This is a genomic window from Streptomyces sp. SolWspMP-5a-2 (assembly GCF_900091845.1).
Classification (GTDB): domain Bacteria; phylum Actinomycetota; class Actinomycetes; order Streptomycetales; family Streptomycetaceae; genus Streptomyces; species Streptomyces doudnae.
Genome location: NZ_FMCI01000157.1, coordinates 1 through 55,448, shown reverse-complemented (window position 1 = coordinate 55,448; position 55,448 = coordinate 1). Strand labels below are relative to the sequence as shown.

The 55,448-nt window shown below is 70.3% G+C and carries 58 protein-coding genes and 1 tRNA gene (1 of these 59 running past the window's edge); 20 read left to right on the top strand and 39 right to left on the bottom strand.

Annotation, left to right across the window (positions count from 1 at the left end; genetic code table 11):
* On the bottom strand, positions 1-489 hold the 5' portion of the coding sequence (gene rarD, locus GA0115242_RS16375) for an EamA family transporter RarD (RefSeq protein ID WP_256089455.1). It extends 462 nt beyond the left edge of the window; only the first 489 of its 951 coding nucleotides appear in the window; the start codon lies at positions 487-489; its stop codon lies beyond the left edge, outside the window.
* Between the two features lie 217 nt (positions 490-706).
* Complete coding sequence (locus GA0115242_RS16370; RefSeq protein WP_093829053.1) at positions 707-1,561, bottom strand: SDR family oxidoreductase; 855 nt, start codon at positions 1,559-1,561, stop codon at positions 707-709.
* A 91-nt stretch (positions 1,562-1,652) separates the two neighbouring features.
* Between GA0115242_RS16370 and GA0115242_RS16365 the strand changes: the two genes are divergently transcribed.
* Positions 1,653-2,030, top strand: coding sequence for a winged helix-turn-helix transcriptional regulator (locus GA0115242_RS16365; RefSeq protein WP_093829051.1), 378 nt, complete (start codon positions 1,653-1,655; stop codon positions 2,028-2,030).
* A 39-nt stretch (positions 2,031-2,069) separates the two neighbouring features.
* Here the strand turns inward: GA0115242_RS16365 and GA0115242_RS16360 are convergent, their stop codons facing one another.
* The 5 genes from GA0115242_RS16360 to GA0115242_RS16340 all read right to left on the bottom strand — a co-directional run bounded on the left by GA0115242_RS16360 (position 2,070) and on the right by GA0115242_RS16340 (position 8,984).
* Positions 2,070-3,179 carry a 2-oxoacid:ferredoxin oxidoreductase subunit beta gene (locus tag GA0115242_RS16360; RefSeq protein ID WP_093829049.1) on the bottom strand — a complete coding sequence of 370 codons (1,110 nt, stop codon included), beginning with the start codon at positions 3,177-3,179 and terminating at the stop codon, positions 2,070-2,072.
* Positions 3,172-5,100: a 2-oxoacid:acceptor oxidoreductase subunit alpha gene (locus GA0115242_RS16355; protein WP_093829047.1), complete on the bottom strand. Its 1,929-nt coding sequence runs from the start codon at positions 5,098-5,100 to the stop codon at positions 3,172-3,174. Before GA0115242_RS16355 ends, GA0115242_RS16360 begins: the two co-directional genes overlap by 8 nt.
* Before the next feature lie 177 nt (positions 5,101-5,277).
* Positions 5,278-5,937 carry a response regulator transcription factor gene (locus GA0115242_RS16350; protein WP_305134058.1) on the bottom strand — a complete coding sequence of 220 codons (660 nt, stop codon included), beginning with the start codon at positions 5,935-5,937 and terminating at the stop codon, positions 5,278-5,280.
* A gap of 147 nt (positions 5,938-6,084) precedes the next feature.
* Entirely contained in the window at positions 6,085-7,551 is a 1,467-nt protein-coding gene (locus GA0115242_RS16345; protein WP_093829043.1) for a sensor histidine kinase, read from the bottom strand.
* Positions 7,552-7,790: 239 nt separating this feature from the next.
* The gene (locus GA0115242_RS16340; protein ID WP_093829041.1) at positions 7,791-8,984 is read right to left on the bottom strand and encodes a sensor histidine kinase; all 1,194 of its coding nucleotides are present in this window, start codon (positions 8,982-8,984) and stop codon (positions 7,791-7,793) included.
* Positions 8,985-9,218: 234 nt separating this feature from the next.
* Here GA0115242_RS16340 and GA0115242_RS16335 point away from each other — a divergent pair, with 234 nt between their 5' ends.
* The 13 genes from GA0115242_RS16335 to GA0115242_RS16275 all read left to right on the top strand — a co-directional run bounded on the left by GA0115242_RS16335 (position 9,219) and on the right by GA0115242_RS16275 (position 22,200).
* The gene (locus GA0115242_RS16335) at positions 9,219-9,611 is read left to right on the top strand and encodes an NADH-quinone oxidoreductase subunit A (RefSeq protein WP_093829039.1); all 393 of its coding nucleotides are present in this window, start codon (positions 9,219-9,221) and stop codon (positions 9,609-9,611) included.
* Positions 9,602-10,477 carry an NADH-quinone oxidoreductase subunit B gene (locus tag GA0115242_RS16330; protein WP_237549090.1) on the top strand — a complete coding sequence of 292 codons (876 nt, stop codon included), beginning with the start codon at positions 9,602-9,604 and terminating at the stop codon, positions 10,475-10,477. The genes GA0115242_RS16335 and GA0115242_RS16330 overlap by 10 nt, the downstream gene beginning before the upstream one ends.
* Complete coding sequence (locus GA0115242_RS16325) at positions 10,474-12,210, top strand: NADH-quinone oxidoreductase subunit C (RefSeq protein ID WP_093829037.1); 1,737 nt, start codon at positions 10,474-10,476, stop codon at positions 12,208-12,210. Before GA0115242_RS16330 ends, GA0115242_RS16325 begins: the two co-directional genes overlap by 4 nt.
* A complete protein-coding gene (locus GA0115242_RS16320) occupies positions 12,207-13,175 on the top strand; it encodes a complex I subunit 1/NuoH family protein (protein WP_093829035.1) in 969 nt (322 codons plus the stop codon). Before GA0115242_RS16325 ends, GA0115242_RS16320 begins: the two co-directional genes overlap by 4 nt.
* Positions 13,175-13,750 carry a NuoI/complex I 23 kDa subunit family protein gene (locus GA0115242_RS16315; protein WP_093829033.1) on the top strand — a complete coding sequence of 192 codons (576 nt, stop codon included), beginning with the start codon at positions 13,175-13,177 and terminating at the stop codon, positions 13,748-13,750. Before GA0115242_RS16320 ends, GA0115242_RS16315 begins: the two co-directional genes overlap by 1 nt.
* On the top strand, positions 13,747-14,577 hold the full coding sequence (locus GA0115242_RS41610; protein ID WP_256089454.1) for an NADH-quinone oxidoreductase subunit J family protein: 831 nt from the start codon (positions 13,747-13,749) through the stop codon (positions 14,575-14,577). Before GA0115242_RS16315 ends, GA0115242_RS41610 begins: the two co-directional genes overlap by 4 nt.
* Complete coding sequence (gene nuoK / locus GA0115242_RS16305) at positions 14,577-14,954, top strand: NADH-quinone oxidoreductase subunit NuoK (protein ID WP_093829031.1); 378 nt, start codon at positions 14,577-14,579, stop codon at positions 14,952-14,954. The genes GA0115242_RS41610 and nuoK overlap by 1 nt, the downstream gene beginning before the upstream one ends.
* Positions 14,951-16,945 carry an NADH-quinone oxidoreductase subunit 5 family protein gene (locus tag GA0115242_RS16300; protein WP_093829029.1) on the top strand — a complete coding sequence of 665 codons (1,995 nt, stop codon included), beginning with the start codon at positions 14,951-14,953 and terminating at the stop codon, positions 16,943-16,945. Before nuoK ends, GA0115242_RS16300 begins: the two co-directional genes overlap by 4 nt.
* A gap of 6 nt (positions 16,946-16,951) precedes the next feature.
* A complete protein-coding gene (locus GA0115242_RS16295) occupies positions 16,952-18,526 on the top strand; it encodes an NADH-quinone oxidoreductase subunit M (protein WP_093829027.1) in 1,575 nt (524 codons plus the stop codon).
* Positions 18,523-20,046 carry an NADH-quinone oxidoreductase subunit N gene (locus GA0115242_RS16290; RefSeq protein WP_093829025.1) on the top strand — a complete coding sequence of 508 codons (1,524 nt, stop codon included), beginning with the start codon at positions 18,523-18,525 and terminating at the stop codon, positions 20,044-20,046. Before GA0115242_RS16295 ends, GA0115242_RS16290 begins: the two co-directional genes overlap by 4 nt.
* 321 nt (positions 20,047-20,367) lie before the next feature.
* Positions 20,368-21,231, top strand: coding sequence for a zinc metalloprotease HtpX (gene htpX, locus GA0115242_RS16285; RefSeq protein WP_093829023.1), 864 nt, complete (start codon positions 20,368-20,370; stop codon positions 21,229-21,231).
* Positions 21,228-21,620: a YccF domain-containing protein gene (locus GA0115242_RS16280; protein ID WP_093829021.1), complete on the top strand. Its 393-nt coding sequence runs from the start codon at positions 21,228-21,230 to the stop codon at positions 21,618-21,620. The genes htpX and GA0115242_RS16280 overlap by 4 nt, the downstream gene beginning before the upstream one ends.
* 304 nt (positions 21,621-21,924) lie before the next feature.
* Entirely contained in the window at positions 21,925-22,200 is a 276-nt protein-coding gene (locus GA0115242_RS16275) for a GlsB/YeaQ/YmgE family stress response membrane protein (protein ID WP_093829019.1), read from the top strand.
* Between the two features lie 150 nt (positions 22,201-22,350).
* On the opposite strand, the gene GA0115242_RS16270 is transcribed toward GA0115242_RS16275, so the two are convergent.
* Positions 22,351-22,839: a YajQ family cyclic di-GMP-binding protein gene (locus GA0115242_RS16270; protein WP_093829017.1), complete on the bottom strand. Its 489-nt coding sequence runs from the start codon at positions 22,837-22,839 to the stop codon at positions 22,351-22,353.
* A gap of 403 nt (positions 22,840-23,242) precedes the next feature.
* Between GA0115242_RS16270 and GA0115242_RS16265 the strand changes: the two genes are divergently transcribed.
* Positions 23,243-23,324, top strand: a tRNA-Tyr gene (locus tag GA0115242_RS16265).
* A 164-nt stretch (positions 23,325-23,488) separates the two neighbouring features.
* On the opposite strand, the gene GA0115242_RS16260 is transcribed toward GA0115242_RS16265, so the two are convergent.
* From GA0115242_RS16260 to GA0115242_RS16205, 12 genes are all read right to left on the bottom strand, one after another.
* A complete protein-coding gene (locus GA0115242_RS16260; RefSeq protein ID WP_093829015.1) occupies positions 23,489-24,856 on the bottom strand; it encodes a tyrosine-type recombinase/integrase in 1,368 nt (455 codons plus the stop codon).
* Between the two features lie 65 nt (positions 24,857-24,921).
* Entirely contained in the window at positions 24,922-25,110 is a 189-nt protein-coding gene (locus tag GA0115242_RS16255) for a helix-turn-helix transcriptional regulator (protein ID WP_237549089.1), read from the bottom strand.
* Positions 25,111-25,191: 81 nt separating this feature from the next.
* Positions 25,192-26,427, bottom strand: a complete 1,236-nt coding sequence (locus GA0115242_RS16250; RefSeq protein WP_107461421.1) for a DUF3631 domain-containing protein — start codon at positions 26,425-26,427, stop codon at positions 25,192-25,194.
* Positions 26,424-26,762, bottom strand: a complete 339-nt coding sequence (locus GA0115242_RS16245) for a hypothetical protein (protein WP_093829109.1) — start codon at positions 26,760-26,762, stop codon at positions 26,424-26,426. The genes GA0115242_RS16250 and GA0115242_RS16245 overlap by 4 nt, the downstream gene beginning before the upstream one ends.
* An 86-nt stretch (positions 26,763-26,848) precedes the next feature.
* Positions 26,849-27,772, bottom strand: coding sequence for a bifunctional DNA primase/polymerase (locus GA0115242_RS16240; protein WP_093829013.1), 924 nt, complete (start codon positions 27,770-27,772; stop codon positions 26,849-26,851).
* The gene (locus GA0115242_RS16235; RefSeq protein WP_093829011.1) at positions 27,769-29,028 is read right to left on the bottom strand and encodes a DNA cytosine methyltransferase; all 1,260 of its coding nucleotides are present in this window, start codon (positions 29,026-29,028) and stop codon (positions 27,769-27,771) included. Before GA0115242_RS16235 ends, GA0115242_RS16240 begins: the two co-directional genes overlap by 4 nt.
* Before the next feature lie 88 nt (positions 29,029-29,116).
* Positions 29,117-29,584: a hypothetical protein gene (locus GA0115242_RS16230; RefSeq protein WP_093829009.1), complete on the bottom strand. Its 468-nt coding sequence runs from the start codon at positions 29,582-29,584 to the stop codon at positions 29,117-29,119.
* A 207-nt stretch (positions 29,585-29,791) separates the two neighbouring features.
* Positions 29,792-31,906: an FtsK/SpoIIIE domain-containing protein gene (locus tag GA0115242_RS16225; protein ID WP_093829007.1), complete on the bottom strand. Its 2,115-nt coding sequence runs from the start codon at positions 31,904-31,906 to the stop codon at positions 29,792-29,794.
* Positions 31,907-31,959: 53 nt separating this feature from the next.
* The gene (locus tag GA0115242_RS16220) at positions 31,960-32,277 is read right to left on the bottom strand and encodes a hypothetical protein (protein ID WP_093829005.1); all 318 of its coding nucleotides are present in this window, start codon (positions 32,275-32,277) and stop codon (positions 31,960-31,962) included.
* Positions 32,277-32,618: an RRQRL motif-containing zinc-binding protein gene (locus tag GA0115242_RS16215; RefSeq protein ID WP_093829003.1), complete on the bottom strand. Its 342-nt coding sequence runs from the start codon at positions 32,616-32,618 to the stop codon at positions 32,277-32,279. Before GA0115242_RS16215 ends, GA0115242_RS16220 begins: the two co-directional genes overlap by 1 nt.
* The gene (locus tag GA0115242_RS16210) at positions 32,618-33,472 is read right to left on the bottom strand and encodes a protein spdB (protein ID WP_093829001.1); all 855 of its coding nucleotides are present in this window, start codon (positions 33,470-33,472) and stop codon (positions 32,618-32,620) included. Before GA0115242_RS16210 ends, GA0115242_RS16215 begins: the two co-directional genes overlap by 1 nt.
* Positions 33,469-33,738: a DUF6284 family protein gene (locus GA0115242_RS16205; RefSeq protein WP_093828999.1), complete on the bottom strand. Its 270-nt coding sequence runs from the start codon at positions 33,736-33,738 to the stop codon at positions 33,469-33,471. Before GA0115242_RS16205 ends, GA0115242_RS16210 begins: the two co-directional genes overlap by 4 nt.
* A gap of 538 nt (positions 33,739-34,276) precedes the next feature.
* Here GA0115242_RS16205 and GA0115242_RS16200 point away from each other — a divergent pair.
* Positions 34,277-35,419 (top strand): helix-turn-helix domain-containing protein, encoded by a 1,143-nt coding sequence (locus GA0115242_RS16200; protein ID WP_176729828.1) that lies wholly within the window; start codon positions 34,277-34,279, stop codon positions 35,417-35,419.
* Here the strand turns inward: GA0115242_RS16200 and GA0115242_RS16195 are convergent.
* Positions 35,403-36,191: an NUDIX domain-containing protein gene (locus GA0115242_RS16195; RefSeq protein WP_093828997.1), complete on the bottom strand. Its 789-nt coding sequence runs from the start codon at positions 36,189-36,191 to the stop codon at positions 35,403-35,405. The genes GA0115242_RS16200 and GA0115242_RS16195 overlap by 17 nt on opposite strands.
* 323 nt (positions 36,192-36,514) lie before the next feature.
* Between GA0115242_RS16195 and GA0115242_RS16190 the strand changes: the two genes are divergently transcribed.
* Positions 36,515-37,273: a serine/threonine-protein kinase gene (locus GA0115242_RS16190; RefSeq protein ID WP_256089456.1), complete on the top strand. Its 759-nt coding sequence runs from the start codon at positions 36,515-36,517 to the stop codon at positions 37,271-37,273.
* Between the two features lie 410 nt (positions 37,274-37,683).
* Here the strand turns inward: GA0115242_RS16190 and GA0115242_RS40330 are convergent, their stop codons facing one another.
* Together GA0115242_RS40330 and GA0115242_RS40325 are read right to left on the bottom strand one after the other, a co-directional pair.
* Positions 37,684-38,406 carry a hypothetical protein gene (locus GA0115242_RS40330; protein ID WP_141721612.1) on the bottom strand — a complete coding sequence of 241 codons (723 nt, stop codon included), beginning with the start codon at positions 38,404-38,406 and terminating at the stop codon, positions 37,684-37,686.
* Between the two features lie 217 nt (positions 38,407-38,623).
* On the bottom strand, positions 38,624-39,448 hold the full coding sequence (locus tag GA0115242_RS40325; RefSeq protein ID WP_141721610.1) for a hypothetical protein: 825 nt from the start codon (positions 39,446-39,448) through the stop codon (positions 38,624-38,626).
* A gap of 568 nt (positions 39,449-40,016) precedes the next feature.
* On the opposite strand from GA0115242_RS40325, the gene GA0115242_RS16185 reads away from it, so the two are divergent.
* Positions 40,017-40,388: a hypothetical protein gene (locus GA0115242_RS16185; RefSeq protein ID WP_237549088.1), complete on the top strand. Its 372-nt coding sequence runs from the start codon at positions 40,017-40,019 to the stop codon at positions 40,386-40,388.
* 491 nt (positions 40,389-40,879) lie between these two features.
* On the opposite strand, the gene GA0115242_RS16180 is transcribed toward GA0115242_RS16185, so the two are convergent.
* The 16 genes from GA0115242_RS16180 to GA0115242_RS16105 form a co-directional block, all read right to left on the bottom strand.
* Positions 40,880-42,244: a tyrosine-type recombinase/integrase gene (locus tag GA0115242_RS16180; protein ID WP_256089453.1), complete on the bottom strand. Its 1,365-nt coding sequence runs from the start codon at positions 42,242-42,244 to the stop codon at positions 40,880-40,882.
* Positions 42,241-42,450 carry a helix-turn-helix transcriptional regulator gene (locus GA0115242_RS16175; RefSeq protein WP_176729827.1) on the bottom strand — a complete coding sequence of 70 codons (210 nt, stop codon included), beginning with the start codon at positions 42,448-42,450 and terminating at the stop codon, positions 42,241-42,243. The genes GA0115242_RS16180 and GA0115242_RS16175 overlap by 4 nt, the downstream gene beginning before the upstream one ends.
* Positions 42,451-42,887: 437 nt before the next feature.
* Entirely contained in the window at positions 42,888-44,363 is a 1,476-nt protein-coding gene (locus GA0115242_RS16170; protein ID WP_093828991.1) for an ATP-binding protein, read from the bottom strand.
* 3 nt (positions 44,364-44,366) lie between these two features.
* On the bottom strand, positions 44,367-45,206 hold the full coding sequence (locus GA0115242_RS16165) for a bifunctional DNA primase/polymerase (protein WP_093828989.1): 840 nt from the start codon (positions 45,204-45,206) through the stop codon (positions 44,367-44,369).
* Positions 45,203-46,078: a deazapurine DNA modification protein DpdA family protein gene (locus tag GA0115242_RS16160; protein ID WP_237549087.1), complete on the bottom strand. Its 876-nt coding sequence runs from the start codon at positions 46,076-46,078 to the stop codon at positions 45,203-45,205. The genes GA0115242_RS16165 and GA0115242_RS16160 overlap by 4 nt, the downstream gene beginning before the upstream one ends.
* 87 nt (positions 46,079-46,165) lie before the next feature.
* A complete protein-coding gene (locus tag GA0115242_RS16155) occupies positions 46,166-46,606 on the bottom strand; it encodes an NUDIX domain-containing protein (RefSeq protein ID WP_093828985.1) in 441 nt (146 codons plus the stop codon).
* Between the two features lie 14 nt (positions 46,607-46,620).
* Positions 46,621-47,103: a hypothetical protein gene (locus GA0115242_RS16150; RefSeq protein ID WP_093828983.1), complete on the bottom strand. Its 483-nt coding sequence runs from the start codon at positions 47,101-47,103 to the stop codon at positions 46,621-46,623.
* Between the two features lie 204 nt (positions 47,104-47,307).
* Positions 47,308-49,437, bottom strand: coding sequence for an FtsK/SpoIIIE domain-containing protein (locus GA0115242_RS16145; protein ID WP_093828981.1), 2,130 nt, complete (start codon positions 49,435-49,437; stop codon positions 47,308-47,310).
* A 107-nt stretch (positions 49,438-49,544) separates the two neighbouring features.
* On the bottom strand, positions 49,545-49,862 hold the full coding sequence (locus GA0115242_RS16140; protein ID WP_093828979.1) for a hypothetical protein: 318 nt from the start codon (positions 49,860-49,862) through the stop codon (positions 49,545-49,547).
* A gap of 1 nt (position 49,863) precedes the next feature.
* Positions 49,864-50,211 carry an RRQRL motif-containing zinc-binding protein gene (locus GA0115242_RS16135; protein ID WP_093828977.1) on the bottom strand — a complete coding sequence of 116 codons (348 nt, stop codon included), beginning with the start codon at positions 50,209-50,211 and terminating at the stop codon, positions 49,864-49,866.
* Positions 50,211-51,065 (bottom strand): protein spdB, encoded by an 855-nt coding sequence (locus GA0115242_RS16130; RefSeq protein WP_093828975.1) that lies wholly within the window; start codon positions 51,063-51,065, stop codon positions 50,211-50,213. Before GA0115242_RS16130 ends, GA0115242_RS16135 begins: the two co-directional genes overlap by 1 nt.
* The gene (locus tag GA0115242_RS16125) at positions 51,062-51,733 is read right to left on the bottom strand and encodes a GGDEF domain-containing protein (RefSeq protein WP_256089452.1); all 672 of its coding nucleotides are present in this window, start codon (positions 51,731-51,733) and stop codon (positions 51,062-51,064) included. The genes GA0115242_RS16130 and GA0115242_RS16125 overlap by 4 nt, the downstream gene beginning before the upstream one ends.
* Entirely contained in the window at positions 51,730-52,191 is a 462-nt protein-coding gene (locus GA0115242_RS16120) for a Pycsar system effector family protein (protein WP_093828973.1), read from the bottom strand. The genes GA0115242_RS16125 and GA0115242_RS16120 overlap by 4 nt, the downstream gene beginning before the upstream one ends.
* Positions 52,188-52,451 carry a DUF6284 family protein gene (locus GA0115242_RS16115; RefSeq protein ID WP_093828971.1) on the bottom strand — a complete coding sequence of 88 codons (264 nt, stop codon included), beginning with the start codon at positions 52,449-52,451 and terminating at the stop codon, positions 52,188-52,190. Before GA0115242_RS16115 ends, GA0115242_RS16120 begins: the two co-directional genes overlap by 4 nt.
* 102 nt (positions 52,452-52,553) lie before the next feature.
* A complete protein-coding gene (locus GA0115242_RS16110) occupies positions 52,554-52,748 on the bottom strand; it encodes a hypothetical protein (RefSeq protein WP_093828969.1) in 195 nt (64 codons plus the stop codon).
* A 42-nt stretch (positions 52,749-52,790) separates the two neighbouring features.
* Complete coding sequence (locus tag GA0115242_RS16105) at positions 52,791-53,243, bottom strand: hypothetical protein (protein ID WP_093828967.1); 453 nt, start codon at positions 53,241-53,243, stop codon at positions 52,791-52,793.
* Between the two features lie 525 nt (positions 53,244-53,768).
* Between GA0115242_RS16105 and GA0115242_RS16100 the strand changes: the two genes are divergently transcribed.
* Entirely contained in the window at positions 53,769-54,575 is an 807-nt protein-coding gene (locus GA0115242_RS16100) for a GntR family transcriptional regulator (RefSeq protein WP_093828965.1), read from the top strand.
* Positions 54,572-55,252 (top strand): YdcF family protein, encoded by a 681-nt coding sequence (locus GA0115242_RS16095; RefSeq protein ID WP_093828963.1) that lies wholly within the window; start codon positions 54,572-54,574, stop codon positions 55,250-55,252. The genes GA0115242_RS16100 and GA0115242_RS16095 overlap by 4 nt, the downstream gene beginning before the upstream one ends.
* The last annotated feature ends 196 nt before the right edge of the window (positions 55,253-55,448 follow it).

The following is a 55,448-nucleotide window of genomic DNA, read 5'->3' as shown; positions in this document are numbered from 1 at the left end:
CGAGAAGGCGAGGGCGAGCGAGATCCACGGCGGGTGCCCGTACCCGACGGTCAGCACGACGACGGCGGCGAGGCCGATCCCGACCGCCGTCCACTGCACGGCGCGCAGCCGTTCCTTCAGCAGCAGGACGCCGATGGCGATGGTGACCAGCGGGTTGATGAAGTAGCCGAGGGACGCCTCCACCACGTGCCCGCTGTTCACGGACCAGATGTAGACGCCCCAGTTGACGGTGATCACCGCCGCGCCGACCGCCACCAGGGCGAGCCGCCGGGGCCGGCGCAGCAGTTCGCCCGCCCAGGCCCAGCGCCGCACCACGAGCAGCGCGACGGCGACGAAGGCGAGCGACCAGACCATGCGGTGGGCGAGGATCTCCAGCGCGCCCGCGGGTTTGAGGAGCGGCCAGAACAGGGGGACGAGCCCCCACATGACATAGGCCGCGAAGCCGTTCACCAGACCTATGTGACGCTCGCCCCTCGGCTTCCTGGCCACGGGTCCCTCCCTCTCGACCGACCGCACGCGCGGACAGCCACGAAGGTAGCGCCGACGACCCCCGCCTGTCATGTCCGTATCGCCATACGGTCATGACAGGCGGGGGTCGACGGCCCCTCCGTGGTCCCCGGGCCGCGAGCGCCCGGGAGAGACGGCCGGGATGTCGTCGGGACGCCGCCGGGATGTCGTCGGGACGCCGCCGGGTGCCCGTCCCGCGTCAGCTCTTGAGCGCCGCCGCGATCGAGTCGGCGATCGGGGTGGCCGGGCGGCCGGTCAGCCGGGACAGGTCGCCGGACGTGACGACCAGCTCGTCCTTCTCGATGGACGCGTCGACGCCCGCGAGGATCGCCGCGACCGGTCCCGGTACCCCGGCGCCCGCCAGGATGCCGGTGAGGTCCTCGACGGAGACGGCGTTGTAGGCGATCTCCCTGCCGGTCTGGCGGCTCAGCTCGGCCGCGTACTCGGCGAAGCTCCACGCCTCGTCGCCGCCCAGCTCGTACGTCGTGTTCTCGTGGTCCTCGCCGGTCAGGACGGCGACCGCGGCGGCGGCGTAGTCGGCGCGGGCGGCCGAGGAGATCCGGCCGGCGCCGGCGGCCTGCACGACGGCGTTGTGCTCCAGGACCGGCGCCAGGTTCTCGGTGTAGTTCTCGTTGTACCAGCCGTTGCGCAGCAGGCTGTAGGGCACCCCGGAGGCGCGCAGCGCCCGCTCCGTGCCGCGGTGGTCGTCGGCGAGCGCGGCCTCCAGCGTGCCCGGAGCGCTGGTGTAGGCGAGCAGCGCGACACCGGCGGCCTTCGCGGCGTCGATGACGACCTGGTGCTGCTGCACCCGGCCCTTGTCGAACTCGTTCCCGGAGATCAGCAGCACCTTGTCGCCGGCCGCGAAGAGGCCGTCGAAGGACTCGGGGGTGTTGTAGTCGGCGACGGCGAGCCGCACGCCGCGGGCGGCGAGCCCGGCGGCCCTGGCCTCGTCGCGGACGACGGCGGTGACCTGGTCCGCGGGGACCTTCTCGATCAGCTGCTCCACGACGAGGCGGCCGAGGTGTCCAGTGGCTCCGGTGACGACGATGCTCATGATTCAGAACTCCTTGTGGGGTGCGTCTGTCACTAACCATAGGGCGAGCGCTAACTTCTGGAAAGTACCCACCTTGAAGTAAGGTACTGCTATGAAAGTAAGTGAAGTGGTCGTCCGTGAGCCGATGTGTCCGCACCGGCTGGTCCTGGAGCACCTCACCAGCCGCTGGGGCGTCCTGGTCCTGATCCAGCTGCTCGAACGCCCCTACCGGTTCAGCGAACTGCGCCGGGCCGTCGGCCGGGTCAGCGAGAAGATGCTCACCCAGACCCTCCAGACCCTGGAGCGCGACGGCCTCGTCCACCGCGACGCCAAGCCGGTGATCCCGCCCCGCGTCGACTACTCCCTCACCGACCTGGGCCGTGAGGCGGCCGTCCAGGTGCGGGCGCTCGCGCTCTGGACGGAGGACCGGATGGCCCAGGTCGAGCAGGCGCGGGAGCGCTTCGACGCGCGAAAGGGCGCCACCGGCTGAGGTGGCGCCCCCCGGGTGCGGCCGCTCGGCCCGTGCCGGTCAGCCGGTGACGGTCCAGGTGTCGGTCCCGGCGAGGAGGGCGGCGAGATCGCCCTCGCCCCGGTCGCGGACGGCCGTGTCGAGCTGGTCGTTCATCTGGGCGTCGTAGACCGGGCGCCGCACGGAGCGCAGGACGCCGATGGGCGTGTGGTGGAGGGTGTCGGGGTCGGCCAGCCGGGAGAGCGCGAAGGCCGTGGTGGGGGAGGCGGCGTGGGCGTCGTGGACGAGGAGGTCGCCCTCGTTGGCGGGGGTGACGTCGACGACCCGCAGGTCACCTGTGGCCCGGTCGCGCACCACGCCCCGCCGCCCGTCGGCGCCGAAGCGCACGGGCTGCCCGTGTTCGAGCCGGATGACGGCTTCCTCGGCGCGTGCGCGGTCCTTGATGACGTCGAAGGCGCCGTCGTTGAAGATGTTGCAGTTCTGGTAGATCTCGACGAGCGCGGTGCCGGGGTGGGCGGCCGCCTCGCGCAGCACCGAGGTGAGGTGCTTGCGGTCGGAGTCGACGGTCCTGGCGACGAACCCGGCCTCCGCGCCGATCGCGAGCGACAGCGGGTTGAAGGGCGCGTCGAGCGACCCCATCGGCGTCGACTTGGTGATCTTGCCGACCTCCGAGGTGGGCGAGTACTGGCCCTTGGTGAGCCCGTAGATCCGGTTGTTGAACAGCAGGATCTTCAGGTTGACGTTGCGGCGCAGGGCGTGGATGAGGTGGTTGCCGCCGATGGACAGGGCGTCGCCGTCGCCGGTGACGACCCAGACGCTGAGGTCGCTCCGGGAGGCGGCGAGGCCGGTGGCGATGGCGGGCGCGCGGCCGTGGATGGAGTGCATCCCGTAGGTGTTCATGTAGTACGGGAAGCGCGAGGAGCAGCCGATGCCGGAGACGAAGACGATGTTCTCGCGGGCCAGGCCCAGTTCGGGCAGGAAGCCCTGGACCGCGGCGAGGATCGCGTAGTCACCGCACCCCGGGCACCAGCGCACCTCCTGGTCCGACTTGAAGTCCTTCATCGACTGCCGCCCGACGGCCTTCGGCACCAGGGAGAGCGCCTCGAACCCGCCGGTGACCGCGTCCCCGCCGGTGGCCGCGGGGGAGCCGTTCGCGGACGTGTCAGCCATCGATGGCCTCCTTCAGCGCGGTGGCGAGCTGCTCGGCCTTGAACGGCATGCCGTTGACCTGGTTGTAGGAGTGGACGTCGACCAGGTACCTGGCCCGCACCAGGGTGGCGAGCTGACCGAGGTTCATCTCCGGGACGACGACGCGCTCGTAGCGCGCCAGGACGTCGCCGAGGTTGGCGGGGAAGGGGTTGAGGTGGCGCAGGTGGGCCTGCGCGACGGCCTCTCCCGCCGCCCGCAGCCGCCGTACCGCCGCGGTGATCGGGCCGTAGGTCGAGCCCCAGCCCAGCACCAGGGTCCGCGCCCCGTCCGGGTCGTCGACCGTCAGGTCCGCCACCTCGATGCCGTCGATCTTCGCCTGGCGGGTGCGGACCATGAAGTCGTGGTTGGCGGGCGCGTAGGAGATCTCGCCGCTGCCGTCCTGCTTCTCGATCCCGCCGATCCGGTGTTCCAGGCCGGGGGTGCCGGGCACCGCCCAGGGGCGGGCCAGCGTCCGCGGGTCGCGTTTGTAGGGCCAGAACACCTCCTGGCCGTCCGCCAGGGTGTGATTGCGCTCCCGCGCGAACTCCACGCGCAGGTCCGGGAGTTCGGCCACGTCCGGGATGCGCCACGGTTCCGAGCCGTTGGCCAGGTAGCCGTCGGAGAGCAGGAAGACCGGGGTGCGGTAGGTCAGCGCGATCCGGGCGGCCTCCAGCGCCGCGTCGAAGCAGTCCGCCGGGGTGCACGGCGCCACCACCGGGACCGGGGCCTCGCCGTTGCGCCCGAACATGGCCTGGAGCAGGTCCGCCTGCTCGGTCTTGGTGGGCAGCCCCGTCGAGGGCCCGCCGCGCTGGATGTCCACCACCAGCAGCGGCAGCTCCATCGACACCGCGAGCCCGATCGTCTCCGCCTTCAGCGCCACCCCGGGGCCCGAGGTCGTCGTCACCCCCAGCGCCCCGCCGAAGGCCGCTCCCAGCGCCGCGCCCACCCCCGCGATCTCGTCCTCCGCCTGGAAGGTCCGCACCCCGAAGTTCTTGTGCCGGCTCAGCTCGTGCAGGATGTCCGACGCCGGGGTGATCGGGTACGACCCCAGGAAGAGGGGCAGCCCCGCCTGCCGGGACGCGGCCACGAGGCCGTAGGAGAGCGCCAGGTTCCCGGAGATGTTGCGGTACACGCCCGCCGGGAACGCCGTCACCGCCGGGGCGATCTCGTAGGAGACCGCGAAGTCCTCCGTCGTCTCGCCGAAGTTCCAGCCCGCCCGGAACGCGGCCAGGTTCGCCTCCGCGATCTGCGGCCGCTTCGCGAACTTGGCCTTGAGGAAACGCTCCGTCCCCTCCGTCGGACGGTGGTACATCCAGCTCAGCAGCCCCAGCGCGAACATGTTCTTGCTCCGCTCGGCCTCCTTGCGGCTGAGGTCGAACTCCTTCAGCGCCTCCACCGTGAGCGTCGTCAGCGGCACCTGGTGCACGCTGTAGCCCTCCAGCGAACCGTCCTCCAGCGGGGACGCCTGGTACCCGACCTTCTGCACCGCCCGCCGGGTGAACTCGTCGGTGTCGACGATGATCTCCGCACCTCTGGGGAGATCCGCGATGTTCGCCTTCAGCGCCGCCGGGTTCATCGCCACCAGCACGTTCGGCGCGTCGCCCGGGGTCAGGATGTCGTGGTCCGCGAAGTGCAGCTGGAAGGACGACACCCCCGGCAGTGTTCCGGCGGGTGCCCGGATCTCGGCCGGGAAGTTCGGCAGCGTCGACAGGTCGTTCCCGAACGACGCCGTCTCCGACGTGAACCGGTCACCGGTGAGCTGCATGCCGTCACCGGAGTCCCCGGCGAACCGGATGATCACCCGGTCCAGCCTGCGGACGCTCTTGCTGCCCGCCGGGTCGCGCTGCTCTGACAGTAGGGTTTCGTCGGCCTGTTCCGCTGTCCTGCTGGCCTGGCTGGTCACTGAACTGGACCTCCTCGAGGCGGCTGACTGGGCCCGCCTTCTGGAAGGCAGGCCCGGACCAACCCTACGGCCGGAGGGGTCGCGTTCCCGGGGTCATTCGCCTCTTGGACACGGTTTTGAGACGGCCTCCCGCCCCTACTTGTCCTGATGTCGAGGGTGGCACCCCGGTGGCGCCCGTCAGGTGTTGAGGTAGGTGAGGACCGCGAGCACGCGCCGGTGGTCGCCGTCGCTCGGCGAGAGCCCGAGCTTCAGGAAGATGTTGCTGACGTGCTTCTCCACCGCCCCGTCGCTCACCACGAGCTGCCGCGCGATCGCCGAGTTGGTGCGCCCCTCGGCCATCAGGCCCAGCACCTCGCGCTCCCGGGGTGTCAGCCCGGCCAGGACGTCCTGCTTGCGGCTGCGTCCGAGGAGCTGCGCGACCACCTCGGGGTCGAGGGCGGTGCCGCCCCTGGCCACCCGCACCACCGCGTCGACGAACTCCCGCACGTCGGCCACCCGGTCCTTCAGCAGATAGCCCACGCCCCGGCTCGATCCGGCCAGCAGTTCGGTGGCGTACCGCTCCTCCACGTACTGCGACAGCACCAGCACCCCGAGCCCCGGATACGCCTTGCGCAGCCGCACCGCGGCCCGCACGCCCTCGTCGGTGTGGGTCGGCGGCATCCGCACGTCGGCGACCACGACGTCGGGGAGCTCGCCCTGCCCGTCCAGTCCGATGATCGTCTTGACCAGCGCCTCCCCGTCGCCGACACCCGCGACCACGTCGTGCCCCCGGTCGGTCAGCAACCGGGTCAGCCCCTCCCTGAGCAGCACCGAATCCTCGGCGATGACGACCCGCACCCTGTCCTCCACGCTCTCTGGCCCCCCAGCCCGGACTCCGTTGTGTGTCCGGGGCCAGCATCCCAGCTTTCACCGCAGCGCGGCCCCGGCCCGGGGGACGGGACGGGGCACGGCGGGGCGGGACGGGTCGGTCCCGCGGGGTCCGGGTCAGCGCAGCGTCCGCTCCCCCCGCCACGGCAGCTCCGCCGTCACCCGGGTGGGGCCGCCCGCCGGCGAGTCGACCAGCAGGATCCCGTCCACCGCGTCGACCCGCCCGGCCAGCCCGCCGAGCCCCGACCCCCGGGCCGCGTCCGCGCCGCCCACCCCGTTGTCCATCACCTGCACCATCAGCCGGTCCTCCACCCGCCACACGTCGACGGTCGCCCAGGTGGCCCGCGCGTGCTTGCTCACGTTCTGGAGCAGCTCCGAGACGGTGAAGTAGGCGATCCCCTCGATCGCGGGCGCGGGCCGCTCCGTGAGGTCGACGTCCACCTGCACCGGGACCGCGCACCGGGTGGCGACCGAGGACAGGGCCGCGTCGAGCCCGCGGTCGGTCAGCACGGCCGGGTGGATGCCGCGCGCCAGGTCCCGCAGCTCCTGCAGCGCCGTCTTCACCTCGCCGTGCGCCTCGTCCACCATCCGCGCCGCGGCCCGCGGGTCCTCCGCCAGCTTCTCCTTGGCCAGGCCCAGGTCCATCGCCAGGTTGACGAGCCTGGCCTGCGCGCCGTCGTGCAGGTCACGCTCGATGCGCCGCAGGTCGGCCGCGGCCGTGTCCACCACGACCCCGCGGTCCGACTCCAGCTCCACCACCCGCGCCGACAGCCGGGTCGGCCCGAGCAGCCCGTGCACCATCAGCCGGTCCATCTGCGTCAGCGCCCGCACGATCCACGGCGTGGCCATCGTGAACAGCAGCCCGACCAGCGCCGTCAGCCCGATCTCGAACGGGTTGTCGAGGTAGACCCGGTGGTGCTCGTCCCCGTACAGCTGGAGGCCGCCCTGGCCCACGTACATCGGGAAGACCCAGAACCAGAGCGGATACGTCAGCAGCGCCCAGCCGCACGTCCACAGCGGCAGCGCGACGCAGAACGAGAACACCGACCACGGGAACTGCACCACCGCGTACAGCAGTGTCCGCCACGAGGCACCGCTCTTGAGCAGGGCGCCCACCCAGGCCATGAACCCGTCACCCCTGGTCCGCAGCGGCTCGGGGGCGGCCACCTCAAGGCCCAGCAGCGCCCGCGCCCGCGTCCGCTCCAGGGCGCCCAGGCCCCGGCAGCCCGCCAGCGCCAGCGCCAGCACCGGGATCCCGACGAACGTCACCAGCAGCCCCATCCCCAGCGACACCATGGTGACCGCGTAGGTGAACAGCAGGATCCCGACCGGCAGGCCGAGCAGCACGTACCCGAACTCCCGCCAGCTGCGCCCCTCGAACGGCGCCCGCAGCCCGGCCGGCAGCCGGTGCCCGCGCCCGTACCCGTCCCGGAGCCCGGCGTCGCGCCCGTACCCGTCGCGGAGTCCGGCGTCGCGCCCGTACCCGTCGCGGAGTCCGGCGTCGCGCCCGTACCCGTCGCGGAAGCCGGTGGGGCGTCCGCACCCCTGACCGAAACCGTCCTCGTGCCCGTACTCCGTGGCCATCGGCGTCGTCCGTTCCTCTCGTCCACGCGTCCGCTGCGCGCACCCGCCGCACGGGGTGTTCCGCGCTGCCTCAACACTCCCGCGCGGCGGGTCCGCGGACCATGGAGGCCGTCGGCGTCCCGGACGGGGGGTTTTCCCCACCCCCGTCCGGGACGCCGACGGCCACCGGTCCGCCGCTGACGGACGTGCCTACCGCCCGCCGCGCACCGCGGGCGCGCTCCCGGCCGGGAGGGGCGCGCTCACGGCCGGGAGGGGGCGCCCTGGTCCTCGGAGCGGTCCCGCCAGGGCAGTTCGGCGGTGACGACGGTCGGGCCGCCGGCCGGCGAGTCCAGCACGAACAGCCCGTCGACCGCGCCCAGCCGGTCCGCGAGACCCTTCATCCCGGTGCCGTCCGCCAGCCGCGCCCCGCCCCTGCCGTCGTCCTCGACCTGGATCAGCAGCCGGTCCGCCGACCGCCACACCTCCACCGACGCCGTCCTCGCCGCGCTGTGCTTGCTGATGTTCTGGAGCAGCTCGGAGACGGTGAAGTAGGCGATCCCCTCGATCGCCGCCGCGGGCCTGGCCACCAGGTCCACGGTCACCTTCACCGGCACCGTGCAGCGGGTGGCGACCGAGGACAGGGCCGCGTCGAGCCCGCGGTCGGTCAGCACGGCGGGGTGGATGCCGCGTGCCAGGTCCCGCAGCTCCTGCAGCGCGAGCTTCACCTCGCCGTGCGCCTCCGCGACCATCGTCGCCGCCGCGTCCGGGTCCTCCAGCAGCTTCTCCTTGGCGAGACCGAGGCCCATCGCCAGATTGACGAGCCTGGCCTGCGCCCCGTCGTGCAGATCCCGCTCGATGCGCCGCAGATCGGCCGCGGCCGTGTCCACCACGACCCCGCGGTCCGACTCCAACTCGGCGATCCGCCGCTCCAGTTCGTCGGACGGCGACAGCAGCGCCCGCACCATCGCCCGGTCCGCGCTCGCCATCCCGCGGGCCAGGAACGGCAGCACCGGCCAGAGCACGAACAGCGAGACCACCGTGACCGTGAAGGTGAGGATGCCCCACGGCAGCCGCATGAAGTCGTAGAGCACGGTGCGCCAGCCCACCGGGTCCTTCACCGTCATCCACAGCCACGGCAGGAACCCGGTACGCCGCCGGGGCAACGGGGTCGGCTCGTCGATCCGCACCCCCAGCAGCCGCCTGGCCCGCGCCCGTTCGAGACGCCCCAGCTGCCGCGCGCCCAGCAGCCCCGCCGCCAGCATCGGGAACCCGATCACGGTCAGCGCCAGCACCCCGCCGGTGAGCAGCACCGTCATGACATAGGTGAACCCGACCAGGGACACCGGAAGGTTCGCCAGGAGATGCGCGATCTCCTTCCAGGTTGTGCGGTCGTAGGCGAAGCGCGGCGGAGGCAGGCGTTCGCCGTCGCCGTCACGCGATTGTCGTTCGGTCATATGAGCCAGCCTGCCGCGCTCCGCGATCCGGCGCCATGAGGCGGGCCGCCTCCGTGCCCTGGGGAAAACCCCACCCCCGCGCGGCAGACCGGGACGGACTGCTTACCACCTCTTTATCAGGGCCTAGACTCCCGTGCGTACGGATCACCGTCGTACGGATCACAGCCGTGCGGAACACAGGACGTACGGGTCACAGGACGTACGGGTCACAGCCAGGGGAGCGAGGGGACGGACGTGCGGGAACCGACCGTCATCGCGGCGGAGTACTTCCGGTCGTACTCGGTCGTCGGCCTGCTGGCCGTCGTCGGGGTGCTCTTCGTCGCCGTCGCCTTCGGCGCGGGACGGCTGCTGCGGCCGGTGGTCCCCACCCCGGAGAAGCTCCTCACCTACGAGTGCGGCGTCGACCCGGTCGGCGAGGGCTGGGCCCACACCCAGGTCCGCTACTACGTCTACGCGTTCCTGTACGTCGTCTTCGCCGTCGACTCGATCTTCCTCTTCCCCTGGGCGACGGTCTTCGCCGCCCCCGGCTACGGCGCCGCGACCCTCGTCGAGATGTTCGTCTTCCTCGGCTTCCTGGCCGTGGGCCTGCTCTACGCCTACAAGAAGGGCGTCCTGGCATGGACGTGACGCCAGACCCGACCACACCGGAATCCGCGACGACGCCGGTCCCGGCGCCCGCTCCGGTGTTGCTCCCGGAGCCGAAACGGCTGGGCGCCCTCGCCCGCCTCGCCCCCGAGCCCATGAAGGTCGTCCTCAACTGGGGCCGCCGCTACTCGCTCTGGGTCTTCAACTTCGGCCTCGCCTGCTGCGCCATCGAGTTCATCGCCGCGTCGATGGCCCGCCACGACTTCATCCGCCTCGGCGTCATCCCCTTCGCGCCCGGCCCGCGCCAGGCGGACCTGATGGTCGTCTCCGGCACGGTCACGGACAAGATGGCCCCGGCCGTGAAGCGCCTCTACGAGCAGATGCCGGAACCCAAGTACGTCATCTCCTTCGGCGCCTGCTCCAACTGCGGCGGCCCGTACTGGGACTCCTACTCCGTCACCAAGGGCGTCGACCAGATCATCCCCGTCGACGTCTACGTCCCCGGCTGCCCGCCCCGCCCCGAGGCGCTCCTCCAGGGCATCCTCAAACTCCAGGAGAAGATCGCCAGGGAGTCCCTGGGCGACCGCTACGGCACACCCCCGCCGGACGGTACGGACCCGGCTCGGGACCCCGGCCCGGCTGCGCCGACGACGCCGAGGCCATCGGCGGCGGCCCTCCAGAGCGACCTCGTACGGGGCCCCGTGGACGCCCCGGCGGCCACGGGCACAGCCACCGCGACCGGCACGGACACCGGTACCGGCACAGCCACCGCGACCGGCACAGCCACCGCGACCGGCACAGCCACCGGTACCGGCACGGACACCGGTACCGGCACCGGCCGGGCCCCCGGCGGGAAGACCGCGGCAGGCGAACGCCCGGCCACCGGCGAGGAGGAGGGCCCGCGATGACGAACGTCGGCTGGCTCCCCGCCCCCGCCGCCGAACTCTTCGGCCCGGACGCCACCGCCGAGGAGTCCTACGACGTCCTGACCGTCGATGTCCCCGCCACGACCTGGCTCGCCGCCCTGCGCGTGGCCCGCGACGACCTCGGCTGCACCTACTTCGACTGGCTGAGCGCGGTCGACGAGCCCGGCACCGGCTTCCGCGTATCGGCCCACGTCGTCGCCCTCGCCCCCGTCCGCAGACTCCTCCTGCGCACGACGGTCCCGCACGGGACACCGGCCCTGCCCACCGCCGTGGACCTCTACGCGGGCGCCGCCTGGCACGAACGCGAGACCCACGAGATGTTCGGCGTCACCTTCGAAGGCCACCCCGGCCTCGACCACCTCCTCCTCCCCGACGGTTTCGAGGGCCACCCCCTGCGCAAGGACTTCGTCCTCGCCGCCCGCGTGGCCAAGGCATGGCCGGGCGCCAAGGAGCCGGGGGAGTCCGACCACGGCGCCCCCAAGCGACGCCAGATGCTCCCTCCGGGCGTCCCCGACCCGAACGAGTGGGGCCCGCTCAAGGGCCGGCTCCCGGCGGCCCCGGCCCGCGCGTCCCGCACGGCCCCCGGAACCCCGGCCGACCGCCCACCCCGCCGAACCCGCACGGCGTCCGGCTCCACGGGGGCGACCGGGACGACGGGGAGTGCAGGGACGACGGGGACTCCGGCCGCGTCCGGTGCGCCGGGCACGCCCGAGACACCAGGTGCGCCAGCGGCGCCTGGCACGTCCGGGACAGGCGATGCGCTTGGTGGGACCGGCCCGACCGGCTCGACCGGCTCGACCGGAACGCCCGGTGGGACCGGCGCGGCAGGCACGGCAGGCGTGACCGGAACGCCCGCAGCGCCCGAGACCCGATCGGCCTCCGACACGCCCCCGCCCGCCACCTCCCGGCCGGGCCCGCGCCGGACGCGCACGGCGTCCCAGGGCTCGGCGAGCCAGCTCGCCCGCAACCCGGAGCCCACGGCACCGAGTGAGCCCGCTCCGAGCGAGCCCACATCGAGTGATCCTGCGGCACCGGGCGGGCCTGCGGAGAAGGCCAGGTCCGCCGAGACTGCCGGGCCGGGTGAGCCCGCCCAGGCCGGTCAGCCGACCCCGGACGCAGCGCCCCCGGCACCCCCGCGCACCCCCAGGGGACCCCGCCGTTCACGCAGCGCCTCCGACGGTTCCGCCACCCAGCGCGCAGCGAACGCGCCGCAGGAGCAGGAGCAGGAGCGGCAGCAACAGCAGGAGCAGCAGCGAGAGCAGGGGCAGGCGCAGGGATCGGGACCGGCGACAGACGCGGAACCGGCCCCGGGGTCACCCCCGGCCGACACCTCGCAGTCCCCGCCGAAGGCCCCCCGCTCGGACGCTCCCTGGCACCACGCCCGCCCCGCCTTCGACGACACCACGGAGCCGAGGAGGCGGACGCCCGCTCCGAAGGCCCGGCCCTCGGACGAGCGGCCCGAGCCTGAGCCCGAATCCGAGCCGAATTCTGGGCCTGGCCCTGGACCTGATTCGGAGCCGGAGTCCGGACCTGGACCTGAGCCGGAGCCAAAGCCGGAGTCCGGGCCTGGGCCTGGGCCCGAGGCGGAGTCCGGGTCGGAGACCGGGCCGGGGGTCAGGCCCGAGTCCGCCCCCGAGGACCAGACTCCCGGCAACACCTCCGATTCATCCGACTCGCCCGACACCCCCGACAACCCCGCCGGAGGCCCGCAGTGAACGACGCTCTCGACGTCGCCCTGCGACTCCTGATCGTCTTCGTCGTCTTCCTCACCTTCCCCCTTCTCGTCGGCCAGACCGAGCACAAGGTCATGGCCCACATGCAGGGCCGCCTGGGACCGATGTACGCCGGTGGCTTCCACGGCTGGGCCCAACTCGTCGCGGACGGCGTGAAGTTCGCGCAGAAGGAAGACATCGTCCCGGCCGGCGCCGACCGGCGCGTCTTCCAACTCGCCCCCGCCGTCGCCCTCCTTCCCTATCTGCTCGTCGTCCTGGTCATCCCCGTCGGCCCCGGCGAGGGAGCCGTCGGCCAGGTGGTGGACGCGGGCGTCTTCTTCGTCCTCGCCGTGATGGGAGTCGGCGTCCTCGGCTCCCTGATGGCCGGCTGGGCGTCCGCCAACAAGTTCTCCCTCCTCGGCGGGCTGCGCACCGCCGCCCAGCTCCTCGCCTACGAACTCCCGATGCTGCTCACCGCCGCGTCCGTCGCCATGGCCGCCGGGACCGTCTCCCTGCCCGGCATCCTCGACGCCTTCGAGTGGTGGTGGCTGCCCTGGCAGATCGTCGGCGCGGTCGTCTTCTTCGTCGCCGGTCTCGCCGAACTCCAGCGTCCCCCCTTCGACATGCCCGTCGCCGACTCGGAGATCATCTTCGGCGCCTACACCGAGTACACCGGCCTGCGCTTCGCCCTCTTCCTCCTCGCCGAGTACGCCGGGATCGTCGTCCTGTGCGGCCTCACCACCGTCCTCTTCCTGGGCGGCTGGCACGGCCCGTTCGGTGCCGACGGCCTCGGCTGGGTCTGGACCCTGCTCAAGACGGCCGTCCTCGCCTTCGTCGTCATCTGGCTCCGTGTGACCTATCCGCGGCTGCGTGAGGACCAGTTGCAGAAGCTCTCCTGGACCCTCCTCGTCCCCCTCTCCCTCGCTCAGATCGCCCTCACCGGCATCGTCAAGGTGGTGATCTCCTGATGGCCGAGTCGCACCGGCCCGCCCGGTCCCGCGTCCCCGGCTCCGGTCTCGCCAAGGGCCTCGCCGTCACTCTCCGCACGATGACGAGGAGGACGGTCACCGAGCAGTACCCCGACGTCCAGCCCGACCTCCCGCCCCGGTCCCGCGGTGTGATCGGCCTCTTCGAGGAGAACTGCACGGTCTGCATGCTGTGCGCCCGTGAGTGCCCCGACTGGTGCATCTACATCGACTCCCACAAGGAGACCGTCCCGGCGGCGGCCCCCGGTGGCCGCGAGCGCAGCCGCAACGTCCTCGACCGCTTCGCGATCGACTTCTCCCTCTGCATGTACTGCGGTATCTGCATCGAGGTCTGTCCTTTCGACGCCCTGTTCTGGTCACCGGAGTTCGAGTACGCCGAGACCGACATCCGCGAACTCACCCACGAGCGCGACAAGCTGCGCGAGTGGATGTGGACCGTCCCGGCCCCGCCCGGCCTCGACCCGGCCGCCGAGGAGCCGAAGGAGATCGCCGCCGCCCGCAAGACCGCGGAGAAGCTGGCCGCGGCCCAGGAGCGGACCGGGGAGGGGGACGCGTGAACCTCGCCGCCACCCACGGCTTCCTCTCCCCGACCGGCGTCGAGATCGCCTTCCTGCTCGTCGGCCTGGTCACCCTCGGAGCCGCCGTCGTCACCGTCACCACCCCCCAGCTCGTGCACGCCGCGCTCTGGCTGGTGGTCGCCCTCGGCGGGCTCGCCGTCGAATACCTGCTGCTCACCGCGGAGTTCATCGCCTGGGTGCAGGTCCTCATCTACGTCGGTTCCGTGGTCGTCCTCCTTCTGTTCGGTCTGATGCTCACGCGGGCCCCCATCGGCCGCTCGCCGGACGCGGACTCCGGCAACCGCTGGGCCGCCCTCGCGGTGGCCGTCGCCGCGGCCGCGGCGCTGGTCTGGGTGGTCGTCGACGCCTTCCGCACCACCTGGATCGACCTCGCAGGAGCGGCGGCGGGCTCCACCGAGGCCACCGGAGCGAGCCTGTTCCAGAACTGGGTCCTGCCCTTCGAGGCCCTCTCCGTCCTCCTCCTCGCGGCACTGGTCGGCGCGATCGTCCTGTCCCGCAAGGCGACGACGGATCCGGTTCCTCCCCCTTTGAACTCCCGGGGCGTCGGCGGCGGTTCCCGACCGGTCCCCGATCCCTCGAACGAGTGCACCGGCCCCGCCGAACAGGACGGAACCGTCCCGGACGACGGAAGCGGGCCCACCCGGGAACCCCGGAGCGACGCGCCCCCGGGCCGCGGGAAGGGGGCCCTCCCGGACGACGGGACCGGCTCCACCCCGGACCTGAACGGGTCCGTCCCGGGCGTCCGGAGCGGTACCGCTCCGGGCGGCGGGGAGAAGCCCGCCCGGCAGGAAGGCGGAACCCGCTGATGCACCTCACCTATCCCGCCGTCCTCTCCGTGCTCCTCTTCTGCACCGGCGTCTACGGCGTCCTCGCCCGGCGCAACGCGATCCTGGTCCTGATGTCCGTCGAGCTGATGCTCAACGCCGTCAACCTCAACCTCGTCGCCTTCGACGTCTGGCTCAGCAAGGCCGCCCGCGAGACCCTCCACTCCGGCCAGGCCCTGACCCTGTTCACCATCGCCGTCGCCGCAGCCGAGATCGGCATCGGCCTCGCGATCGTCCTCGCCGTCCACCGCAACAGCGGCACCTCCGACATCGACCGGCTCCGCGACACCGCCGAGGGCCACGGCGACGACGACCCCCAGGCCCCGACCGCCGCCGAGAAGGCTGAGGCCACCGCGTGACCACGACCACCCTCGCCGTCCTCGTCCCCCTCCTGCCGTTCCTCGGCGCCGTCGCCGGACTGCTCCTCGGCCGCACCGCCCCCGGCTTCGTCCGGCCGCTCGCCGTCCTGCCCGCCCTCGCCGCCCTCGTGGTCGCCGCGCTCGTCATGGCCCGCCAGGGCGGCGGACGGGCCGTCGACGCCGCGACCCAGCTCACCCCCACCGGCTCCGTACCGGTCGAACTCGCCCTGCACATCGACGGCTTCGCCGCGCTCGTCGCCGTCCTCGTCGCGTTCGTCGCCTCCTGCGTGCAGATCTACTCCACCGGCTATCTGCGCGACGACCCCCGCTACGCCTCGTACGCCGCTCTGGTCTCCCTCTTCACCTCCGCGATGCTGCTCGTCGTCTACTCCGGCGACCTGATCGTGCTGCTGGTCGGCTGGGAGGTCATGGGCATCTGCTCGTACTTCCTGGTCGGCCACTACTGGGAGACCCCGGAGGCCCGCGCCGCCTCGACGAAGGCCTTCCTGGTCACCAAGCTCGGTGACGTCCCCTTCCTGATCGGCCTGTTCGCGCTCGCCACCGACACCGGTTCGTTCCGGATCACCACGATCCTGGGCACCGTCGCCACCGGCGGGCTCGACCACCCCACCGTGATCGCCCTGCTGCTTCTGGCGGGCGTGGCCGGGAAGTCCGCGCAGTTCCCGCTGCACACCTGGCTGCCCGACGCGATGGCGGGCCCCACCCCCGTCTCCGCCCTGATCCACGCGGCGACGATGGTCGCCGCCGGTGTTTACTTCGTCGCCCGCCTCCTCCCGGTCTTCGAGGCGTCCCGGGCCGCGATGGTCGTCCTCGCCGTCATGGCCGCCGTCACGATGATCGGCTCCGGCCTCGCCGCGCTCGCCCAGGACGACATCAAACGCGTCCTCGCCTACTCGACGATCGGCCAGCTCGGCTACATGACCGGCGCCCTCGCCGTCGGCGACCGCGGTGCCGCCGTCTTCCACCTCCTGTCCCACGGCGCCTTCAAGGCGCTCCTGTTCCTCGCCGCGGGTGCCGTCATCCACGCCGCCGGAACCAACTCGCTGGCCGCCATGTCCCGCATGGGCCACCTGCGCGACCGCGTCCCCGACGCCTTCTGGACGATGACCGTGGCGCTCCTCGCGCTCGCCGCGATCCCTCCCTTCAGCGGCTTCTTCTCCAAGGAGTCCGTCCTCGGCGCGGCCGAACACGTCGCCACCGGGCACACCGAGCACGCCCCGGGCGCCGCGGGCTGGACCGTGCTCCTCGCCGGACTGCTCGCGGCCCTGCTCACCGCCGCCTACGCCACGCGCCTTTGGCTACTGGCCTTCCGGGGCCGGGGCGCCGAGGTCCCCGACCACGGCCGCCAGCCGCTGAGCATGACGGTCGTCCTGTGGGTCCTCGCCGTCCCGTCCCTCGCCCTGGGCGGGGTCGCCTACCGCTCCCTGCCCGGCTGGTTCGCCTCGCCCGACCTCGCCCCGACGCTGACCACCTCCGTCCTCGGCACCGGCGTCGCCCTGGTCGGCGGGATCGTCACCTACGCGGCCTGGTGGCACACCACCGCCTACGCCACCCGGATCCCGCTGGGCGCGGTCGCCGCCCACCCCGAGGGCGACGCCGGACAGGTCGAGGCCGAGGCCATCGCCAGCCACCGGGCCGCCTACGGCGACCTCTCCTCCGCACCCGACCCGGCCGACCCCGGACGGCTGCTGCTCGGCCCGCTGTTCCGGCCCGCGGCCGCCGGCTTCCACCTCGACGCCGTGTACGCGGCCCTCTTCGTCCGCCCGGTCCAGGCCGCCGCGCGCCTCGTCAGGTTCCTGGACCGCGAGGTCGTGGAGACCTACGTACGCGGCGCGGCCGCCGTGCCCCGGCTCCTCGGCGCCGCCGTACGGCGGGCCCAGACCGGCAATGTGCAGACCTACGTGAGCGCGCTGCTGGCCGGCACCGTCGTCCTGGCGGTCGCCGCCCTCCTCGTCGCCACGGGAGCGTGAGCAGGAGTGATCGATATCAACGAGTCCGTGATGCGGGTCCTGCTGGGGTTCCTCGTCGTCGGCCCGCTCCTGGGCGCCGTCGCCGCCCTCCTGCCCGCACCGCCGGGACTGAAGGGGAAGTCACCCGAGCAGGCCGTCCTGCGGCACGGCGTGACCATGACCGGCGTGATCCTCGCCGCGGCGATCGCCCTCGCGCTGGGCTTCGACCACAGCCACCCCTCGACGATGCAGGCCACGACCGACATCAGCTGGATCCCGGCTCTCGACGTGCGCGTCCACCTCGGCGTCGACGGCATCTCCCTCCCCCTCCTGGTGCTGACCGCGCTGCTGACCTTCCTCTGCGCCCTCTACTCGTACTTCAAGATGCCCGCGGGCCCCTCCCCGAAGGCGTTCGTCGCCCTGCTGCTCGTCCTGGAGTCCGGCACCCTCGCCACCTTCGCCGTCCTCGACCTGCTGCTGTTCTTCCTCGCCTTCGAGACCGTGCTGATCCCGATGTACTTCCTCATCGCCCGCTGGGGCGGCGAGGGACGGACCCGGGCCGCCTGGCGGTTCATCCTGTACACCCTGCTCGGGTCGGTCGTCATGCTGCTCGGCCTGCTCCTGATCGGCATCAAGGCGGGCACGTTCGACATAGTGGCACTCGCCACTGACAACGGCCGGTCGCTCACCTCGTCCGTGCAGGTCACCGCCGTTGTGGCGATCGGCCTCGGGCTCGCGGTCAAGACGCCGATGTGGCCGCTGCACAGCTGGCTGCCGGACGCCCACACCGCCGCCCCGACCGTCGGCTCGGTCCTGCTGGCCGGGGTCATGCTCAAGATGGGCACGTACGGGTTCGTGCGGATCCTGCTGCCCGTCGCACCGGACGGGACGCGCGCCTTCGCGCCCTACCTCGCCGCCCTCGCCGTCGTCGGGATCATCTACGGCTCCCTGGCCTGCCTCGCCCTCGCCCGGCGCGGGGCCAAGGGCGACCTCAAGCGGCTCATCGCCTACTCCTCCGTCGGCCACATGGGCTTCGTCCTGCTCGGCATCGCCTCCATGACCCCGACCGGCGTCAACGGCGCGCTCTTCGCGAACATCGCCCACGGCCTCATCACGGGCCTGCTGTTCTTCCTGGTCGGAGCCGTCAAGGACCGCACCGGGAGCACCGATCTCGACGCCCTCGCCGAGGAGACCGGCGCCGCCCTCTACGGCAGGGCACCCCGCCTCGGCGGCCTCCTCGCCTTTGCCGCCGTCGCCTCGCTCGGACTGCCGGGACTCGCCGGGTTCTGGGGCGAGATGCTCGCCCTGTTCGGCGCCTTCGACCCGGCCCCCGGACTCAGCCGCCCCGCCTTCCTCGCCTTCACGGCGATCGCGGCCTTCGGCACCCTCCTCACGGCCGCCTACCTGCTCGCCGTGGTCCGCCGCGTCTGCATGGGCGATCAGGCCAGGGAGGCGCCACGCCTCGCCGACGTGCGCGGCTACGAGTTCGCGGCCTGGACCCCGCTCGTCGTCCTCACCGTCGTCGCCGGGCTGTGGCCCAAGGCCCTGCTCGGGCTGACCGACCCGGCCGTCCAGCAGCTTTTCGCAGGAGGCAACCGATGAGCAGCCCGGCCCAGCCGGTGGCCGCGAACCTGGTCCAGTCCGTCGACTGGCTCGCCATCGCGCCGCCCACCCTCGCGGCCGTCGTCGCACTCGCCGTCCTCGTCGCCGACCTGTTCCTCGACGCGCGCCGCAAGCCGCTCCTCGGCTGGGCCGCGGTGACCGGCCTCGCCGCCTGCGCGCTCCTGCTGCTGCCGCTCCTCGACGGCGACCGCGCCACCTTCTGCCTCACCGGCGACACGCACGCGTGCAGCTACAGCGCCGACCGCTTCACCCTCGTCGTCCAGTTCCTGGTCCTCGGCGGCGCGCTGCTGACCGCCCTGCTGTCCGTCACCGCCCTCAAGGACGCCGACCGGCGGCTTCCCGACGGGGAGTACTGGTTCCTGCTGCTGTCCTCCGCCGCGGGCGCCGCCCTGCTGCCCGCCGCCCGCGACCTCGCCACCCTGATCGTCGCCCTGGAGGTCGCCTCCCTGCCCGCCTTCGCCCTCGTCGGCATCCGGCACGGCGACAAGAGGTCCTCCGAAGCGGCCCTGAAGTTCTTCCTGTCGTCGGTCACCGCGACCGCCGTCAGCCTCATGGGCGTCAGCTTCGTTTACGCGTGCACGGGCACCCTGTACCTGACGCGGATCGCCGACCGCGTCCAGCACGTCGACGGCCAGTTCCACACGCTCGCGCAGACGGGCGTGGTCCTCACCCTCGTCGGCTTCGCCTTCAAGACGGCCGCCGTGCCCTTCCACTTCTGGGTGCCCGACACCTACGTCGGAGCGCCCCTGCCGATCGCGGCCTACCTGTCGGTCGTCGGCAAGGCGGTCGGCTTCACCGGCCTCATCCTGGTCACCGTCGTCGCCTTCCCCTCGTACGGCGACGTCTGGGGCCCCGCCCTCGCCGTCCTGGCCGCCCTCACCATGACCGTCGGCAACGTCGGCGCCCTGCGCCAGCGGGCCACGCGCGCGTACAGCGCGGTACGGCTGCTCGCCTGGTCCTCGGTCGGGCAGGCCGGCTACCTCCTCGTGCCGATCGCCTCGGCCGCCTACACGGACGACCCCGCGGACACGATCGGCTCCACGCTCGCGTACGCCCTCATGTACGCGGCCGTGAACCTCGGCGCGTTCGCCGTGGCCGCGCTGGTGGGCCGCGCGCACACCGCGAACCGCCTCGCCGACTACCGCGGCCTCGCCGCCGCCAACCCCCTCACCGCGCTCCTCCTGGCCTTCTTCCTGCTCTGCCTCGCCGGTCTCCCGCCGGGCGTCGTCGGGCTCTTCGCGAAGGTCACCGTGTTCTCGGCGGCCGTCGACGCGGGCCTCGGCTGGCTCGCCGTCGTCATGGCCGTCAACGTCGTGATCGCGCTGTACTACTACCTCCAGTGGACGGCGCTGCTGTTCCGCACACCCGAGGGCGAGCCCGTGAAGCACCGCCTCCCGCTGCCCCTCACCGCGGCCGTCACCCTCACCGGCGCCCTCGGCGTCGTCCTCTCCGGAGCCCCCCAGCTCGTCCTGCGCTTCGCGGACGCCACCCTGTTCTGAGCCGCCCACGCGCGCGTGCCGGGCCCGTCACGCGCCCCTTCCCGGGCCGCCGCGGCCCGCGTGCCGAGCCCGTACCCGGGCCATACCGGCGGGCGCACCCGCGCCCCGGACACCATGTCCCGCGGCCCCTGAGCAGGGACCTCACCCGGACGGCCCACCCACGCGGCCGTCCGCACAAGGGAACTAGTGACCCTCGCCTGGCGTTGACCAGTACGGGAGGGTCCACTGGACGTGACACCACGGCACCTGTGGCATCGGAGACCGCAAGCAAGGACAGCGCAGGCAAAGGGTTCCCCTGCTGCACGACTTGGAGGGCGTACCGTGCACCGCCGGCACAACGGGCTCAGGACAGCGATCCTCCTCGGAGGACTGTCCGCACTCATCATCGTCATCGGCAGCTTCTTCGGCCGTACCGGTCTCGTCGTGGCGGTCCTGGTGGCGCTGGGGACCAACGCCTACGCGTACTGGAACAGCGACAAGCTGGCGCTGCGCGCGATGCGCGCGCGCCCGGTGAGCGAGTTCGAGGCACCCGCCCTCTACCGGATGGTCCGCGAGCTCTCCACCCAGGCCAGGCAGCCCATGCCCCGCCTCTACATCTCCCCGACCGAGGCCCCGAACGCCTTCGCGACCGGCCGCAACCCGCGCAACGCGGCCGTCTGCTGCACCGACGGGATCATGCGCATCCTGGACGAGCGGGAGCTGCGCGGCGTCATCGGCCACGAGCTGAGCCACGTCTACAACCGCGACATCCTCATCTCGTCGGTGGCGGGCGCCCTCGCCTCCGTGATCATGTTCCTGGTCAACTTCGCCTGGCTGATCCCGATCGGCCGGTCGAACGACGACGACGGCCCCGGCATCTTCGGGATGCTGATGATCATGATCCTGGGCCCGCTCGCCGCGAGCCTGATCCAACTCGCCATCAGCCGCTCCCGCGAGTACGAGGCGGACGCCTCCGGCGCGCAGCTGACCGGCGACCCCCTCGCGCTCGCCAGCGCCCTGCGCAAGCTCGAAGCGGGCACCAAGCAGCTCCCGTTGCCGCCCGAGCCGCGGATCGAGACCGCGAGCCACATGATGATCGCGAACCCCTTCCGTCCCGGCCAGGGCCTCTCCAAGATGTTCTCGACACATCCGCCGATGGCGGAACGCATCGCCAGGCTAGAGAAAATGGCAGGTCGCCAGCAGTGAAAACCATCCTCAACGTCATCTGGCTCGTGCTGAGCGGCTTCTGGCTCTTCCTCGGCTACCTGGCCGCGGGCCTGCTGCTCTGCATCACGATCATCGGCATCCCCTTCGGGATCGCCGCCTTCCGCATCGGCGTCTACGCCCTGTGGCCCTTCGGGTACACCACCGTCGAACGCCGTGACGCGGGGGCGCCGTCCTGCGTCGGCAACGTCCTGTGGCTGGTCCTCGCGGGCTGGTGGCTGGCGCTGGCGCACATCGTGACGGGCTTCGCCCTGTGCGTCACGATCATCGGCATCCCGTTCGGCATCGCCAACTTCAAGCTGATCCCCGTCTCGCTGTTCCCGCTGGGCCGAGAGATCGTCCCGACGGACCAGCCGTTCGCGGCCCGCTGACCGGACGTCACCGACCCCACGGGCGCTCGCACGGCCCCCGGCGCCCTGGGGCGAGTGACTTCGGCCAGCGGCCCTGGAGAGCCGCGTCCGGGCCGCGCGGAGGCCCGACGCAACCGTGCACAGGCGCCGCCGCGTCCTCCACTCCGCCAGGGCGGGTGACACCGGCCAGGCATGAACGGACGTGCGGTGAGCAGGAGACCGGTACGCACAGGCACGGCACACAGCGCGTGACGCACAGCGGGTCCGGGGCCGCGGCACAGCACCGGGACAGTGCGGACACAGCACGGAGGGGCAAGGTCAGGGCATGACGATCATCGGCTGGATCATTCTGGGACTGTTGGCCGGGGCCATCGCCAAGTTCCTGCTGCCGGGACGCGACCCGGGCGGCTTCATCGGCACGACCCTCATCGGCATCGCGGGCGCGTTCATCGGCGGGTGGATCTCGTCCCGCTGGCTGGACCACCCGATCAGCAAGGACTTCTACGACGGGGCGACCTGGGCCGCGGCGATCGGAGGATCGCTCGTCCTCCTGATCATCTACCGCATCCTCTTCGGCAACTCGCGCAGCGTACGCCGCTGAGAGGCGCGCCGCTGAGAGGCGCGCGGCGGACAGCCGGACGCGTGAAGGGTGGGCACCCCTCCAGGGGGCGCCCACCCTTCGTCGTGACGTCCTGACGCCCCCGACCGCCGCGAGGCGCAGGGAATCCCGACGGCTCGGGAACCCCGACGGCTAGCGGTAGTTCACGAACTGGAGCGCGAAGTCGAAGTCCTTGCCCTTCAGGAGCGCGATGATCGTCTGGAGGTCGTCACGGCTCTTGGAGCTGACGCGCAACTCCTCGCCCTGCACCTGGGCCTTGACGCCCTTGGGACCCTCGTCGCGGATGATCTTCGCCACCTTCTTGGCGTTCTCCTGGGAGATGCCCTCCTCGATGGAGGCGAAGATCTTGTACTCCTTGCCGGAGAGCTGCGGCTCCCCGGCGTCCAGCGCCTTCAGCGAGATGCCGCGCTTGATCAGCTTGGACTGGAAGACGTCGAGGATGGCGTTGACCCGGTCCTCGGAGTTCGCCTCCATCAGGATCTTCTCGCCCGACCACGAGATCGAGGCACCCACGCCCTTGAAGTCGTAGCGCTGCGAGATCTCCTTGGCGGCCTGGTTGAGGGCGTTGTCGACCTCCTGCCGCTCGACCTTCGAGACGATGTCGAAACTGGAGTCGGCCATGTCCTGTGGCTCCTTGTATCGGGGTGCGTGTGGCGTGCGGATCGGCGGATGTGGGGGAGACCGCCGAGCCCGGCGTGTGCACGGGCCGCATCCGCACAAGCCTAGGGCCTGTCGTTTGGATCATGCGGCGGTACGCGGGAGAGGGCACCCACCGGGCTCCGCACCGGGCTCCGCACCGACACCTCGCCGGGCTCCGCACCGGGCTCCGCACCGACACCTCGCCGGGCTCCGTACCGGCTCCGCGCCGGGCTCCGTGCCGCCCGGTCCGGGTGCCGGGACCCGGCCGTCCCGGGTCCTGTGGGCGCAGCTCAATCGGGTGGCGGAGCACCCCCCTGCATCAGGTATCGTTTACGTCGTTGCCAGAGAGCACCGCCGAAAAGCGGCTCGAACGGCGGCAAAACCCGGCGGTGTGCCCGAGCGGCCAAAGGGAGCAGACTGTAAATCTGCCGGCTCAGCCTTCCCAGGTTCGAATCCTGGCGCCGCCACACGACCGAAAGGGTCTGCGACCAGCAGCAATGCTGATCACAGACCCTTTCGTCGTTCCGGAGGCACACCGGTCCGCTTTAGCCGGTTTTTCCCACTCTGTCTCACCCTGATTCGGGTGCTGACCAGTGCGTGTGGGGCAGACGTGGGGCAGCTTCCGCGGCTTCTACCTGCCGTTCCTCAGCGCCTTCTCGATCCGTGAGTTGGCCAGGTCGGCGGTGCCGTCCAGGCACTTGGCGTAGACACGGAAGAGGACAGCCACGCTGTGGCCGGCGCGAGCAGCGACCACCTGGGGTTCCACCCCCGAACTGAGCCAGGTGGAGACGGCCGCGTGGCGTAGATCATAAGGACGCTTGGCAAGCTGCGAGGCCCGCTGAGCAGGCGTGAGTGCTCGGGTGCGCGCCTCCGCCCACACCTCGCCGTACCCGGTGTCCTGGATGAGCCCACCGCGCATCGTGCGGAACAACCGACCGTCCGGCGCGATGCCGTAGGCGGTGACGTGCCACCGCAGCAGCGCGACCAGGTCGGGAGGGATCGGGACCGGGCGGACAGCCTTTCGCGGCCGGTGCTTCAGTCCGCGCCGGTCGTGCGCTTCGCCGCTGTCCGTCCAGGCCGAGCCCGACCGCGGGCGGGTCTCGCGCAGGCGCAGCGTGCCCCAACCACGGCGGGGCAGATCGCAGTCCACCATCCGGAGTCCGATGACCTCCGCCGGCCGCGCTGCCGCGTAGTACATGCACCCGAAGAACGCGACCAGGCGACGACCCCGCGCGCTCTGCGTCCGTACAGCGTCGAGCAGCGCGAGCGCCTGCCGCGGGTCGGGTACGCAGGCCGGGTCCAACTCCTCTGCCACCTGCTCCGGGGCCTTCCACTGCACCTGGGGGAGAGGGTTGTCGGAGAGACGGCCGGCGTCGACCGCGTAGCCGAGCGCGTTGTGGAAGATGGCGCGCTTTCTGCGGATGGTCGACGCCGATGCGGTCGTGCCGTCCAGCTTCTTGGTGAGGGCGTCGAGAGCGGATCGGACCCGCATCCGGTCGGCCAGCGCCGATGTTGGCAGGGACTTTCGCTCGAACCACGCCAACACCTTGGCGACTTCCTCGGGCGGTTCCTGGTCCCGTCGGCTCACGTTGAACGCCCAGCTATAGAGGGCAGTGCGCACGGTTCGAGTGTCGGCCATTCCCTTGGTGTCCCGTACGAGGGCCGGGGTGACCGTGGCCATCGCTTCCGCGAGGGTCCGCCGCGTAGAACCGGGAGCGTGCTTCCACTTCATCTCGATGTACTCGCAGGCGTGCTGGTACCAACTCACGTCGGTGCGCTCCCGGAGTTCCGCGAGCGGCACCCCGGTTTCCTCGTCGAACGGCTCGCCGGCGTGTGCGGCCCGCAGCAGTTCGGCCCGTCGGCCGTCGGCCAGGGTCTTGGTGCTGAAGGTCTGCGAGTGCGGGGTATCACCGGTTTTCCAGCGCAGTTCTGCCGAACTCTGGCCGCGGTCCTTCCGCTGCCGGACGGACCAGATCCGAACGTCGTACGTCTTCCCCATGCGGGGCCTTTCTACGAAAGGGGCCCGGCACACGCCGGGCCCCTACGCGGTGTGGGCAGCGAGCGTCAGTAGGCGGGGCGGTCCAAGTGGTTGAGCCAGTCGTCCAAGTCGACCCGCCGCACCCGCAGGTGACCGTTGGGGAGCTTGACCAGACGCGGAGCCTGCCCGCGGGCGCGCATGCGGTAGAAGGCAGCGCGGCTCATGCCGATCTCGGTGAGGACTTCGGGGAGCTTGAGCATCTTGGTGCCGGCCAAGGTGATGACTCCTTCGGGGTGTCGGGCCGTGGGGCCCCTCTCAGAAGTCCGCTACTTCCGCTACCGCCGCTACCGTGCAGGTCAGAGGGCCTTTCGGAGGTAGCGGACGGGGTAGCGGTAGCGGATGGGTAGCGGCAAGCTTCGGGGCTTGCCGCTACCGAGTTGTTGCAGGTCAGACCAGGTTGTCGGTGCCGGGTAGCGGAGGTAGCGGACTTTCCGGGGGTGGGGGCAGTAGCGCTGCCAGGCGTCGTGCAGATCGGCGGCGTAGTAGCCCTTGAGGACGCTCGCTCCGGTCTTGATGTTGCGGGAGGCGATGGGCTCGTTGTCGGCCGTCATGTACTCCGCGAGCATCTTGGACAGGCGCCGGTTGTCGAGCGGCTTGCCGCCCATGTCGGCCCAGGGGGCGTCGTCCATGGAGTTGAGCCGGTCCAGGATGGCGACGGTGGGCAGGCGGTCGATGCCGGTCATGACGTGGTCGCGCAGGTCGGTGAGCAGCCGGACACCGACGCTGCCCTTGTCGTTGGCGCGGGAGGCGGTCACGAGCGTGACGCACGCGGCGCGGGCCCGCTCGGGCCAGGGGCCGCCGACCGCGTCCGCGATGGCGAGCAGCGGTTCCCACACGTCCGCCGGCCGGTCGGTGACCCCGTCGGGCATCTCGGGCCAGGCGCCCATGACGAACCCGCGGGCGTGTTCGGCCCACGCGGAGAGCCGGTCACGGAGCTTGTGGCCCTCGGCTTCGTGGACGCGGGCCCGGAACGGCTCGACCTTCTCGTTGCGTGCGCGGCGGCGCATGCGGATGATGACCGACCGGCTCAGGATCGTGTCCGGGAGCGAGCCGAGTCCGGCGACCGCGACCGCGCAGTACGACGGGAACGCCTGGACGGTCTGCTGTCCGCCGTCTCCGATGCACCGGTAGGTGACGCCGGTGCGGCGGTGCCCGGCGTTCAGGAACCCGCGCAGTTCCTCGTTGTCCCCGGCCTTGGGGCCGAAGACGGTGTCGATCTCATCGAACAGGATCGTCGGCTTGCCGTTACCGCTGGAGACGGACCGGAACAGCGCGGCGGCGGACGCGTTGACGGCCGTCATCGGCTGCGGGACCAGCGTTTCCACGATCTCCAGTGCCCGCGTCTTGCCCGACCCCGGCTCGGGAGACAGGAACGCGATGCGGGGGGTGGAGTCGAAGCAGTCGAGCAGATGGGCGTGGGCGTCCCACAGGGCGACGGCCACGTAGGCGGCTTCGCTGGGGAAGACGTTGAAACGGCGGTGGAAGGCTTCCACCTCGTTGAGCAGCCCGGCCCCGTCGATGGTGGTGCTCATGCGGCGGCCCTCCTTTCGGGGGTGGTCGTGGGAGCTCCCATGCAGGCGGATGTGTGGGCGTCGTACTCGGCCACGAGCGCGGCCACCCGGCGGGCGCCCCTGGCGGTGCCGGTCTGACCGCACCGGCAGGCGTAGGCGGCGCTGGGTGGACTGCCCTCGCGGGTGGACCAGCAGGCGCCGTCCCAGTGATCGCGGTAGACCGGTGGGGCGAAGATCCGGAGACCGGGCTGATCCGGGGTCGGGTCGGCGCTGGGGTGCACGTCGGAGGCCGCGAACTTCTTCGAGCGAAGGGCGGTTACGACGCCCTTGCGGGCGGCGCCTTTCGGCTCGCCCACGGCCGTCGGGTTCACAGGCTGTGGAGCGGCATGCCGTCCGGTTGTGGACGGGGTGGGGCAGTCCAGGTGGGGGGAGTCGGGGCCGGTCATGCGGCTTCCCGCGGTGTGGCGTGGGCGGTGACCCAGTCCATGGCGCTGCGGATGGTGGTGCGGCACTCGGCCGGCGGCAGTCCGGTAGCCTCCCCCGCCGCCTGGATTGCCTGCTCTGCCACGTGCCGGGGGAGGTGGCCCCATGCGACGAACCGGGCCACCTTGCAGGCGCTCTTGTGGAGGGTGTTGTTGCGGCCGTGCGGTCCGCCCTCGACCGCGGCCGTGATGACCGCGCATTCGCGTTCCAGCGCCACCTGAGCGGCCCGCGTCCCGTCCCGCACAGGCGCGAGGTCCACGGCGACCGGCTTGGGCTGTTCGGTGAGCAGCGTCGCCAGCCACTTGGGGAGCGGGGCAACGGGCGCGTCATCCGTGACCTCATACGCCCCATCGGGAGTGGTGCTGCCGGGGGCGACGACGTATCCGCCCCATGCGCGGGTGTCGATGTGCGGTCCGAGACGGTTCGCGCTGCACTTCAACCGCACCCCGGCGGGGGCGGTGAAGTACAGGTGCTCCCCGCCGCGAGCGGTCCGCACCCGGTAGGTGGTGGGAATGGTCTGCCCAGTGCGCTCGCAGAGCGCCGCAAGGGAAGTCGCGCCGTCAGGCGCTCCTTCTCGCTCTTCGGGCTTGCGCACGTCCAGGTCGACCACGAGCAGCCCGGCGGGGCCGGTGGCGATCCCGACGTTGTACGGCCGCGTCGCCCATGTCGCGTGAATCAACTTGGTGTCGGTGGTGGCGCGCTGCTCGGGCTTGCGGTGCCCGCCCGTGCAGCGTCCGGTGCCGGGGCAGGCCCGTTCGGGGTGCCCGGCCGGCCGCTTCGCCCGCGGATGCAGGGGGATGACCGGCCAGCCGCGCTCGGCGGAGTTGAGGGCGGAGGCGAGCAGCGGCAGGCAGGACAGTTCCACAGTGAGGGGGCCGCTCATGCCACCGCCTCCGTGTCGCCGGGCGTGGCCTGGTCCAGGCCGAGCAGCAGGCTGTAGGCACGGGCGGCTTGGTGGATGACGACGCCGTTGCCGAGGATCTTGAGTTGGTCGGAGCGGGAGAGGCCGAGGTCGGGGTGGGTGACCCATCCGGCGTCGGCGCCCATCATCCATTCCACGAAGGCCGGGGCCAGGCGGTGGTTGCCCTTGGTGCCCGGCTCGGTCGGCTCGGGTGCCGGGCGGCCCAGTACCGCCTCCCAGCGGCGGATGGCGGGCCCGTAGTCGGTGCCGTTGGTCGCCACCCACCGGTCGTCCAGTCGGACGGCCTGGCCGGGGAGGTAGTAGTTCCCAGCGGTGTCGCGCTGGTTGGGGCCGCCGTGCGGGCCGTCCGACGCCTTCGGCGTGGGCAGCAGGTTGACCACGACCTCGTTCAGCGGGCGGGAGTTGGTTCCGATCAGGTTGGAGGCGCCGGACTTCCAGTCCCGCGCGGCGGGGGTGGGGAGCAGGGTGACGGCGGTGCGCAGGTTCATCCCGCCCCGCCGCTTGGGGGAGGTGCCGGGGCCGCCGGTGCCGTCGGCGGCGGCCGGGGTGGGCAGCAGCCTCAGGGGTTCGCCGGGGGCAGCAAGAACACCACTTCGTCCTCCAGCGTGGGTCCGTGCCCGCCCGCTTTGCGTTTGTCCGGGTGCTGTGGTCCCCCGTTGCGTCCCAACTGCGAGGTGGGGGTTTTCAGCAGCGGGATACGCGACGGCGAACCAGCGGTCCCGGCGGTGGCAGGCTCCGACCTCGGGGTCTCCAGCTCGAAGGCACATCCACCGTGCGTCATACCCGATCGCGGCCAGGTCCGCGGCGACGACGTCGAGCCCTCGGGAGCGGATGGCGGCGACGTTTTCCAGGAACACGAGTCGGGGTCGAAGTACGCGAACGGCGTGGGCGACGGTTTTCCACAGTCCTGAGCGGTCACCGGCGATTCCTCCCCGAGGTCCGGCGTTGGAGATGTCCTGGCAGGGGAAACCGGCGGTCAGCGCCACCGGGCGGGGCATGCCGGCGGCGAGCGCGGGCCAGTCCACGGTGGTGATGTCCCCGAGGTTCAAGGCGTGAGGCATCCGGGCGGCCAGCAGCCGGGAGGCGGCCGGGTCGCGTTCGGCGACCGCGACCGTGGCCAGGCCCGTGACGGCTTCCACGGCTTGGTCCAGGGCGGCGGAGCCGGTGCACAGGCTGACGTTGCCGCCCTCCGGCGGCACAACGGGCAGATGGGTCATGCTGGAGGTCTCCAGTTCGGTGTAAGTGGGCTGGATGGGCAAGGGCGACCCCGGGTTCTTGGCGGAATGGGGGTCGCCCTTGGCGTCGCTAGTGGTGGAAGTGGTTGCGCTTGATCACGGCCCGGCGGATGTTCACCGTGGTCCCGCCCCGGCTGCGGCGGCCGGCGGTGAGTACCTGCGCGGCGATGAACCCGCCGAACAGGACCACCGCCAGGGTGACGAGCTGGGTGATGAGCGCGGTGAGGGCGGTGATGAAGGTGGTGAGCATCAGCAGTCCGCCGCACACGGCGAGGAATCCGACGCCCCCGAGGGCGACGTTCACCGCCGCCCGCGCCACGGCCGGCTTGGCCGTGACTGGCTCGGGTTGGACGGGGCCGACGGCGTAGCCGGTGATGATCCGGCCGTCCGGGAGGACGACGCTCGCCACGGTGGGGACCGTGGTCGGCGGCACCGGGACGACCGGCGCCGGGGCAGCCACGGCGGAGGTGATGGGGGTGGGCTGGTGGACCTCGAAGGCCCGCAGCACGGGCCCGCTGGAGGTGTGTTCGGGGTGCATGTGGAATCCCTTCCGGTGCTCGGTCAGGGAGGCGGGACCACCCCCTTGTGGGGTGGCTGTGGAGGGGGTTTCAGGGGTGCTGACCTGCGTGCCTCCCTGACTCCCTGAACGATCATTCGTGCAGGTCAGAGTGAGGGGGGCGGGTCAGGGGGGCAGTTAGGGAGTTCTCCCTGACTCCCTGATCCGTGAGGGTTCGGCTCCCTGCCGTCAGGCGCCGGAAGCGGAATCCGATTCGTCGCGGTGGGCGATGGCGCGGGTGATCTGGTCGCGGCCGACGACCATGCGGCCGTCTGACTTGTAGGGTTCGGCGCCGGTGCCGTCCAGGACGCGGGTGAGGTCGCCGGGCGACCAGTCCCCGTACGCGTCCGCGTCCAGTGCGGAGAGCCGCTTGATCACGTCCTGTGTCCGCAGCCGGGGTGCGTCCCCTATGACGGCGGCGATGTCCGCGAGCGGGTTACGTGCCTCGCCGCGCTCGATCAGGGTGAGGGTGGTGACGCCGTCGCGCAGGGCCTTGGCCCTGTCGGTGATGGCCACGGCTGCATCGTCGTCCACGTAGTGGGTGCGCACGGTGATGGACGACTGGCCCTTGGGGATGTCGATGCCGGACGAGGCAACCACGAGGGTGCCCTGATCCAGACCGGGTCGCAGCAGGTTCGGCGCGGCGCCGCCGTCGACGGCCTTGTCCCCCAGCGCCATCCGGGCCTGGGACTCGGTGCCGAGCGCGAGGGATGCGCGGGTGTGCGCACCCTCGCGGACCAGCTTGGGCAGGTTCTGGTCAGTGGGGTCCTGGGTGCCCTGCCACATCAGGACGTTGACGGCCCGCCCCTGGTTGTGGATTTTCCGGACGGCCATGAAGTACCGGGAGGTGGCTTTGGCGCCGCCGTAGTAGCGGCCGTCCTCGTCCTTGAGCGGGCACATGAACGCCACCTGCGCCTCATCGACCAGCACGATCAGCGCGGGGAAGGTGGTGCCGGGCGGGGCCTGGATACGGCGGTTCATCTCCTCGACCGCGCCCTCGACCATCTCGGTCACCTGGATCACGTGCTCATCGGTCGGCCCCTGGATCAGGACTTGGGCCAGGCCCCCGAACATGGCCCAGTCACCCACGCCCTTCAGGTCGCCCATGAGGAACTGGACTGACTTGTCCAAGGCCAGCCACAGGGCCAGCGACCGCAGGGCGACGGTCTTGCCCTGGTTCGACAGACCGGTGATGAGCAGGTGCCGCTGATACAGGCTCAGCGCCGCCGCGTCACCCCGGAGATCCTGACCCCACGGGGCCTTTCCCTTGGCGTAGTCGGCGGTCAGTGTGTCGTCGGTGACCAGCGGAGACGGGCCGATCGGCTCGTCCAGCGCCCCGGAGTCGGCCACCCAAAGCCGCACGGTGCGGGCCGCCTGCGGGATGGTAATGAACACCTCGTGCTCGTGCCGGGACAGGTTCTCCGCGAGCTTGCGGCGCTTGCTCTGCACCTCGTTCGTGGACACCCCTGAGGGGAGGGTGACGTCGACCTCGACCCCGCACCCGGCGATGACGATCGGGGACAGCATGGAGGCGCCGGCGTCGCCCATGTCCTTGATGGCGTTGCGTAGGGCGGGGACGCCGAGGTCGCGTAGGGCCTTGACGACGATGGACGGGGTGATGGGCTCGCCCTCGCCGTTGCGGACCCGGTCCGGGAGCGCCCAAGCGGGTGCGGCCTGCTGTTTGCTGCCTACCGCCCACAGCGCCAGCAGCGCCAGGAACGGGGCGAGCGAGACGGCCGGTCCCCAGACGACCTGGACGATGGTGACCATGAGGTTGATGAACCGGATCACGGCCATCAGCGGGGTGACGACCTCGGTCGTGTCCTTCGTGGCCACCGCCATGGCGACGCCGATCAGGACCAGGCCGCCGATACCCATGCCGGTGGTGACGGCGGCGCCCTTGGCGGCGTCGAGCGGGGAGTGGAGGAGGTCCATGCGGCGGCGGTGGCGGGCGTCGCGGAAGCGCTGCCCGCGCTCCTCCCACTCGGCCGCCGCCTCGAAGTTCCCCGCGGCTTCAGCCGTGCGCATGTAGCGCTCGTAGCGGGCGGCCGTCCGGCCGTCCCACGCCCGCTTGGCCACGATCCGGGCCCCGCCCGCGACGTACAGGCCGTGCCGGGCCACTGTGCGGGCGGTCGTCCGGGTGGCGTCGTGGGTGGCGGCGGTGCGGATCGCGCGGCCGGACCGGAGCCACAGCGGGACGGGCTTGGCGGGGGCGGGGTCGGGGACCACGGTGAGGGTGGTCACGGGGTTCGGGTCGGTGGGCGGTTCGGGGTTCTTGTGCAGAGAGATGACGTTCTCAGTCATGACGAGACGACTCCTGACACCCCATGCGGGGGCGGGAAGTGAGTGGGGTGGGGTCAGAACCAGCCGGTGGACTTCTTCACGGCCTTGGCCTTGGCGTTCTCGCGGACGATCTGCGCCCGCTCCAACTGCATGGCGGAGATCTCCGCGACCAGTCGGGTCTCCGCGCTCTGCCAGGCGGTGTCCAGCCGCTGTTCCGCACGGCCCGTGCTGCGACCACGGGAGACGCGGTAGGAACCGCTCACGGCGGCGCCGAGGACCGCGCGGCGCTCCCGGCCGTCCAGCGGCCACATCTCGCGGTTGCGGACCGCTTCGAGCTTGCGCTCTGCCTGCTGGATCTCCCGGTTCAGGCGGCGGGTGTCGGGCTTGCCCATCACGCACTCCTTGCGGTGGTGGAAGAGGAGTTGCAGGGCACGCAGGTGCCGAGCGAAGAGGGGATGACGTAGCCCGCGTCCCGGTCGCACTGCGGGCAGACGCGGCGGGCGGCGTTGGCCTTGGCCAGTGCCGCCCGCCGGCCCGGCGTCATCGGACGGACGGGCTTGGCGAGGTCGACGCGGTAGAGGTAGGCGACCAGCGGCGGCCGTCGGCGGCGGGGGCGTTTGAGTTGGGCGGCCACGTCCTGACCGCCGGGCCGTAGCCCGGCGGCACGGAGCTGGCGGCGGGTGGCGTAGCCGTCCGGGGCGAGGCGCCACCGGTAGACCGGCAGCGCGGTCATCAGACGACGCGCTTCCACGCGGCGCGGAGGCGGACCTCGGACGCGGCGTGCCCGGTCGCCCGGAACCGGGCGGCCATCTCCCGGTAGGACAGGGCGGGGTCCTGGCTGTGCCGGATCTGGTCGACCACCGCGTCCAGCGCGTCATCACTGAGCGCGGGCGCCGACTCCAGCGCGGGCACCGGCTCGGACGGCCCCCATACGGGCAGGTCCCAGTGGGCCGTGACGCCGGGTGTGACGGGACGCGTCACGCTGGTCAGCGCCCGCCCGGTGTCCTCGCCGTCCCGCGCGGTTTCGAGCGTCGACCACGCCCGCGAGAGGGTCTGCGCGGTCTTGGCCTGGACGCGTGCGACGCGGGCACCGGCCTCGGTCACGGCCGTCAGCCGGGTTTCCTCCGTGGTCGCCTCGGCCCGCAGGCGGGCGCGGGCCACGGCCGCTTCGTCGCGGGCCTCCTGCCGGATACCCCGGATCGCCCCGAGCGCGGCCGGGGTCAACGCGGTGCGCTCCCACAGGCCGTGGACCAGCCACAGCGCCTTCGCGGCGATGGGCAGCCAGGCGACGGCCAGCCACGCGCCCGCCGATTTGTCGGCGGTGAGGGCGTGGGCGATGAGGACGCCGGCGGCCAGCAGGCCGAAGCACCAGCCGACGACGGTGACCGGGGTGCTGTGGTCGCCCTGCGCGGCGAGACGCCGTTCGTAGGCGAGGGTGGCCAGCCAGCCGCCGTCGATCCCGAGACCGACGACCAGCGCGACCGGCCACGGCACCGCCCGGCCCAGCCACATCATCACCACCGCGAGGGTGAGCACCATGGATACCGCCGTCATGGCGACAGCGGGGAGAACAGTCTTGGCCTTCACGCCGCACCGCCCGGCAGGCTCGTACCGGCCGTGCGGTTCAGCAGGGCGACGCGGGCGGCAAGCGCCCGGCGGCGGGCCCGGCGGATGCGGCGTGCGTCCAGCTCGGTGGGCGTGCGGTCGAGGGTGGCGATGTGCGCGTCCAGCAGGTCAACGTCCGCCAGGATGACGGGCATCTCCCGCTCGATCGCGTCCAGCTCCGCGCTGGTCGGCTCCATGAAGTCCTCGAACGCCGTAACAGCGTCCTGAACAGTAACGATGGGTTCCATTGGGTCGTGTTCCTCTCAGTCAGGAACGGCCCGAACAGCGGCTCCGGTGTTCCCGCACCGGGGCCGCGCGCCGTTGGAGTCGGTTCCGGCTCCCCTCGGCGCTGCTCGTACGAGACGAGCAGCGGAGGCAACCGGCGCGGCGCACGCCGCGAGGTTGAAGCGCAGCCAGTCGCCGCGCGGTCCGCCTTTTCAACTCGGGGAGACGGGGCCCACCTATGCAGTTCTCAAAGAGCTGGCGCTTCCTTCGAACCCGCGTCACGGGGCCCTCCGGGCGCTGCCTTACACACCGCGATCCCGGAACCGTCCGTCATCTGGTGCGCACCAATAGCGTGCAACTGGTGCGCACCAGTGTCAAGGTGGTTCGCTGGTTCGAGTGGCCGCCGAGCCGCCCTGGTGCGTCTCTAGAAGACCTCTGGAGGCAGGGTCGTCGGTAGCCAACAGGGCTTAACCTTCGGCCTGTTAACCCCTGTTGACCTGCGGCGACGTGCGTCAGGCTGACAAGGTGGTGTGAGGTAAGCCAACGCCGGGAGGTGGGCCCGTGAGTGAGGGACTTCGGAGTGCGCGCACGGCGCGCGGATGGTCGCAGGAACGACTGGTTCGCGAGATCGAGCAATTCGCCCGACGGAACCTCACAGACGTTGCATCAACCGCGAGTCTGCGGGTTTACGTGTCCGAGTGGGAGAACGGCAAGCGCACTATCTCGGACCGGTACGCGGCCATCCTGCGCCAGCTCCTTGGGCTGACCGACGGAGAGTTGAGGGACACAGCGCCGTCGTCAGGGCCGCTGCCGGCGCCGACGACAGCCGACGGCTATGAGGAACTGCTCAGCCGGATTGACGCGGCAGGCAGCGTCGGTGAGTCCATGGTGAAGGCGTTCAACGATCAGACCGAGTTGCTCCGAACCATGGACCGGCAGAGGGGCGCAGCCGGTCTGGTTGACCAGATGGCGGGCCACCTCACCTCTCTGGAAGACGCGCTCAATTTCGCCGTGCTGCCGACCGCGCGTCGGCCCGTGGCGCTCGCACTCGCGGGCGCGTCGACCCTCGCAGCGTGGCAGGCAATCGACTCCGGAGCGGTCGAGCGGGCATGGCGTCATTACGAACTCGCGAAGCGGGCGGCGCGTGACGCTGAGGCGCCGATGTACTTGGCTCACGCAATGGCGGAACAGGCGTATGTGCTCTGCGAGGCTGGCCGACCGGCGCTCGGTGTCGACCTGGTGCGCGATGCGCAGCGGACCGTAGGGCGATCCGGTTCCGCCCGGCTCCATGCCTGGCTCTACGCCGCTGAGGCCGAACTGTGCGCTCACGCGGGCATGGCGGACGACTGTCGACGCGCACTGGATGCAGCTTTGGCAAGCATCCCGCCGGGTTCAGAGGATCGCGATTCGGACATGCTGAGCATCTTCCTGAATGACGCTCACCTCGCTCGTTGGCGCGGCAACGTGCTTGCCCTGCTCGGTGACGGCGAAGCGGTCGCGAGTCTGTACGGCGCGCTGGAAGGGATCGATGCGACCTTCGTGCGCGCCAGGGCCGGACTGCACGCCGACCTTGCGCAAGCACATCTCACGCGGGCCGAGTACGACGACGCTCACGACCATCTGAGGCAAGCACGGCTACTGGCGAGCCGCACCGGTTCGGTACGGCAGCGCCGTCGCGTGGATTTACTCAGCGCGCGGCTTTGACCCCGGCCGGGCGCCGGGTGGCGAGGATGTGCAGCAGGGCAACGAGGGTGCCGGACCCCATCAACTCGCCGCGGGCCATGAGACCCGGAATATCAGCTAGCGGAACCCACTCGATGTGACCCGCTTCTTCCAGGTCGGTTGGTTCGCCAACCCTTTCCGCCCCGTGGCCGACGAAGATTTCGTGCGGCGAATCGACCATCCCCACCATGGGCTGATAGGTCACGACGTGTTCGAGCGACTTCGGCCGCCACCCCGTCTCTTCGACGACTTCCCGAAGCGCCGTATCGGCGGCGTTCTCGCCAGCGTCGACGATGCCGCCTGGGAGCTCCCAACCGAACTGTTGGGGCACGAAGCGGTACCGCCACATCATGAGCACGCGGTCCTGGTCGTCCAGGACGGCGGTCACGGCCACGTGGTGCAGTCTCACCACGTGGTGCTCGAACGGCTTCATGCCCGGCGGTTCCACGTCCCAGAGCTGAAGCTTCACCCACTGGTTGTCATACAGGTCCCGCTCACCGTGGATGCGCCACGGCTCCACGCCTTCCGGCCGCTGGATGCTCACCGCGCCGGGCACCCGGTACGAGCTGCGACCGCGTACCTCCAGTGCGCCTTCGGCAACGAGACGGGCGAGCACCTGCCGCAGCGCCGTCCGGCCGATGCCAAGCTCCTCAACCAGCGCGCGTTCCGACGGGAGCTTTTCGCCAGGGACGTACGCGCCGTCCGCAAGCCGCTCACGAAGTGTCTCGTAGACCTTGGTCGTCTTAGGTCCCATCCGCGGAGCACTCTCCGTTCTGCTGTGGTGCGTACCAGACTACTAGTCGAGTCTTGCTTTCGGGGTGCACTGTCGATACAGATGAGCTGTTTTAGTCACCTTATGTATAAGTTTGTGGGCTTATGGCTGACGTGGTAGTCGAAGATTCTTTGCAACCCCCTTGCGGGGCGCTGTCAAAGCTGGATGATTGTAGGGCGCCTACATGTTGCGTCCTGTCGTGATAAATCCTAATAGATAAGCCGTGAAGCGAGACGTCATTGAGTCCTTCTGTTGCCGTTCCGCGTTTCAGTGCCGATGAAGTTTCCGACGCCCTGGGCACACCCGTGCAATTTCTCGGGAATGGCGCATTCGGGGATACATGGAAGGTCGGTAACGAGGCCGTGAAAGTCATCTGTGTGGATGACTATCCCAAAACCCGGCTTGAGCGAGAAGTCGAAGGACTCTCGCGAGTTAATTCACCTTACGTCGTGGCATTGCATGGGGTGGAAGAGCTGAAGCTTGGAGGCCAGCAGCGGCCGGCCCTGCGCTTCGAGTATATCGAGGGTGGGGATGCTGAGCAGCGGCTGGCAAGCGGCGGGCTGGTCTCTATGGGGTCCGTTCGCGGGTTCTTGCGAGGCGTGCTGCTTGGCGTGCAAGCCATCCACAAAGCGGCAACCATTCACCGGGACATCAAGCCCGCCAACATTGCATTGCGCGACGGACGATGGGAACGTCCCGTGCTGCTAGACCTGGGCCTGGCTAAGCAAATGGACGCCAGCACGATCACGGTTTATCCCGGACACATTGGCACTATGCCCTACATGGCGCCCGAACAACTTGAGGGGCGACGTGCACGCAAAGCAGCCGACTTGTGGGCGGTGGGAGTATCGGTCAGGCAGTTGATCTCTGGTCGGCACCCTTTCTATTCTGAGCACGAGACATACACCATTGATGAGGCTTTCACTAAGCTTTCCGCTGGGCCCGAAGCCTTGCCGAATGAGTGTCCCGACGATGTTAAGCAGGTGCTAGACAGGCTTACGGCCTTCGTTGAGCATGAGCGTGGAAGCAGCGCCAGTAACTTGGCGAGACTAGCGTCGCAGTAGGGGGGGAAATGACTCACGAAGAGCCGGAACCCATGCCTGATGAGGATTTGGATTGGCTGGGGGATGACGATAGCGTAACGCAGACAGTCAACGAAGAAAAATTGGAAGAAGAAGCCGCTGCTGCGTGGCTGGCTACCGAAGAGGCCTACATTCCCTTGGATGATGGGAATGGCTACTTGGCCGTAGGGGGAACTGATGCCGGGAGTGTCGTGTCTTCGCCGCCGGCTGGATGGCCTTCGGCTACCGAAGTGACGGCCCCAGCTATCGTTAGCCGCGAGGGCGCTCTATCCGGTGACCGCCCTATCTACCTTGTGCACCGCGGAGCCCGGCACGCAAACTTTTTGCCTGTAGTCATGGGTGACCTGCACCACAAAAAGGGTCGGCACCTGACCCTCGGAGCAATTGCCGGTCTATCTGCCGCTAAGCCCCAGAAGATCGCTTCGTTTTTCGACCAGGCGTCCGTGGCGGCTCTTCGTATCGCTGACCCTCAGTGCTACCGCCTTGATGAACAAGTACTTCGGCTCCCTCCCAATCCGGTTGGCAAGCGAGCCCTGGAATACGCTCCGTATCTTAGCTCTGCCGATCAGTCTGACTGGTTGGCTCAGGTGATGGACGCGCAGAGGGCAGTTGGAGCCAACTTGCTCCTGACCCCAGGGCGTGCGCTCAATCCGGACGACCCGCAGAAGTCTCTGGATGCAACGTTCCAGGAGGCGGACCGTACCTTGGCCTTGACGGAGCGGGGCGAGCGCGTAGCCCTCAACCTCACGCTTCCGTCTCGCTGGCTCGCTGCTGGGGCGCTTCGCAACCGACTTCTCGACGAGATCCTTGATCAAGATCAATTCGACGTGTTGTATGTGCGGGTTCAATGGGCGCAGACCAAAGCCTTTGCCCCCACGGAGGATGCCGACCTGCTTATGGGCATTAGGCGACTCGCGAACCTTTGTCAGGATGAAGGAAGGGCGTTGCTGCTTCCTCAGACGGGACTGACGGGATGGTTCGCCCTTGCGCACGGCGCTGTCGGCTATGGACTCGGCGTTAGTGGCTCCGAGCAGTGTTTCGCCGAGCATGTATTTCGACGTTCCCGTCAAGGTCAGCAGCAAGCGCAAAGATATTTCGAAAGTCAGATGCTCCACACGGTCGACAGCAGCTCTCACGACCTAGTGCAGTTGGCGCCTGGGTACATTGCATGTGACTGCTCGTACTGTCCCAGCCTTTTCGCCAGCCAGCCTTGGTCTCATGCTCTCTCTGCGCTCCACCATGTTTTCTCGATGGGTGCACTGACGGCGCGTGTCCACGAAGACTCGGCTAGGGGCGGCCGTCACGGTGCAATCCGGCGGGTTGTGGCTGCTGCTAGACGGTGGTCGAATGGGCTGCCGCCGCTGGGGCCGGGCGACGTCCCGCGTCACCTGGGCGTCTGGGATCAGGCCCTGTAGTCGTTGTTAGATCGACGCCGAACACTAGCCCAATTGTGCCGCTCACCTCACCGTTGCTATACAGGTGAGCGGCCCTTTCAGCGAGTAGTTCGCGGTAAACGTTAAGTGCACTTGAAGCTTTTTTGGCGCGAGGTGTTACAACGTGATCAATGCCGCTCTGCGGATGTAGAGTCGCCAAACCGATGCCTGCTCGCTTGAACCATTCCTTGTGGGCGGCGGCTCTTGAGGAGTGGGTAGACGCGATCACGAGCCATGATTCGTCCGCCGAAGCTCGATGCCGCAGTGTTTGACTGAAACCGCTTCGCCAATCGTTGATTTTGACTTCCAGGGTCCCAATGTGCTTAGCGGGGCTTACGTACTTCGAAACGGCATGCCAGTGTCCGCGCGACTCTTTCTGGACGTGGCCGTATTCCATGAGTCGCGGTAGAACATTTGACGAAATATACTTCGCGCTAAACGGTACTTGTTTCGAAAGTGAAGCTGCGCTTGTTGTCTCGGTTTCCATTTCATTGAGCGCGCGCAGCACGCACATGTCTGCAAAATCTACAATGAAAGACTGGTGATGGGTGGTCCTGCGTTTAAGGATCGTCTTATCGAATTCAATGAACACGATATCGGGGATGCCAGCACTAGTTTGAACCTCGAAGAGTGTTTCGATATTCCGCCCCGGCAGTAAACGTGCGGACTGCTCGGAAATGAGTGAGAGCATGTCGGCTTCCCGTTGGAATTGCTTCCTCGACATATCGTTCTCCTGGGCTAGACTTCTCGCGCCAGTATACGGTTAGCTCGTGTGTTTTTCCATGGGTGCACGGCAAAAATTGTCGAATTTTTAGTGCAAGATACCTAGCAATAGGTGCTGCAATTTCTTTGATCTAACCGTCGGACTGTGACACGAAGATTGACTCAGTCATAATCGTCCGTACCTCTTGCCCGACCTGCGCGCGCTGGGCCGCACCGACCGGGGCTGGGGTCAGTGAGGCTGGCCTCCTAGCGCCCACCGGCCTCGCCATCAAGAGCGGCCACCCGCCACGGGGTGGGCCGGTGTCAGGTGCCGTTCCGGGTTGAGGGCGACGGCTCTACGTCTCTCCCCCTGGAAGAGGGCCGACGTCGAGCACGCGTTGTGCTGCGGGCCAGCCGCCCACGACGCTGTGGGCTCGCAAAGCGGCGGTGCCCGACGAGCTTTGTCGACTGCGGGGTGTTGGACCTGCTGCCCGGCCTAGCCTCAGGTCATGACAAACGGCCATGACTTCATGCCCCAGCCCCCGCCCCTCGCCCCAGGTGTTCTCCGACTCCGCCTCGATCCAGCTGCCATGTTCGATCAGGTCAAGCTTCGAGCGACGCCCGGCCTTGCCCGTGAACTCCTGGCCGAGCTGGAAGCACAAGGGGCAGATGCCAGCTACGGAGCGGAGTTCGGGATCGAATCCGGGCAGCTGCTCATCGTTGCGCTGATGATGCGTGACAGCGGCGCCTGGATGACGTTGCGGACTGCCATCGGGGCTGTCGCCAACCGCCACCAGGGCGCCCGGATCCGTGTCGAGCTCGGAGACCGCACAGTCGAGATTGAGGGCAAGAGCACGTCGGACATGGAGGCCCTGTTGCGGCAGGCGCGCGAGTTGTTCGAAGCAGATGCCGAACGGTGGCGACAGAGTCGCAGCAGCGGCAACGGGGAAGACGAGGAGTAAGCCGGCACCGGCCGTGCCACAGCGTGAGCGATCGCGCGTCGCGCTGTACCCGACAGGCGATGAATGGTGGGTCGGGAGCGCTGATTGGCACGTTGGCCCTTGGCCTGAGGAGCGACAGCTCCATACGTTCATCTTCACAGGTGCTGTCGAGGTCTGCGACGAGACTCGGGATGCCGCGGATAGCTGAGCCAGCTCCCGGTGTGTTCCGGACACCTGTGGGGCACCCGTGGGGCTGCGAGGTGAAGGCAGGCGCAGAGGTGCAGACGGGGGCCGGTTCCTCGCGCGGTCTGTAAATCTGCCGGCTTCGCCTTCCCAGGTTCGAATCCTGGCGCCGCCACACGGGAAACAAGAGGCCCGTGACCTGCTGAGACAGCAGGTCACGGGCCTCTTGTCGTATCTCGCCTCAAAGAGCAGGGTGTCTCAACCTGTCTCGTGTTCGAACGCCCCGTCTCGGACTCTGCGGACGGAGCGCGGACGGGATTCCCTCTGCGTCAGACGCTCCGATCCAGCCGTGCGGAGATCTTGGCATTGGCGGCATCGTCGCCGTCCTTCAGGAACTTGGCGTACACGCGGAACAGGACCGCCACACTGTGGCCTGCTCGCTCCGCCACAAGCTGCGGTTCCACGCCCGAACTGAGCCACGTCGACACTGCGGCATGACGAAGGTCATAAGGCCGCTTGGCCAGCGAGGACTGAAGCTCAGCTGACGTCAGTGCGCGCGACCGTGCTTCAGCCCACACCTCCCCGTATCCGGTGTCCTGCACGAGTCCACCCCGCAGCGTTTGGAAGACGCGCCCGTCCGGCGCTGCGCCGTACGCGGTGAGGTGCCACCGCAGCAGCGCGACCAGTTCCGGAGGGATCGGCACGGGCCGAACCGCCTTCCGCGGGCGATGCTTCAACCCCCGTTTCTCGTGCGCCTCACCACTGTCTGTCCACGCGGTGCCAGATCGGGGGCGAGTTTCATGGAGCCGGAGCGCGCCCCACCCCTGCCGGGGGAGGTCGCAGTCCGTGACCCGTAGGCCGATCACTTCCGCCGGCCGCGCGGCGGCGTAGTAGATGCAGCCGAAGAACGCGGCGAGTCGGCGCCCCCGCTTGCTCTGGTCGCGCACGGCGGTCAGCAGTTTGGCGGCTTGCGCCGGATTCGGGACGCCTGCCGGGTCCACTTCCTCCGTGACCTGCTCGGGCGCCTTCCACTTGACGCGGTCCAACGGGTTGTCCGTCAGCAACTCGGCATCGACCGCGAACTCAAGAGAGTTGTAGAAGATCGCCCGCTTGCGACTGATCGTCCCCGGGGCCGCAGTCCTACCGTCCAGCCGCTTGGACAGAGCCCTGAGCGCGGCTTTCACCAACAGCCGGTCTGTGAGGGCCGACATCGGCAGCGACTTCCGCTGGAACCAGGCGAGCACCTGCGCCACCTCGGTCGGCGGCTCTTCCTCCCACCGGTTCTTGTTAAACGCCCACCCGTACAGAGCGCTCCGTACAGTCCGGGCGTCGGGCATGCCCTTGGTGTCCTTCACGAACGCCGGCGTCACGGTCGCCATGGCTTCGGCCAGCGTCCGCCGGGTATTGCCGGGGGAGTCGTCCCACTTCATCGCGATGTAGTCGCGCGCGTGCTCGTACCAGGAGATGTCACGCCTTTGGTCGACCATGGACTTCGGGAGGCCGCTCTCCACATCGAACGGCTCTCCTTTCCGGGCCGCCGTCATGAGTTCCGACCGGCGGCTGTCGGCCAAGCCCTGGGTAAGGAACGATTCCGCGTGTTCGCGGGTGCCCACCATCCATCGCAACTGGTACGGCTTCCGGTAGCTGCGCTTTCGGATGGCCCAGAACTTTATGGTGTAGCTCCACTCGGTCACGCGGCCTCCAACTTGTCCTTGAAGGCGTCCAGGACGCTACGACGTACGCAGATGCGCCCGGACGGTGTGCGGCGTGCCTCGGGGGTACGGCCACGGTCGCGCCAGCGGTACCAGGTTGGGCGGCTGATGCCGAGTTCTTCCAGAACTTCCGGCAAGGGGATCAACTCGTCTTTCGGAGTGCGGCGGCACCGGGTGGGCGTGGTCATGCTGGGATCTCCATACCTGGGCAATCGGGGTGCGGCTGTACGCGTGTGTGTCCGAGGTGGGGACTTCTGCGTCATTGCGTCAGTGGCGTCATGCAGGCCTGTGGCCTGCGGGTTTGTGTGACTCGGGGATGCCGGGTGTCTGTCACTGCTGGGGGCGTGTGTCACTGGGGCATGACGCGGGTGACGTGGGGTGACGCAGGATTGGGGTGGTTGTGTCATGGCTGTCGTTGCAGGTCAGGGTTTGTTTTGGGGGTGTCGGGTGACGCAGTGACGCAGAACCTTTCTCTTAGGACAAAGAGAGGGGGTGGTTCTGTTGTTGGTCGCTGCGGGTTTGAAGAAGGAGCCGCTGCGCGGCGCGTCCTTGGCGCGGCTGTCGCCGAACAGCAAGAGGAGCACCAGGGGCCGGGTGCTCCTCTTGCTTGTCGTGTGCGGCACGGTCAGTGCAGGGCGCCCTGTTCGTGGAGGGGGACAGGGGTGGGGCGGGTCATGGCGATGTAGCGGGCGCTGCTGGTGCGTCCCCAGTCGACGACGAGGCCCCGGGCGGCGAGGGTGGGCTGTAGCCGCTTGAGGCGGTCGGAGAGGACTTTGCCGGTGGTGGGCCACCCCTTGGGCAGGGGCCGGCAGTCCTCGCCGCTGTGGCGGCGGCTGAGGCAGTCGAGCCATTCGGAGGACGTCATGCGCTGCTCTGCTCCGGTCTCCAGGCTGGCCGCGTGTTCCAGGACGGTCTGTGCCAACAGGTCGCCCTCGATGACGTCGTCGTTGAGGTCGTCGAGGCTGGCCCGGTAGGCGGGCAGTGCGGCCAGTCCGGTGGCCGCGTCGAACTGCGCGCACAGGTGGGCGAAGTCGGCCATGCGCAGGTCGGTGGGGGTGGGGGCGCTGGCGGCGCGGACCTTGACGGTGAGGTCGAGGAGCGAGCCGAGGATGACGGGCAGCGCGGCGGCGAAGTCCGCCCACAGTTCCGCTTCGGTGCGCCGCACCCGGGGACGCTCCAGGCGGAGCGGGAGGAGGCGTTCGGCGAGGTCGGGGCGGATGACTCCGACGTCGATCCCGGTCAGGAGCAGGGGGCGGCGGTAGCGGGAGCGGTAGACGTCGCCGTCGCTGAACAGGGCGCGCTTGATGGACTCGGCTCCGGTGACGATGCAGCACATCAGGTCGGAGAGGTCCGGGGCGAGGTGGGAGAGGTTGTCGAGTGCGGTGATCCAGCCTGCCGCGACGGCGGTGATCAGGGACTCTTCGTCCTTGGGTGCGCGGCGCAGGTCGCCGGTCATGCCTTCGACGATGCGCACCAGCATGCGGCCCGCGGTGGACTTGCCCGCGCCCTGGGGGCCGGTGAGGAACGGGGCGGGGACGGGCACGCCCGGTTCCAGGCAGCCGACCAGCCACGCGAGGGCGAGGCATTCGGTGTCGGGGGTGGCGAAATTGGTGAGGCGCAGCAGGGTTTCGATGCCCTGGCCCTCGGTGTCCTTGGCCGGCAGCGGGAGTTCCCCGGTCAACTGGGTGCGGCGCCAGCACACCTCACGCGGGTCGGGGACGGTGATCTCCCAGCCGGTGGGGTGGATGCGCACGGACCGGCCGTCGTCGCGGCCGAGGTCGAGCCACGTGGCCCCGTCCGCGCCGGGCGCTACCCGGATGTGGGTCTCCTGAACGTCCTGGGAGAGGGCGAGTGCTTCGATCAAGTCGAGTGCCTCCTTCAGGGCAGTGCCGTTGAACACCCCGACCCCGTCGCGGAACATGCCCACCATGAGTTCCTGCCGGTGGCTGCCGGTGGTGCCCTGGGAGCGGATCGGGCGGGCCACGGGGTGGCCGTTGCGCTGGGCGTAGACGGTGCCGTCAGCGGTGCGGAAGTACCGGAAATGGGACTGCGCGTAGTCGGTGATGACTTCGCGGCCCGGTGTCTTCTCGTCGTCGGACACGGTTCACATCCCAAGTGCGCTGCGGGCGTTGGTCCACGCGTCGGCGCAGTGCCGGGGACTCTCGCCCCGGGTCTGCGCCGCGCTGAACAGCCGCTGCACGTCGGTGTCGGTGAGGCACCCGCACCGGCCGTGCGTGGAGAGCACGGCGAGGAACGTGCGGTACACGGTCGCGTGCACGGCGCTGGTGGCGTCGGTGATGCGCTGCACGGCCATGGTGATGCCCCGGGCGAGGTAGGCGGGTGTGCGGTGCGGGCAGTCGCCCCCGCGCCCCGTGAGGGCCGCTGTGAGGCTCTGTGGCGCCCTGCGGACCGCCGCCGGTTCCTTTACCGTCAGGGCGCGCACAGCGGCCGGGAGAGGCGCCATGGTGCCCTCACCCGGTCCGAGCCAACGGGCGTACGCCATACAGGACTTGACGTCGACGCCCGGCCGCACTCCGTTCGCGGACGGCATGGCGCCCCGGTAGATCCAGTGCTCGCCGCGGGTCGTCGCGACGGTGCGCGTCGGGGGCAGGGCGGCGCGGGCCCACGTGATCGCTGCCTCGTCGTCGAGGTCGAGGACGGTGATGCCGGCGCCCCCGGGGTGGTAGGCGAGGGCGGCGGCGGTGCGCCATGCGGATGCCCATGCGGGTGAGGTCAGGGTGTGGGGGTCGGTGGTGGCGGCGGCCCATCCGTGGCAGGGCCGGGGGCAGTCGCACGGGCCGGGGGTGCGCATGACGGGACGTCCACCGCACGCGTTGTCCGCGCAGGCCGGGCAGTTCCCGAACGGCAGCTTCCCCGCGCGCAGGGGCAGGACGGGGACACCGTGGGCGGCGAGTCGCAGGGCGGTGGTCAGGTGGTCGTTCATGCGGCTTCGCTCCCTTCGATGGCGGGCTGATGCCAGGTGGGCAAGGCTGCGAGGACGCGGGTGCGCCAGTGCAGGGCGTAGTCGATGCAGTTGGCGCAGTTCTTGTGGGTGTGGCCGGGCAGGGGCGGGCGGCGGCGGGCGTGGGAGCTCCAGGCGGCGGAGTCTGCGGAGGCGAGCAGATGGCCGACGCGTTCGAGACCGAGGGTCTTGAAGCCGAAACCGTGCAGCTTGAAGCCGTGGATGGCCATGGCGGTGACGATGGCGGCGCCCTGGCGGGTGGACTGCAACCGGCACACCGACCCGAGCCCGACGACGGGTTCGGCCTGCAGGTCGACACCGGCCCGCTCGTACAAGTCGACGCAGTGCTCGTAGGCGGGGATGGTGTCGCCCTGGATGACTGGCGCGATACGCAGATCAGGGGCGAGTGAGCGCAGTTCGAGGAAGTTCTGAACGGTGCGGCGCTGGTGTTCCTCCACGCTGAGGTGGGTGCCGGTGAAGTGCTGTCCGCCGAATGTGCCGCCGTTGATGATGGCGTCCTCGCACATCCAGTCCTGGGGAGCGGCCCAGTCGTAGGGGCCGACGTGTTCCCAGATGCGGCGCAGGTCCTGTACGTACTGGCGGGGCGGGCGGGTCCAGGTGCCCTTGCCCTTGAGTTCCATGAAGCCGCCGGAGTCGACCGCGTACGGGCCCTGTGCCACGTCCCACTTGACGGCCCGGTCCCAGTGCTCGGACTTCAGGAACAGCGGCACGTCCGTCAGGCGCAGCCAGTGCCGTTTGTGGGTGGTCAGGTAGAACCGCATCCGGCCGGGAGCTCCCAGCGCGGGAGCGGCGGCGGGCACAAGTGCTCGCCGGATGGGGGTGGGTTGGGTCATGCTGGATGCCTCCAACAGGTCTGTTGAGGATGGGTTGGACAAGGGCGGCCCCAGGCTTTGGCGAGACGGGGGCCGCCCTTGGCGTTGCTAGACCGGGGCGTCGTGCAGGGTGCGGGCGGCGGCGACGATGTGGGCGTGGTCGAAGGCCAGGTGGCCGGGGTTGGTGAGGGGGAGCCAGCGCACGGCGGTGGCGTCGTCCCCGGCACGGGCGGTGGTGCCGTTGGGGACGGTGGCGAGGTAGGCGACGGAGACGTACCGGCCGCGCGGGTCCCGCCCGGGGGTGTCGTACACGCCGACCATGACGAGGTCGGCGGGGTCGAGGGAGACGCCGGTTTCCTCGGCGAGTTCGCGGGCGGCGGCCTCGCGGGAGGTCTCGCCCGGGTCGACGTGCCCGCCCGGGAGGGCAAGGGCGCCCTTGTGCGGGGGCCAGCCTCGCTCGATGAGCAGGACCCGCCCGTCCGCCCGGACGCACACCACGTCAGCGGCGTAGCGGATCGTCTCGACCGTCTCGGTGTATTCGCTGGACATCGTGAAGTTGCCTCTCAGGTCTGGTTGTTGGTGCGGGCCCACACGCCGGTGGTGCGGGTGGTGACGTTGCGCTGGTCCTGGTGGACGGTGCTGCCTTCGTAGTGGTGGTGGACGTCCGGGGCCGGGCGGGTGCGGGTGGCGAGCCGGGCGAGCGCGAGCACGAGGGCGGTCGGTGCGCCGAAAACGAGTCCGCAGACGACGGGGTCGGCGTACTGCGACACGTAGAGGAGGACCGCCGCCGTGCCGCCGACCATGGCGGTGGTGGCGCCCCCGGCGAGCATGAGGACGCTCGCGTCGGTGGCGCCCTGGCTCATCGGCGGCCGTCCCGGCTGGACGACGGGCTCGGTGGTGCCGCGGGTCGGGAGGGGGGTGGTGTCGCGGTAGGCGGTGAGCTGTTGGGGGGTGGGCCGGTAGGCGTCGGCGATGAGCCGCGAGGCTTCGGCGGCGGCCTCGGTGTCGCTCATCGGGGCGGTCGGCGGGGCGTCGTTGGCGTGCATGCGGAATCCCTTCCGGTAGTAGGTCAGGGAGGCGGAGACACCCCCTTACCGGGGGCGTGTGGAGGGGGTTTCGGGGGTGTGGCCTGCGGGTCCTCCCTGCCTCCCTGAATGATCATTCGTGCAGGTCAGGGCGAGGGAGGCAGGGCAGGGAGGGGGTCAGGGACTTCTCCCTGCCTCCCTGCCCCGCGCCCGCTCGCCTCCCTGCTACTGCGGGGCGGAAGCGGAACCCTCGCTGCCGCTGTCGGTGGTGCGGTCGGCGAGGACGCGGGCGAGCCGGTCACGGCCGACGACCATGCGCCCGTCCGACTTGTAGGGTTCGGCTCCGGTGCCGTCGAGAACCCGCTTCAGGTCGAGGAACGACCACTTCCCGTACGTGTCCGGGGCGAGGGCGGCGAGCCGCTTGAGGACGTCCTGAGTCAGCACCCGGGCCGCGTCCCCGACGACGGTGGCGATGTCGGCGAGCGCATCGCGCTGCTCGCCGCGCTCGATGACGGTGAGGGTGGTGACGCCGTCGCGCAAGGTCTTGGCGCGGTCGGTGATCGCCTCGGCGGCGGTGTCGTCGACGTAGTGCGTGCGGACGGTGAGGGAGGACTGGCCCTTGGGGATGTCGATCCCGGAGGATGCGACGACCAGCGTGCCCTGGTCCAGGCCGGGGCGCAGCAGGTTCGGCGCAGCGCCGCCGTCGACGGCCTTGTCCCCCAGCGCCATCCGGGCTTGCGACTCCGTGCCCAGCGCGAGGGACGCGCGGGTGTGGGCGCCCTCGCGGACCAGCTTGGGAAGGTTCTGGTCGGTGGGGTCCTGGGTGCCCTGCCACATCAGCACGTTCACGGCACGGCCCTGGTTGTGGATCTTCCGGACGGCCATGAAGTACCGCGACGTGGCTTTGGATCCGCCGTAGTAGCGGCCCTCCTCGTCCTTGAGCGGGCACATGAACGCGACCTGTGCTTCGTCGACCAGCACGATCAGCGCGGGGAACACGGTGCCGGGCGGCGCCATCAGCCGCCGGTTCATCTCGTCCACCGCGCCTTCGACCATCTCGGTCACCTGGATCACGTGCTCGTCTGTCGGCCCCTGGATCAGGGTGGTGGCGAGGCCGTCGAACATGGCCCAGTCGCCGACGCCCTTGAGGTCGCCCATGAGGAACTGCACCGACTTGTCCAGGGCCAGCCACAGGGCCAGGGAGCGCAGGGCCACGGTCTTGCCCTGGTTAGACAGGCCCGTGATGAGGAGGTGGCGCTGGTAGAGGCTGAGCGCGGCGGCGTCCCCGCGCAGATCCTGGCCCCACGGAGCCTTGCCCTTGGTGTAGTCGGCGGTCATGGTGTCGTCGGTGACCAGCGGGGAGGGTCCGATCGGCTCGTCCAGAGCCCCCGAGTCGGCGATCCACAGGCGCACGGTGCGGGCCGCTTCGGGGATCGTGATGAACACCTCGTGTTCGTGCCGGGTCAGGTTCTCCGCGAGCTTGCGGCGCCGCTGCTGCACCTCCACCGTCGAGACCCCCGAGGGAAGCGTGACGTCGACTTCCACACCGCATCCGGCGATCCGGATGGGCCCCAGCATCGAGGCCCCGGCGTCGCCCATCTCCTTGATGGCGTTGCGCAGGGATGCGACCCCGAGATCCCGCAGTGCCTTGACCACGATGGACGGGGTGATCGGCTCGCCCTCCCCCGATCGGTGGTGAGCGGGCAGGGCCCACTGCGGCGCTGCCTTCTGGTGGGCGCCGACCGACCACAGGGCGAGCAGCGCGAGGAACGGAGCGAGGGTGACCAGCGGCCCCCACACGATCTGGACGATGCGGATCAGGGTCGCGATGAAGTCGACCGTGGCGGTGAGGGGGGTGACGACGTCGGCCACGCGGCCGGTGTTCACGGCCAGGGCGACCCCGAGCGCGACCAGCACCCCCACGCCCATTCCCGTGCCGACCGCGACGCCCTTGGCGGCGTCGAGGGGGGAGTGCAGGAGGTCCATGCGGCGGTGGTGGCGGGCCGCACGGAAGCGGGTCAGACGCTCCTCCCACTCCTGCGCGGTGTCGAGGTTCCCCGCGGCTTCCGCCGCGCGGATCATCCGTTCGTAGCGGGCGCCGGTGCGGCCGTCCCAGGTGCGGCGGGCGATGATCCGGCCGCCGTTGGCGGTGTAGAGGCCGTGCCGGACGGCGCCGCGCACGACCGTGCGGGTCGTCTCGTGCGTGACAGCGGCGCGCACGGTGCGGCCAGAGCGGACCCACAGCGGCACCGGGGGTGCGGGCGGGGCGTCGGGGACGACGGTCAGCACCGTCGGCGCGGATTCGACGGCGGGTTGGCTGGCGGCCTTGTGGAGACTGACGACGTTCTCGGACATGCTGATGGTTCTCCTGACTGCCCTGCCAGGGGCGAGAGTCGGGGGGAAGGAAGCCGGGGTGACCGAGACCCTGAGAAGTAGCGGTCACCCCGGCGGAAGTGCGCTGGTCAGAACCAGCGGGAGGACTTGTTCGCGGCGCGCTCGCGGGCGGCCTCGGTGATGAGTCGCTGCCGCTCGCTGTGCAGGGCGGTCAATTCGGCGGTGAGGCGGGTCTCAGCGGCCGTGCCGGTGGTGTCGATCTGCGCTTCGGCGCGGTCGGTGCTCTCGCCGCGGGCGGCGCGGTAGCCGCCACCGGCCAGGGCGCGGGCCATCGCGCGGCGCTCGCTGCCGTTCAGCGGCCACCACTCGCCCCGGCGGACCGATTCCAGCTTCTTCTGTGTCTGGCGGATCTCCCGGTCCAGACGGCGCACGTCGGAGTTGCCCATGTCAGGCGGTCCCTTCTGACCCGTGGGGGTCGGGGTAGGCGCACGGCACGCACATGCCGAGCGAGGAGGGGATGACGTAGTCCGCGTTCCGCCGGCACTCCGGGCAGAGGCGGCGAGCCGTGTTCGCTTTGTCGAGTGCGGCCCACCGGCCCGGCGTCATCGGCCGGACCGGAAGGGCGCGGTCGATGAGGTAGAGGTGGGCGATGAGCGGGGGCCGGTGGCGGCGGGGGCGTTCGAGGGTGGCGGCGACGTCCTGTCCGCCGGGCCGCAGACCCGCCGCCCTCAGTTGGCGGCGGGTGGCGTACCCGTCCGGTGCCAGTCGCCACCGGAACACCGGCAGCGTGGCCATCAGGCGACGCGCTTCCAGGACGCCCGCAAGCGGACCTCGGAGGCGGAGTGTCCGGCGGCGCGGAAGCGGGCCGACATCTCCCGGTAGGACAGGGGCGGGTCCTGGCTCAGCCGGATCTGGTCGACGACGACGTCCAGGGCGTCATCGGTGAGCGCGGGTCCGGCATCGAGGGCGGGAACCTGCTCGCTGGGGCCCCACACCGGGAGTTCCCAACGGGGCGTGACGCCGGGTGTGACGGGGGCCGTCACGCTGGTCAGCGCCTTTCCGGTGTCCTTGCCGGTGCGGGCCGTCTCCAGCTCTGCCCACGCCCCGGAGAGGCGTCGGGCGGTGCGTGACTGCACGCGTGCGACGCGTGCCCCGGCGGCCGTCACGGCGTCGAGGCGGGTCTCCTCGGTGCCCGCTTCGGCACGCAGCCACGCACGGGCAACGGCCGCGTCGTCACGGGCGGTCTGCTGGATCTCGCGGATCTGGTCCAGCGCGGTCGTCGTCAGCGCGGTGCGCTCCCACAGTCCGTGGACCAGCCACAGGCACTTCGCGGCGAGCGGCAGCCACGCCACGGCCAGCCACGCGCCCGCCGACCCGTCGACGGTGAGGGCGTGTGCGATGAGGACGCCGGTTGCGAGCGCGCCGAACGACCAGCCGACCACTGTGACGGGGGTGGAGTGGTCGCCCTGCGCGGCAAGACGCCGCTCGTAGGCGAGGGTGGCGAGCCATCCGCCGTCGATGCCGAGGCCGACGACCAGGGCGACCAGCCACGGCATCGCGCTGCCGAGCCACATCACGACCACGGCCAGCGTGAGGACCATGGACACCGCCGTCATCGCGACAGCGGGCAGAACGGTCTTGCCCCTCATGACGCCCCCTTCCGAAGCGTGGTGTGCGTGCCGTCCCGGCCGGTGCGCCGTCCGGCCGTCGACCCCGTGACCGGGGTGGTGGCGGCGGGGTAGGACCAGCCGCCCCCGGACCGCTTCACCGCGTACATGGCCTCGTCGGCGAGCCGCAGCAGCAGACCGAACCGGTTCGCGCTGGGGGCGTTCGTGAGGTCGGTGGAGAGGGCGGCGCCGATCGAGACGCCCACCCGCAGGTCCCGTCCGGCGTAGCGGAACGGGGCGGTGATCTCGTCGTGCAGCCCGCGCAGCAGCCACGGCAGCGCCACCGGGGAGGCGAGCGGGACGACGGCGGCGAACTCATCGCCACCCAGCCGCCCGCACACCGCCCCGGGGTGCCCGGACACCGCGTCGGTGAGGGCCGCCGCGGTGGACCGGATCGCCATGTCCCCCGCCGCGTGCCCGTGGGTGTCGTTCAGGGTCTTGAAGCCGTCGAGATCAGCGAGGACCACGGCGACGTGGGGGCGGCGGGCCAGCACCCGGGCCGCCCGCGCTTCGAACGCGGCGCGGGTCCACAGGCCGGACAGCGGGTCGTGCCGCGCGGCCGTCAGACGGCGCCGCAGTAACAGTCCGTGGACGCCCCACGCGGCGGCGAGCGGTCCGGCGGACGCCATCGTGTGCAGGAGGGTGTTCACAGGGCGGCCCCGGCGGTGAGCAGGGCCGCGAGGATGAGCAGGGCGCCACCGGCCCGCAGCAGATCAACCGCCCGCTGAAGCGCCCGGTACTTGGCGACCGCGAGCCGGGACAACCCTGCGATGTCGGCGGACAGATCCCGCTGCCCGGCGCGCTCGCCGATCTCCTCGGGGGTGAGGGTGGCCCACAGGACGAACCCGTGCCGCCCCGCAAGGTTGGGGCGCACCGAGCGCAGCAGGGCCGCGACCGCCCACACCACCAGACCCGCCCCGGGAGCTCCCACCACGGCGGCGGCGATGCCGAACCCGCTGGGAAGGTGCAGGTTCGATCCGACCGTCCACGCGAGGGCGAGCAGGCCGGTGGCGAGCGCCAGCAGCAGGGCAATCTTGTTGTCGGTGCGGGAGATCTCCGCCTTCACCTCGGCGTGCGCGGCTTCCAGGTTCCGGTTCGGCTCGCTCATGCGGCACCGCCCGTCACGCCCGAGGGGCTGTTGTGGAGGGCGGCGCGGGCGGCGAGAGCGCGGCGGCGGGCCCGGCGCATACGCCGCTCGTCGACCTCGGTCGGGGTCCGGTCGAGGGTGACGATGTGCGCGTCCAACAGGTCGACGTCCGCGAGGATGACGGGCATCTCCCGCTCGATCGCGTCCAGCTCAGCGGTGGTCGGTTCGATCCAGTCGGCGAACGCCGTAACGGCGTCCTGAACAGTCACGATGGGGTTCATGGGTCGTGCTCTCCCTAGCAGTAGATGCGGCCCGAACAGCGGCCCCGGTGCTCTAACACCGGGGCCGCGCTCCGTTCATGGGGTGTGGGGGTCGGTGTGCCGCTACTGGTTGCGGCGGCGGTCGTCCCTCTTCTTCGTGATGCGAAGGAAGTCGTCGAACGCGGCGCCCGCGCTGGACTCCCACTTCTCGGCGTTCTCCTCCATGCCCCACTTCCGGGCACGGGCGGCGCACTCAAGGTCGTTCTCCTGCTGCCGCAGGGCCTGACCCGCGTCGGTGTTCTCACGGCGACGGAACATGTGATCTCCCTCGATCAGTGGTGCGTGATGGATGTGCAGAGGTCAGACGGTGAGGTGGCGGGCGGCCTCAAGCCGCAGCGCGGTGTGCGCGACGCGGGCCCGCCGACCCGCCGCCGCCACCTCGTCCGCGGGAACGTCACCGATCGCCATCGCCGTGTTCACCGCGTCCTGAGCGACGGTGAGAAGCGCGGCGTCCGCGGTGACCATGTGGAGCGTGTCCATGGCGCTGGTCACCACGGAACGGGCCGCGTACCGGGCCTGCCGCGACTCCGGGGTGTCGCAACGGCCCTCGGCCCGGCTCTCGATCTTCAGGTACTGCTGTTCCCGGTGACGGACGATCGCGGCCAGCAGCGCCGGGACCGCCGCCGCCAGAGCCTCACGGCGCCGCTCCGCAGCAGCCGCACGCGCCGTCCGGGACGTGCTGACGTACTGCATCAGACCCGCGACCACCGTTCCGGCGAGCGTGCCGAGAACGGCTATCAGCGTGGCGAACATGTCGAACTCCCAACCGTTGAAGGGGTGTTCCGGCTCCTCTCGACCCCGCCCGTACGGGGCCGCTCCGCAGAGCGCCCGGACGGGCAGGGCGAGCAACCGGCGCGGCGCTATCCGCCGCGAGTCGGTCGAGGGCGACCGGCGTCCGCCGTGTGCTCGCGGACCAGAGATGGAGCGGCGCCGCCGTGCCGGTCAGTCACGGCCACGCCCATCGTTTTCGACTCACTGCCACTCCTTCAGGGCGACTGAACACGGGATATGCACTGCAAGGGGGACCTTGTCCCCACTCTCCGGCCGTTGCTCGCGGTCACCGGGCCACCTCGCCAGTACGGGCCGAAACCCTGTTCCACCTGGCCTTTAGCGGGATTGCAGCGTCCCCGCCCTCTGCGTCGGAGCAGCCCAAGAGGGGCCTCCCCGCCTCGCTGTCCTAGGACTGCGAGGTGCTGGTGAGACTGTGGCGCACAGTCCTAGGACTGTCAACAGTCCTGGGACTGTGTTTCACTGGGGCGCATCGAAGGGAGTTCTGCTGTGGCACCCAAGTGGCGCGAACTGGCGGATCGGATCGCGCAGGAGATCAGGAACGGCGAGCGTGCGCCTGGGGATCAGTTGCCCCAGATCAGAGAGCTGGTTGAGGCCGGGGAAGGCTCGAAGTCCACGGTCCATCAGGCGTACAAGGCGCTTGAGGCAGAAGGGCTTGTGACGTCGTCACGCGGGCACGGCACAGTCGTGCGCGCGCGCAGTGCCCTCAAGCGCCTCGGCATTGCCCGCTACGACAAAGCGAAGTGGCGCGATGGTGATGAGGTCGCGTTCATCGCTGACCGTGTGGCGTCAGGCCGGGCGTACAAGCGGGACGAACAAACGCAGACGGTGAGCCGCGTCGAGGCGACCGCCCTAGTAGCCGAAGGGCTCGGCGTCCCGGTTGGTTCTGGGGTGTACGCACGGGCCCGGCTGGTGAAAGAAGGTACGCAGCCGACTCACACCCTGACCAGCTACTACCGTCCCGAACACGTCGAAGGCACCCGCATCGTCGATCCCACACCGGGGCCAGCCGGGCGGGGCGGTGGGTACCGCGTGCTCTATGACGCTGGCTACGAGATCGACCACATGAAAGAGGCACTGTTCGCGCGCGTGCCGACGGCTGATGAGGTGAAGCTTCTACAGCTCCCCGTCGGTGAACCAGTCGTCGAACTGCACCGAACGACATACACGGCAGACGGCACGGTGGTTGAGTTCGCGGTCGGTGTCCATGTTGCTTCCCGCTTCGCATGGGAGTACGAGTTCGACGTTCCCGATTCCGCCCGCCAGCAGGGCAAAGACAAGGAAGGTTCGGCGTGATCTCCGTACAGGATTGGGAGGACACCCAGCTTCTCTGGGACTACCAGCAGATGCACCACGAGCCGCGCCCGTGCTCGGTCGGCATCGGTCTGGGTAGCCATGATCTGGGGGTGGCCGACACGACGGTGAACCTCTTCCGGCGCGGCATGATGCCCCTGATCGTGTTCACCGGGGCGACCAGTAGAACCACCCAGGAACGGATGCCGCGCGGTGAAGCCGAGCACTACCGGGACCGTGCGCTCGAACTCGGCGTTCCCGCGGACGTCATCCTTGTGGAGCCGGACGCACGCAACACGGGGCAGAACATCACCCTGTCCCGTTCACTGCTCGAAGAACGAGGGGTTGTGGTGTCCTCGGTGCTGCTGATCAGCAAGCCGTACGAGGAACGGCGGGCCTACGCCACCGCCCGGAAGCTGTGGCCCGAAGCGGAGTTCTTCAGCGCTTCCACCCCGATGACGCTGCCCGAATACGTCGACTCGATCCAGAACCCGCGCCTTGTCATCGACATGCTTGTGGGGTCACTGCAGCGCCTGTTGATCTACCCGGCGCAGGGGTTCATGATCTCGCAGGATGTGCCCGGCGACGTGACGCGGGCGTACGAGCGGCTGGTGTCGCATGGCTTCACAAGCCGCCTCGCTCCCGAGGGCGTTGAAAGCGCCCCCAGCACGGCCGGATGACGGGCCTCGCGCCACCCCTGCGGCCAACCTCTGGCCAACATGGGTCGGAGCGCGCGACGTAGGACACCAAAGGCGCAGGTCATCGCCCATCTGTCCATGTGAAACCGGCTGGTCTTGAAAACCGGTCCAGCACCTCACAGTGCGCGTCTGTGTGCGCACGCACCTACGGGCCAGCAGGCTCCTGTGGCCCCGGGGG

Coding starts and splice junctions, on each gene's coding strand:
- GA0115242_RS16235 (WP_093829011.1), bottom strand. CDS start 29,028: ATGACCCATCTGCCCGTTGTGCCGCCGGAGGGCGGCAACGTCAGCCTG.
- GA0115242_RS16175 (WP_176729827.1), bottom strand. CDS start 42,450: ATGACCACGCCCACCCGGTGCCGCCGCACTCCGAAAGACGAGTTGATC.
- GA0115242_RS16110 (WP_093828969.1), bottom strand. CDS start 52,748: ATGTTCCGTCGCCGTGAGAACACCGACGCGGGTCAGGCCCTGCGGCAG.
- GA0115242_RS16345 (WP_093829043.1), bottom strand. CDS start 7,551: ATGGCCACGGAGTACGGGCACGAGGACGGTTTCGGTCAGGGGTGCGGA.
- GA0115242_RS16165 (WP_093828989.1), bottom strand. CDS start 45,206: ATGAACGACCACCTGACCACCGCCCTGCGACTCGCCGCCCACGGTGTC.
- GA0115242_RS16140 (WP_093828979.1), bottom strand. CDS start 49,862: ATGGGCAACTCCGACGTGCGCCGTCTGGACCGGGAGATCCGCCAGACA.
- GA0115242_RS16215 (WP_093829003.1), bottom strand. CDS start 32,618: ATGACCGCGCTGCCGGTCTACCGGTGGCGCCTCGCCCCGGACGGCTAC.
- nuoK (WP_093829031.1), top strand. CDS start 14,577: ATGCACCTCACCTATCCCGCCGTCCTCTCCGTGCTCCTCTTCTGCACC.
- GA0115242_RS16130 (WP_093828975.1), bottom strand. CDS start 51,065: ATGAGGGGCAAGACCGTTCTGCCCGCTGTCGCGATGACGGCGGTGTCC.
- GA0115242_RS16270 (WP_093829017.1), bottom strand. CDS start 22,839: ATGGCCGACTCCAGTTTCGACATCGTCTCGAAGGTCGAGCGGCAGGAG.
- GA0115242_RS16325 (WP_093829037.1), top strand. CDS start 10,474: ATGACGAACGTCGGCTGGCTCCCCGCCCCCGCCGCCGAACTCTTCGGC.
- GA0115242_RS16145 (WP_093828981.1), bottom strand. CDS start 49,437: ATGTCCGAGAACGTCGTCAGTCTCCACAAGGCCGCCAGCCAACCCGCC.
- GA0115242_RS16150 (WP_093828983.1), bottom strand. CDS start 47,103: ATGCACGCCAACGACGCCCCGCCGACCGCCCCGATGAGCGACACCGAG.
- GA0115242_RS16135 (WP_093828977.1), bottom strand. CDS start 50,211: ATGGCCACGCTGCCGGTGTTCCGGTGGCGACTGGCACCGGACGGGTAC.
- GA0115242_RS16275 (WP_093829019.1), top strand. CDS start 21,925: ATGACGATCATCGGCTGGATCATTCTGGGACTGTTGGCCGGGGCCATC.
- GA0115242_RS16185 (WP_237549088.1), top strand. CDS start 40,017: ATGTTCGATCAGGTCAAGCTTCGAGCGACGCCCGGCCTTGCCCGTGAA.
- GA0115242_RS16240 (WP_093829013.1), bottom strand. CDS start 27,772: ATGAGCGGCCCCCTCACTGTGGAACTGTCCTGCCTGCCGCTGCTCGCC.
- GA0115242_RS16365 (WP_093829051.1), top strand. CDS start 1,653: ATGAAAGTAAGTGAAGTGGTCGTCCGTGAGCCGATGTGTCCGCACCGG.
- GA0115242_RS16290 (WP_093829025.1), top strand. CDS start 18,523: ATGAGCAGCCCGGCCCAGCCGGTGGCCGCGAACCTGGTCCAGTCCGTC.
- GA0115242_RS16225 (WP_093829007.1), bottom strand. CDS start 31,906: ATGACTGAGAACGTCATCTCTCTGCACAAGAACCCCGAACCGCCCACC.
- GA0115242_RS16260 (WP_093829015.1), bottom strand. CDS start 24,856: ATGGGGAAGACGTACGACGTTCGGATCTGGTCCGTCCGGCAGCGGAAG.
- GA0115242_RS16360 (WP_093829049.1), bottom strand. CDS start 3,179: ATGGCTGACACGTCCGCGAACGGCTCCCCCGCGGCCACCGGCGGGGAC.
- GA0115242_RS16250 (WP_107461421.1), bottom strand. CDS start 26,427: ATGAGCACCACCATCGACGGGGCCGGGCTGCTCAACGAGGTGGAAGCC.
- GA0115242_RS16230 (WP_093829009.1), bottom strand. CDS start 29,584: ATGCACCCCGAACACACCTCCAGCGGGCCCGTGCTGCGGGCCTTCGAG.
- GA0115242_RS40325 (WP_141721610.1), bottom strand. CDS start 39,448: ATGTCGAGGAAGCAATTCCAACGGGAAGCCGACATGCTCTCACTCATT.
- GA0115242_RS16370 (WP_093829053.1), bottom strand. CDS start 1,561: ATGAGCATCGTCGTCACCGGAGCCACTGGACACCTCGGCCGCCTCGTC.
- GA0115242_RS16205 (WP_093828999.1), bottom strand. CDS start 33,738: ATGGAACCCATCGTTACTGTTCAGGACGCTGTTACGGCGTTCGAGGAC.
- GA0115242_RS16155 (WP_093828985.1), bottom strand. CDS start 46,606: ATGTCCAGCGAATACACCGAGACGGTCGAGACGATCCGCTACGCCGCT.
- GA0115242_RS16340 (WP_093829041.1), bottom strand. CDS start 8,984: ATGACCGAACGACAATCGCGTGACGGCGACGGCGAACGCCTGCCTCCG.
- GA0115242_RS16220 (WP_093829005.1), bottom strand. CDS start 32,277: ATGGGCAAGCCCGACACCCGCCGCCTGAACCGGGAGATCCAGCAGGCA.
- GA0115242_RS16330 (WP_237549090.1), top strand. CDS start 9,602: ATGGACGTGACGCCAGACCCGACCACACCGGAATCCGCGACGACGCCG.
- GA0115242_RS16195 (WP_093828997.1), bottom strand. CDS start 36,191: ATGGGACCTAAGACGACCAAGGTCTACGAGACACTTCGTGAGCGGCTT.
- GA0115242_RS16120 (WP_093828973.1), bottom strand. CDS start 52,191: ATGAGCGAGCCGAACCGGAACCTGGAAGCCGCGCACGCCGAGGTGAAG.
- GA0115242_RS16160 (WP_237549087.1), bottom strand. CDS start 46,078: ATGACCCAACCCACCCCCATCCGGCGAGCACTTGTGCCCGCCGCCGCT.
- GA0115242_RS16105 (WP_093828967.1), bottom strand. CDS start 53,243: ATGTTCGCCACGCTGATAGCCGTTCTCGGCACGCTCGCCGGAACGGTG.
- GA0115242_RS16315 (WP_093829033.1), top strand. CDS start 13,175: ATGGCCGAGTCGCACCGGCCCGCCCGGTCCCGCGTCCCCGGCTCCGGT.
- GA0115242_RS16115 (WP_093828971.1), bottom strand. CDS start 52,451: ATGAACCCCATCGTGACTGTTCAGGACGCCGTTACGGCGTTCGCCGAC.